This window comes from Prauserella sediminis (assembly GCF_014195435.1).
Classification (GTDB): domain Bacteria; phylum Actinomycetota; class Actinomycetes; order Mycobacteriales; family Pseudonocardiaceae; genus Prauserella; species Prauserella salsuginis.
This window is the reverse complement of record NZ_JACIBS010000001.1, coordinates 2,494,146-2,551,059: the sequence shown is the minus strand read 5'-3', so window position 1 is coordinate 2,551,059 and position 56,914 is coordinate 2,494,146. Positions and strand designations below refer to the sequence as shown.

The window sequence follows — 56,914 nt, the reverse complement described above, 5'->3', positions numbered from 1 at the left end:
TGCCCGGTACGCACGGACTGTGGCCCCGCCGGATCGAGCGCCCGCAACCGAACCTGGATCGTGTCCGGATAGGCGACGAGGAACGCGGGCCGTACCGTGATCATCTCGCCGGCGTCGAGATTCAGCAGATCGACGGGGCCCTTCGCGCTCAGCACGAGCGAGCCCACACCGCTGTAGTGCTCGAGGAAGCCGTGATCCCCGCCGAACAGGTGCTGCAGTCCCGGCCACGACTCGTCCCGGCGGATCGACGCTGGACGCGCGAGCACCCGGGGCTCCGGCACCGTCGACACGCACCAGCCGCTGCGCCCGTCGAAACCGAGCGGATAGACGTCGCCGGCCGCCTCGGGGGCGAGGTCGACCCAGCCGCCGCCCGCCGGCGCGGTCAGCACGGTCGGCTCACCACGGGCGGGCCGGGACACCGAGACGCCGAAACTGCTCGCCATGATCGCCTTTGCCGGTGCCTGCACGGCCTCGCCGTCGGCGAGCACGATGCGGGCGACACCGAACGTCGGCGTGTGCCGGGTGTGGACCTCCATGCCTACCGCCCCGGCGACTGCTGCCAGACCCACAGCGCCAGCGCCGAGGGATTGCGGGTCTGGGTCATGATCTGTCCGGGGCCCGCGAAGTCGAAGACCAGCCCCTCACCGCTCTTGACGCTCTGCACCATCCCGCCGGAGACCTTGCGCAGCTGCGACTGCACCGTCTCGGCGTAGGCCACGACGTGCCCCGAGTCGATGGTGATCATCTCCCCCGGCTGCAAGTTGACGACCTCGAGCGCGCCGTAGCAGGACACGATCACCGGTCCCTGGCCGGCCGCGTAGGTGAGGAAGCCGCCCTCGCCGCCGAACAGCTGGCTGAACCCGCCCCACTGGGTCTGCAGGTTGACGGTGTGGGCCGAGGCGATCCACGACCCGCGCGTGATGCACCAGCCCACGCGGCCGTCGAGGTTGATCACCTGCAGATCTCCGGGCAGGCTCGCCGCGACGTCGACCCAGCCACCGTTCTGCGGCGCGGTGTAGGTGCTGATGAACATCGACTCGCCGCCGAGCACCGCCCGGCCGAGACCCTTCATGACGCCGCCCTGGGTGGACGCCTGGACCTGCACCCCGTAACTCGTCGCGACCATCGCACCCGCCTCCGCCTGGACGGGCTCGCCCGGGGCGAGCATGATGCGCCCGACCGCGAACGACGGCTGGTGCCGCAGCTGTACCTGCACGAGAACCTCCCCTGAGCGACACGGAACTCCGCCTCCCAGGGGTTCCGAGCGGGGAGAGTCTGACACAGCCACGATCGGCGAGGAGGATGACCGGCGTGATCTCCGTCGACGAACACCGCGCACAGGTGACCGAACTGCTGGGCAAGCGGCCCGCGGTCAGCAGGCCCGTCACCGAGTGCGCCGGACTGGTACTGGCCGAGGACGTCGCGGCACCGGTGTCGCTGCCGCCGTTCGACAACTCCGCGATGGACGGCTACGCCGTGCGCTCCGCCGACGTCGCGGGCGCGAGCGAGGACGCACCCGTCGAACTGGACGTCGGGGTCGACATCCCCGCCGGCCTGACCGACGTCCCCGCGCTTCCGCCCGGCACCGCGCACCGCATCATGACCGGCGCCCCCATGCCCGACGGCGCCGACACCGTGGTGATGGTCGAACGCACCGACGGCGGCACCACCCGCGTGCGGATCCACGCCGAGTCGGCGCCCGGCACCCACGTGCGCCGCGCGGGCGAGGACGTCGCCGCGGGGACCGTCGCGCTCGAGGCCGGCACCGTGTGCGGCCCCGCCCAGCTGGGCCTGGCCTCGGCCGTCGGCAGAGAAACCCTCGCGGTTTTCGTGCCACCGCGGGTCCTGGTGGTGTCGACGGGCACGGAACTGGTGCTGCCCCCTCAGCCGCTCGCCCACGGCCAGATCTACGAGTCCAACAGCGTCATGCTCGGCGGCGCGCTGCGGGCGCTGGGGTGCGAGGTGACCACGGTGCGCAGCGTCGCCGACGACGTCGACAGCTTCCGCGCGGCCATCGAACCGCGGCTCGCCGACGTCGATCTCGTCGTCACCTCCGGCGGTGTCAGCGCGGGCGCCTACGAGGTCGTCAAGGACACCCTGACCGGGGCGGGCGTGACGTTCACGAAGGTCGCCGTGCAACCCGGCGGACCTCAGGGATGCGGCACGTGGGACGGCGTCCCGGTCGTCACGCTGCCCGGCAACCCGGTCAGCGTGCTCGTGTCGTTCGAGGCGTTCCTGCGGCCCGCGATCCTGTCCTCGCTCGGCCATGCCGACCCGGACCGCACCCGGGTACGCGCGCGACTGCTCGAGACGCTCACGTCGCCGCAGGGCAAACGCCAGTTCCGCCGCGGCTACTACTCGCACCCCGACGGCGACGTGACCGGAGTGGTCGGACCCCGTGGCGGCCCTGCTTCACATCTGCTCGCGGCTCTGTCGCAGGCCAACTGCCTCATCGTGCTCGACGAGGACACCACCGAAGCGCCCGCGGACTCCGAGGTGGACGTGCTGCTGCTGTGACGCGCGCGAGGGCGGACGTGAGGCGGCGACCGGTGCGTTACCCCAGCGGAGTAGCGTGGTCGCGTTCGAGGTTCACCTACGCGAACGGAACAGACGACCGAACCATGGCTTCCGACGGCATACCGGCGTCCACGGCCTCCGCAGCCTCCAAGGCTTCGGCGGCACTCGGCCACGCCGCAGCGATCACCAGGGAAACGCTGCCGCCGATGCACCCGGCCGGCAGACCGTTCGTACTCGGCGGCCTCGCCGCGACGCTCGCGTTGCGCAAGGTGTCGGCGAGCCTCGGCGTCCTCGCCGGGCTGGGCACACTCGCCACGGCGGCGTTCTTCCGCGAACCGCACCGGGTGCCGCCGCAGCGCGAGGACCTCGTCGTCGCGGCCGCGGACGGCACCGTGTCGCTGATCTCCGAGGCCGTGCCGCCCGCCGAACTCGGCCTGCCCGACGAGCCGCGCACCCGCGTGAGCGTCTTCCTGTCCATGTTCGACGTCCACGTGCAGCGCATGCCCGTCAGCGGCACCGTGGAGCGGGCCGCCTACCGGCCGGGCACGTTCCTGTCCGCCGACCTCGACAAGGCCAGCGAGGACAACGAGCGCAACTCGCTGCTGCTGCGCACCGACGCGGGCCACGACGTCGTCGTCACCCAGATCGCCGGGCTGGTCGCGCGCCGCATCGTGTGCCAGGTCGCCGAGGGCGAACGGCACGACGTCGGAGCGACCTACGGGCTGATCCGGTTCGGCTCCCGCGTCGACACCTACCTGCCGCCGGGCAGCCGCGTCCTCGTCCGCGAAGGACAGCGCACCGTCGGCGGCGAGACCGTCATCGCCGAAACCGCCCCCGCTGCGAGGGACTGACCCGTGATGTCCCGGACCACTCCCGGCGTCCGGCTGCTGCCGAACGCCATCACCGTGCTCGCGCTGTGCTCGGGGCTTTCCGCCGTGCAGTTCGCCCTGACCGGCGCCTACGTGCTGGCCATCGGCGCCATCGGCGTCGCCGCCATCCTCGACAGCCTCGACGGGCGCATCGCCCGACTGCTCGACGCGTCGTCGAAGATGGGAGCCGAGCTCGACTCGCTGTCCGACGCGATCTCGTTCGGCGTGGCGCCCGCCCTGGTGCTGTACGTGTGGCTGCCGGGTGACGCCCGGTTCAGTTGGGTCGTCGCGCTGATCTTCGCCGTATGCATGGTGCTGCGGCTGGCCCGGTTCAACACCCTGCTCGACGAGGACCAACCGCCGTTCGCAGCCGAGTTCTTCGTCGGCGTCCCCGCTCCCGCGGGTGGTCTGACGGCGCTGCTGCCGGTGATCGTCACGCTCGAGTTCGGCACCGGTTGGTGGTCGTCGCAGCCCGTGGTGTGGGTGTGGACGATCGCCACGGCGGCACTGTTGATCAGCCGCATCCCCACGCTGTCGCTGAAGAAGCTGCGCGCACCGGCGAAGGCGGTCGCGCCGCTGCTGGTGGGTGTCGGACTGCTGGCGGCGGCGGTCATCCAGTACCCGCTGATCGCGCTGGCGGCGGCGCTGGTGCTGTACCTGGCTCACATCCCGTACGCGGTGCGCCGCTACCACTGGCTCGCCGCGCACCCCGAGGCATGGGACGTGCCGGGGCGCGAACGCCGTGCCATGCGCAGGGGGTTGCGCGGGCAGCGGCGTCTCGGACTGCGCAAGCCACGACTGCGCCGCGTCGCCGGTGCCGCACGGCGGGCTGTCCAGCGATCGGACGGCAGTCCCGGCACCGGCACGGCCACGTCACACGTGTCGCGGGTGTACCCGCCCGCCGATCCGGCGCGCACCTCGTCACGGAAACGAGGCTGGCGACGCATCGGGCTCCGCCAACGCGAACGCTGAGCCCGACGGGCCCGGACGGACGCGCTCCGCGCGACAGTGCTCAATCAATTCCCCCAAGGCTCAATCAATTCCCCCAAGGGCGGCACTACATCGGCGCCGGCCGCCGGACGAGATCGGCGGTCCTCGGCGCGCCCGGTGTCCGTTCCTCATAGAGTGGCGGCTGTGACGTCCTCGGCTCAGATCACGCTCACCGTCCGGCACACCCCGTCCGCGCTCGACTCGCGCCGCGGTGTCGTCCGTATGCACCCCGAAGTGCTCGACGCCCTCGGCTTGCGCGCCTGGGACGCGGTACGGCTCACCGGAGCACGCGCCAGCGCCGCGTTGGCCGCCCCAGCCGACGACGGTGTGCCCGGAGTCGTGCTGGCCGACGACGTGACGATGTCGAACCTCGGCGTCACGGAGGGTTCGGAGGTCGTCGTCGCACCGTGCGATGCGACCGTCGCGCGAACCGTCACCGTGTCCGGGTCCCGGCTCGCCACGATGTCGCTCACCGCCACGACCCTGCGGCAAGCGCTTGCGGGCAAGGTGCTGACCGTCGGCGACGCGGTGTCGCTGCTCCCCCAGGACCTGTCCCCGCCGCCGGGAGCCGACGTCGCCGCGGTCCGCGGCACGCTCTCGCGCACCGTCGGCGCGACGTGGACGACGGAACTGCTCACCGTCACCGCCACCGAACCGGCGACGGGCCCCGTCGTGGTCGGCCAGTCCACGGTCGTCCGCTGGCGCGGCGACGAGACCACGCCTGCCGCCGACACCGTCACCGACGCGGCGGGAACGACGGCACAGTCGCAGGCACAACCGGCACGGTCACAGCCGGCGCAGGCACGGCCGGCGGCCGGGGCCACCCCGGCGGCCGCCGAACCCGAAGTCGCCGAGATCGCCGTCACCGAACCGTCCGACGATGCCGGCACCGTGCCCGTGTCCGAACTCGCGGGACACTCCGCCGCCACCCGCACCCTCGCCGAATGGTTCGACCTCGCCTTCCACCGGCCGGACCTGCTCGCCAAACTCGGCACGTCCGCACGCCTCGGCGTGTTGCTCGCCGGACCGGAAGGCGTCGGCAAGGCGACGCTGGCCCGGTCCGTCGCCCACGCCGAGAAGGTCCGGGTCGTGACCCTCGCCGCGCCGACGCTCGCGGTCCTCGAACCCGACGCCGCACTGAACCGGCTGGCCCAGGCCGTCGACGCCGTCACGTCCGGCGACGGTTCCGGTCTCCTACTGCTCACCGACGTCGATGCGCTCCTTCCGGCCCACCAGCAGCCGCCCGTCGCGACCGTGCTGCTCGACCGGATCCGCAACGCCCTCGCCGAACCGGGGTTCGCGCTGGTCGCCACGACGGCACACCCCGAATCGGTCGACCCGCGGCTGCTGGCCGTCGACCTGCTCGATCGCGAGCTCACGCTCGCCCAGCCCGATGCCGGCGTGCGCACCGAACTGCTGCGGATCCTGTTCCGCGACGTCCCCGTGGAATCCGATGTGGATTTCGGGGCGATCGCCGAGCGGACACCGGGCTTCGTCGCAGCCGACCTGCTCGCGCTGCGCCGCGACGCCGCCGTCCGGGGCGCTCTGCGGCAGCGCGACGACAGCGCGAGCGGTGACTCCGGGCCCGCGATCGCGCAACAGGACCTGATCGACGCCCTGTCCTCCGTCCGTCCGATCTCGATGTCCGAATCGGACACGCTGGCCACCGGCGGGCTCACGCTCGACGACGTCGGCGGCATGGGAGAGATCAAGCAGTCGCTCACCGAGGCCGTGCTGTGGCCGCTTCGCTATCCGGACTCGTTCGCACGGCTCGGCGTCGCACCGCCGCGCGGCCTGATGCTGTACGGACCACCCGGCAACGGCAAGACCTTCCTCGTGCGCGCGCTCGCGGGTGAGGGCGCGCTGAACGTGTTCGCCGTCAAGGGCGCCGAACTGATGGACAAGTTCGTCGGCGAATCGGAACGGTCGGTGCGGGAGCTGTTCCACCGTGCCGCAGAGGCGGCACCCTCGCTGATCTTCCTCGACGAGGTCGACGCGCTGGCACCGCGCCGCGGCCAGGGCAGTGACTCCGGCGTGGCCGACCGCGTCGTCGCCGCGCTGCTGACCGAGCTCGACGGTGTGGAGCCGCTGCGTGACGTCGTCGTGCTGGGCGCCACGAACCGGCCCGAACTCGTCGACCCGGCGTTGCTGCGGCCCGGCAGGCTGGAACGGCAGATCTACGTGCCACCGCCCACCGCCGAGGCCCGCGCCGACATCCTGCAGTCGGCCGCCAAGAACACGCCGCTCGCCGACGACGTCGACCTCACCGACGTCGCCGCATCGCTGGAACGCTACTCGGCGGCCGACTGCTCGGCGCTGATCCGCGAAGCGGCACTGACGGCGATGCGCGAATCACTCGAGGCCACGGAGGTCACCGCGGCGCACCTGGACAAGGCCCGTACGGTCGTCCGGCCGTCCCTCGACCCGCAGCAGCTGGCCGACCTGGAGGAATACGCCCGGAACCGGTGACCGCGCCCGGCACCGTCCAGGACGGTGCCAGCCTGAGCGTGTCAGCGGTTGTCCGCGTAGTCCTTCGTCACGATCACGATGACGCCCGGACTCGAGTCCTCGATGCCCTTGAACCGCTTCGCGACGTTGATGCCGAGACTGTCGGCGAGCACCCGCGCCGCGTGCTCCTCATCGGTGCCGGGGCGGAAGTACGCGGTGCTCTCGTGGATGACGCCGTCGGAGTAGTTGGCCTCCTCCACGACGTTCCAACCCTGGGCACGCATGTCGTCACCCGCCGTACGGGCCAGCCCACTGATCGTGCTGTTGTTGTACACCCGCACGTCCACGGCCTTGACGTTCACCTTCTGGTTCTCGGACCCGTCGCCGCCCCGATTGCCACCGGAGCCGTCCGAACCGCCCGCGGTTCCGTCCGCGCCACCGCCGCCGTTGTCGCCACTGCCGCCGTCGTCGGTGCCGTCGCCGTCACTGCCGTTACCGTCGGCGGAGTCACCGGACTCGTCACCCGAACCGTCACCGTCGGCTCCGTCGCCCGAGCCGTCCGATCCGTCTCCCGAATCGGGCCGCTGCTCGTCCGGCGAGCCGGACTGGCCGCCGTCGCCATCACCCGGCGTGTTCGTCTCGGACGTCTCCTGCGCCGTCGGCTGTTCGTCACCACCGGTCACCAGCGTGACACCGCCGATCACCGCCGCGATCACCGCGACCGCCAACAGGCCGAGTCCGGCGGCGCGCATGGGCCTGGACAGACCGTCGAAGATGCTCATGACAGCTCGATCCCCAACCGGCGCGCTGCACGCACCCGCTGCCGCGACGCGCGAGCCTTCCGCAGCCGCTTCACCAGCATCGGGTCGGCACGCATGGCGTCCTGTTTGTCGATAAGTCGATTCAGAATCTGGTAGTAGCGCGTCGGCGACATCGCGAACAACTCACGGATGCCCTGCTCCTTCGCGCCCGCGTACTTCCACCACTGCCGCTCGAACGCGAGCACTTCCCGCTCCCGCTCCGTGAGCCCCTCGGCCGGCTGCGCATCATCCGCCGACGAAGACGATCTACCCTTGCCCTCCGTCGACTCCGCGGCGTCCATGTGGCTCCTCGCAGGCGTTCTCGGCGAATAACACGGATGTGGTTTCCGCAGCCGCCATTAGATCACGCGAGACCACTGTCAGTGGTGTAACCCGGCCCCGGCGCGTCCCGGCCGGAAGTCCCGGCCGGAAGTCCCGGCCGGGAACGGTCGCGAATGGTCGCCGGTGAGCAACGACACGCCGTCGACCCACCACGGGCCCGGCCCGCCCACCGCATGCCCCGCGGCATCGCCCACCGGCCGACCGCCGTGGAGTCACTTCGAGGCACCGGGGCGGGCGTCGGCCCGGTCGTCGCCCACCTCCAAGGCGTCGCTACGCGATACTGGCCCGCCCGTCGCCCGGCCACCAACCCCTCAAGGAATCGCTACGCGATACTGCTTGAATGGGCACGTGAGCATCCATCCCATCGTCATCGCCGGTGACCCCGTACTGCACAACCCCACCCGCGAGGTGACGGAGTACGACGACAAGCTGGCCACGCTCGTCGACGACATGTTCGAGACGATGTACGCGGCCGAGGGCGTCGGGCTGGCGGCGAACCAGATCGGCCTCGACCTCCGCTTGTTCGTGTACGACTGCCCCGACGACGAAGGCGTGCGGCACAAGGGCGTCGTGGTGAACCCGAAGCTCGAGACGTCCGAGATCCCGGAGACGATGCCGGACCCGGACGACGACTGGGAGGGCTGCCTGTCCGTGCCCGGCGAGGCGTACCCGACGGGCCGCGCGTCGTGGGCGAAGGTGACCGGGTTCGACACCGGCGGCAACACCGTCGAGGTCGAAGGCACCGGCTACTTCGCCCGCTGCCTGCAGCACGAGACGGACCACCTCGACGGTTACATCTACCTCGACCGCCTCACGGGCAGGCACGCCCGCGCGGCGAAGAAGATGCTCAAGAAGAACGACTGGACGTCGGCAGGCAACAGCTGGCTTCCCCCGAAGGAACTCTGACCGGAAGTACCGCAATCCCAGGGATTTCCTCCCCGGACACGGCAGGGCGGGCGTTCGCGACGGAATTCGCGGGCGCCCGCCTGTTGCTTGTCGCGGCCGATGGTGGCATCGTCGCTGTCGGAACAAATACATCGAACGCGGGAGCTCGCGCCTTGGCGGGCTGAGAGGGCGACTGGGTACGACCCGGTGTCGCCGACCGCACGAACCTGACTGGATAATGCCAGCGTAGGGAGTGAATGTCGTTGCCGACGCCTGTTTCCGACAATTCCGCCGTGTCCGCCGCCACGGACTCCTCCGTCAACGGTTCCGCCGTCACGACGGGACCGATCGAGGGCTCCGCCAAGGCGTACGCCCCCACCGAGTCCGGCCTGCAGGTCCCGGTGCGCCGCATCGCACTGACGAACGGTGAGCACTTCGACGTCTACGACACCTCCGGCCCGTACACCGATTCCGACGCCGACATCGACGTCCACAATGGACTTTACCCGTTGCGTCGCGGCTGGTCGTCGGAGCACCGCACCCAGCTCGAATGGGCACGCGATGGCGTGGTCACGCCCGAGATGGAGTTCATCGCGGTCCGTGAGGGCGTGACAGCCGAGTTCGTCCGGTCCGAAGTCGCCTCCGGGCGCGCCGTGATTCCGGTCAGCCGCAAGCATCCCGAGGCCGAGCCGATGATCATCGGTAAGAACTTCCTCGTGAAGGTCAACGCCAACCTGGGCAACTCGGCCGTGACGTCTTCGGTCGAGGAAGAGGTCGAGAAGATGGTGTGGGCGACCCGCTGGGGTGCCGACACGATCATGGACCTGTCGACGGGGAAACGGATCCACGAGACGCGCGAGTGGATCCTGCGTAACTCACCGGTTCCGGTCGGAACCGTTCCGATCTACCAGGCTCTCGAGAAGGTCGACGGCGAGCCCGAGAAGCTGACGTGGGAGCTCTACCGCGACACGATCATCGAGCAGTGCGAACAGGGCGTGGACTACATGACCGTCCACGCGGGAGTGCTGCTGCGCTACGTCCCGCTGACGGCCCAGCGAGTGACGGGCATCGTCTCCCGCGGCGGTTCGATCATGGCGGCGTGGTGCCTGGCCCACCACCGCGAGTCGTTCCTGTACACACGTTTCTCCGAGCTGTGCGAGATCCTGCGGTCCTACGACGTGACGTTCTCCCTCGGTGACGGACTGCGTCCCGGTTCGATCGCCGACGCCAACGATCGCGCGCAGTTCGCCGAGTTGGAGACACTCGGCGAACTGACCCACATCGCCCGTGACCACGGCGTGCAGGTGATGATCGAAGGCCCCGGCCACGTACCGATGGACAAGATCAAGGAGAACGTCGAGCTCGAGGAGAAGCTCTGCGGCGAGGCGCCGTTCTACACGCTCGGTCCACTCGCGACGGACATCGCGCCCGCCTACGACCACATCACGTCGGCGATCGGCGCGGCCGAGATCGCCCGGCACGGCACCGCGATGCTGTGTTACGTCACGCCGAAGGAGCACCTGGGCCTGCCGAACCGCGACGACGTGAAGACCGGCGTCATCACGTACAAGATCGCGGCGCACTCCGCGGACCTGGCCAAGGGGCATCCGCGAGCGCAGGAGCGGGACGACGCGCTGTCGAAGGCGCGGTTCGAGTTCCGCTGGATCGACCAGTTCAACCTGTCCCTCGACCCGGACACCGCGCGGGCCTACCACGACGAGACCCTTCCCGCCGAGCCCGCGAAGACCGCGCACTTCTGCTCGATGTGCGGGCCGAAGTTCTGCTCGATGCGTATCACCCAGGACATCCGGGCCTACGCCGAGGAACACGGCCTGTCCTCTGTGGAGGCCATCGAGGAGGGCATGCGGGAGAAGTCCGAGGAGTTCAGCTCCCGCGGCGGCCGGGTCTACCTACCGGTGGCGGAATGAGCACCGGCGGTCCTCCGGAAGCGGCAGGCGCGAAAGCACCGCCGCCGACGGCGCTCACGATCGCAGGCTCCGACTCCGGCGGCGGCGCCGGCATCCAGGCGGACCTGCGGACGTTCTTCGCCTGTGGCGTGCACGGCATGACCGCGGTCACGGCCGTTACCGTGCAGAACTCGCTCGGCGTCGAGGATTTCACCGAGATCCCGTCGAACGTCGTCACCGCGCAGATCCGGGCCGTGACCGGTGACATGGGCGCCGATGCAGCCAAGACCGGGATGCTCGCCACCGCGGAGATCATCACGGCCGTGGCGAAAACCCTCGGCGACGTCGGGATCGGCGGTGACTCGGACGTGCCCTTCGTCGTCGATCCGGTGGCCGCCTCGATGCACGGCGACCCACTGCTGCGTGAGGAAGCCCTGGAGGCGATCCGCACCGAGCTGTTGCCCCGCGCCACGCTCGTGACTCCCAACCTCGACGAGGTCCGCCTGCTGACCGGTGTCGAGGTCACCGACGCCGGGAGCAGGCACGCCGCGGCCGAGGCTTTGCTGGCGCTCGGGCCGAGGTGGGTGCTGGTCAAGGGCGGACACGACAGCGGGCCACGCTGCGTGGACCTGCTCTCCGACGGCACGACGCACCTGGAGCTCGACGGGCCGCGACACGACACCCCGCACACGCACGGCGGTGGGGACACCCTCGCCTCGGCCGTCACGGCGGAACTCGCGAAGGGCGCCGATGTGCCCACGGCCGTCGAAGAGGGAAAGCGGTTCATCGAACGCTGCGTCGCCGAGGCCTACCCGCTGGGCGGCGGCATCGGACCGGTCTCCCCGTTCTGGCGGTTGGCCGGCGAGGACTGATCACCTGCGCCCGTGTTGCGTTCCCCGGGGCCCGTGTTGCGCCCACCCGTCGCCGGACCGCCACCCTTCATCAACGCGCTGACGCGCGACAGCACTTGATGGGGGGTGCTGCGGACTCCGGTGCTTGTGTTCGGCTCAGCGCGGGAACACGCCCACGCCGTTGGCGACCGCCCTGGGCTTGCCGTCGGAGGGCACGTTGCGCACGATCGCCTGCCGGTCGCCCGGCTCGCGGGTGACGAACGTCGAGGACCCGCCGCCGTCCAGGTTGACGCCGTCGACGGCGCCGAACGACCGCAGCAGGTCGGCGAGTTCGGCGACGGTCATTCCTGCGCTCTCGGCCGATCGGCCGTCGACGACGGTGAGGTAGGCGGTGCGGCCGTCGGAGCTCACCCCGGCAGCCGTCCGAGGGGCGAGCACGGACGTGTCGAGCCCGGGAAGCGGCGCGCCGTCACGCAGGATCGGATAGCCGCCCACGGCGAACTCGAACGGTGGCACGGGCTCATCGGCGTCCAAACCGGACCGCACCAGCACTCGGTCGCCCTCGTCGAGCGCCTCGAGCCGGTCCGCTCCGTCCTCGCGGCCCACCAGCACGGTCGCGTCGGCCGGGATCCGGCCTTCTCCGGGTTCGTCCCGTTCGGCGATGACGACACCGTCCTGTACGACCACCTCCTCGGTCTCGTCGCTGCAGGGTGCCTGCCGGTCGGTGTCGGTGCCGCACGTGGGACGCACCCTGCTCATCGGCCCCCAATCCGTGGTGTACACGCCGACGCCGTTCTCGGGCAGTGCGTACTGGTTCATGCCGTCGACGTCGAAGGCTCCGTCGGCGGTGCGGACCGTTCCGGTGACGTCCAATGTAGACATCCGAACCCTGCGGTCGACGCCCATGCCGAACACGTCCCGTGTCGAGGTGCCGTCGGGCAACGCGGGGCCGAACCGCTGACCGTCGGGCACCGCACCCTTGAGCGCGTCGCCGCCGGTGATCGCGGGACCGACCGACGACCCCGTCGGCTCGACGCCCTCGTGCGAGTCGCTGATGTTGAAGAAGTCGCCGTTCACGCCCGCGAGCGCGTCCTGGGCGCCCGCCATGTCGGGGATCTCGTCGCGCTGCGCGACCGCGTCGGGGTGCAGCAGGCCGAGGCGCGCTTTCAGCACGTCGACCGTCAGCACGTGGCCCTGCACGGCGCCTGCGGTGGTCTCGACCGTGAACGGCCGGTGGGTCACGCCGGGAGCGAGCACGGTGCCGGACTGCGCCGTGGTCGCAGGATTGTCGAATGCGGTTGCGGGGACGGCGGCCGTGGCGGCGGGCGGGACGGCGACACCGCCGAGCAACACCGCACACGCTGTGGAGACGGAAACGAGGGACCGGGGCACCTGCCGTAATGGGGTCATGGCAGGAAGACTGGCAGCGCCCGACACCGCGCATGTGATCGTCATCGGGCGGCCCGCTGAAGCGCCGGTGAACGAACCCGCTCAGCGCCGGCGACGCGATCGGTTCGGTTGCGCCAAGGTCGCCACCTTTCACCGCCGCAGCGTACGGCCGCAGGCACCTGCATTCGGCCGATCGGCGTAGCCCGTGAGCGCAGGCGCCGGGTTCTACCACCGACACAGGGCGTGGAGCCTGCCGTCCTTGCGCACACACGGCACGTAACCCGCACTGTGCAGCTCGTCGCGCGCGGTGCCACTGCGCAGGTACTCGAGGAATCCGGACTGCAGGGACGTCCGGTCGGCCTCGCCCTTCGTGTAGAGGTACTCGATGGTCCAGAACGGATAGCCGTCCGGAATGTTGCCGGGATCGGGGTATCCACCGTCCAGTTCGACGACGCTGAGGGCGCGCCCCTCGGAGCGGGCTTCGTTCGCCGAAGGGACGTCCACGTAGCCGATGGCTCCTCGGGTACTGGCCACTTCGTCGAGGACGATGCGTTCACTGCCGCGTTCGCACCGCACGATGTCGGCCTCGGCGACGCGGTCGGCGCCGTCGCAGCTGTCGGACGTCAACGGCCCCTCCGACCTGCCCAGCACGCGCTGTTCGAACGTCGTCCGCGAACCGGATTCGCCGCCGCGGCCAACGATCCGGATCGGCACCGACGGGCCGGGGCGGAGTTCGTCCCAGTCGCGGTACCTGCCGGTGTAGATGCCGCGAACCTGCTGCGTGGTCAACTCGTCGATGCCGACGGACTCGTCGACCACGAGCGTGTACACGATCACCGCGAGCGGGTTCGCCTCCAGCTGCTCGCTCTCGTGACGGGCCAGCCCGTCGGACAGCGCGACGGTGGAACCGGGCCGGACGTCGTCGCTCATCAGCTCGCGCACGCCGGCGTTGCTGCCGGTCGGCCTGGTCGTGATCGCCGAGCCGGGGCACGCCGCCGCGTATGCCTCGGCGATGTTCTCGACGGCGGGTGTGAACGCGCTCGAGCCCACCACGGTCAGCTCGCCGTCGCCGCATGCCACCGCGGGGTCCGCGGCGGGCTTCGACGCGTTGGCGAGCAACGTCGCCAACAGCACGCCCACCAGCAGCAGGCCGACCATCGCGGCAGCGCGGGGCCACGTCACGCCCGCCTGGTCGCTCTCGTCGACGATCCGGCCACCGTCCAGCTGCCCCTGCACGTCGAAGCCCTTGGTGAGCTCGCCCGTATCACCGGGTTCCCGCAGGACGACCGCGATCTTCAGTTGTTCCTTACGCTGCAACGAGAAGTCGTGCAACTCGATGCGAGTCCACTGTGGAGTTTCCGGTTTCGGCTCGGCGGACTGTTCTTCGTCGTCCCGCCGGCGCGGCCACAGCTTGCGCCGCGACGTGGTCCGCACCTCCTCGAGATTCGCGGGGGACACGTCGCCACCGCGTGCGGGCGCGGCCTTCGTCTCCGGCAGGAAGGTCAGGCTCCGCTTGTGCGCGAGCCGGTGCGTCTCCACGCTGGGATCCGAGATCCGCGCGTTCCAGATGACCCGGCCACCGAACTCCAGCGTCAGCGGATGCTTGCTCAGATCCTCCGAGCGGATGTCCTCGATCCCCGCGTTGCGCAGGCGCACGACGACGCTCGTCATCCGGCTCATCTTGTCGGCGAGCTCGTGCATGCCCGCGTCGGCACCGGGCGGAATCTCACCGAAGACGTCCCCGTCGTCCAGGTCGGGACTCACCCCGAGCTTCGAGTTGTACAGCACCCGGTACGACAGGCGTTTGCGGCGGATCAGGTGGCGGTCCGCGAAGGGCGCCGCGATCGCGAGCACGGACAGCACCAACATGACCAGCAGACCCTGGTCCGACCCCAGCACCGAGGCGACGGTCTGCAGCGTCTCCGCGATTTTCATGGTGTTGGCAGAGTACGAGGAGGCACGGCCGCCGATGACCCGTCAGAACCGATCGTTCACGCTGTGTTCATACCGACGCCCACTGGCCTGATCCGGAAGGCGGAGGCGACACTGGAGGGATGACCACCCGACCTCCTGCCGCGCTGACGATCGCGGGCTCCGACTCCGGCGGCGCCGCGGGACTGCAGTCCGACCTGCGCACGTTCCTGACGTGCGGAGTACACGGGCTCGTCGCCGTGACGGCCGTGACGGTGCAGAACACGCTGGGCGTCCACGACCGGGCCGACATCCCCGCACGCATCGTGTCGGGACAGATCGCCGCCGTGGCCGGCGACATGGGTGTCGACGCCGCGAAAACGGGCATGCTGGCGTCGGCCGAGATCATCCACGAGGTCGCCGACGCCTGCGACGACGCGGGGATCGGCCGCGACGCCCGCGTGCCGTTCGTCGTCGACCCGGTCGCGGCGTCGATGACGGGCCATCCGCTGTTCGACGAAGGCGGCCTCACCGCGCTGCGTCAGCGGCTGCTGCCCCGCGCGACGGTGCTCACTCCGAACCTCGACGAGGTCCGGTTGCTGACCGGCATGGACGTCACCGGCAGGGCGCAGATGCGCGACGCCGCGCTCGCGCTGCACGATCTCGGGCCGCGGTACGTGCTGGTCAAGAGCGGCCACCTGGTGCGGGACAGCGAATGCGTCGACCTGCTCTACGACGGGTCCGAGTTCGTCGAGCTGCCGGGCCCGCGGCACGACACCCCACACACGCACGGCGCGGGCGACGCGATGGCCTCGGCGTTGACGGCCGGGCTCGCGCGCGGCATGTCGATGGTCGACGCCGCCCGGTTCGCCAAGGCGTTCGTCACCAAAGCGGTCGAGCACTCGTACCCGATGGGCGCGAAGATCGGCCCCGTGTCGGCATTCTGGCGTCTCGCACCGGAGGAGTTCGCCCCGGGGGTCTGACTCGCCGACACGGCGGCACCGCGACGGACGGGCAGGCACGGGCCCCGGACCTGCAACACGAGCCCGGATCTGCGCACGAGCGGTTGTTCGCCTGCGCCACGATCGCCCTGTCCACTCGCACCGGCACCACTCGGATGGGCGGCGGTGGGCGACGGGCGGGCGCTACACGGGACCCGGGCGCAGGACACGCGGTGCTGAGTGCAGGACACGCGCACCTGAAGGCTCAGGTTCGTCGATGTTCGCCTCTGCTACACGCCCACCTCGCACGGGGTGCCGTCGTCGTTGACCGCATCTCGTGCGTTGGCGGCGTCGAGCCGGACCGAGGTCATCAGATCGCCGGTGACGTCCAGCTTGTCGGTGCCGCTGGAGGCGATGTAGGTGAGGATTCGTTCGCGGAAGAGGCGGACGTGGCCGACCGCGATCTTCTCGGCGGTTCCGGGGTCCCGGTTCTCGTAAGCGTCGATGAGCGCGGAGTGATCGTGGCTCACTCTCGCGAAGTGGTCGTCGAGGCGGTTGGAATTCCAGTCCTCCGCACCGCCGAACGCCAGATATCCCAGCCGCTGCCCCTCGTCGTGGATGCGCGCGGCGAGCACGGCGAGGTACTCGTTGCGGGCGATGCGCGCTTCGAGGTTGTGCAGGGCGGCATTGGATTCGGCGATGTCCGGCGCGGACCTGCGCCGGATCGCGTCGTTGACGAGCGCGTCCGCTTCGCGCAGCTCGGCGAGCTCGGCGGCGGTCACTCGGTTGGCGACCAGCTGGGCGATGGCCTTCGCCGTGACGATGTTGGCTTCGAAGAAGTTGCTGATGCCGGAGATGTCCATCGGTCGCACTGTGAATCCGCCACCGGGGTGAGCCTGGATGAGGCCTTCAGAGGCGAGCAGAAACAGCGCTTCGCGGGCCGGGGTGCGGCTGAGTCCCAGCTCCTGGCTGAGCTGCACGTCGTCGACCCACTCGCCGGGCGCGAGGCGCAGGGTCATGTACCGCGCCTTGATCTCGGTGTACGCCCGTTCCATTTGTGTCCGCTGTCGCCGTCCCACGTAACCATCCTGGCACATCGGCTTCGAACTCTTGACCCGCCGTAGACGCTTTGTATTATCTCTGCATGCAAAACGAGGCGATCGAACTGCCGGTTCCAGTCGATGTAGACCGCGAAACCGGAAAGTGGAGCGTCGACGGACTGCCCATGGTGCTGGTTCCGCAGCACCTGCTCGTGAACAACATGGACGCCGTCGAACAGCGGCTCGGCCGGGACGAATCCGCCCAGCTGTTCCGGGACGCCGGTCGGCGATCGGCGTGGCACTGGTGCGCGCACGAGTCGGCGCGACTGGGCCTTTCCGGCACCGCGATCGTGCAGCACTACCTCGATCGCCTGAGCCGTCGTGGCTGGGGGCGTTTCGAGATCGACGCGCTCGACCCCTCGCGAGGCGACCTGAGCGTGCGGGTGCGGCATTCCGCCCTACTTCCCGTCGACGGCTCGAGCCGTTCCGTCGATCGGGCGTGCTACCTGTTCGAGGCGTGGTTCGAGGGCGCGCTGCAGTACGCCTCGGGCGAATCCGAAATCGTGCCGGTCCACGAGATCCGGTGCGGCGTCAACGCCGAGGAGTGCCTGTTCACCAGCGACGGATCTGGAAGGTGCCATGACAAGTAAAGACGTCCCTGACGCGCAAACGGTCCGCAAGGTCATCCGCGCGGCCTCCATCGGAAACTTCGTCGAGTGGTTCGACTTCGCGCTCTACGGCTTCCTGGCCACCGAGATCGCCACCAACTTCTTCCCGAGCGGTGACTCCACCGCCGGTCTGCTCCAGACCTTCGCCGCCTTCGCCGTGGCCTTCGCACTGCGGCCCATCGGCGGCGCGTACTTCGGCGCGTTGGGTGACCGCATCGGCCGCAAGCGGACGCTGGCCATCACGGTCCTGCTCATGGCCGGAGCAACGGTCGTGCTGGGGCTGTTGCCCACCTACAGCACGATCGGGATCGTCGCACCGATCTTGCTTGTTCTCGTCCGCTGCGTGCAGGGATTCTCCACCGGCGGCGAGTACGCCGGCGCCTGCGCCTTCGTGCTCGAGCACTGCCACCGGGGCAGACGCGCTTGGTACTCCAGCTTCCTGCCCGTGAGCACCTTCACGGCGTTCGGCACCGCAGCCGTCGTGTCCTTCGCCTTCAGTAGCTGGCTCGGCGCGGAAGCCATGACCGAATGGGGCTGGCGCGTCCCGTTCCTCATCGCCGCGCCGTTGGGCGTCTGCGGCTTCTACATCCGGCAGCGGCTCGACGAAACGCCGGACTTCCAGCAGGTCACCGAGAACGAGACGGTCGCGGCAGCGCCCCTGCGAGAGGCCGTGCGGTCGCACGGGCCCACCATGGCCAAGCTCGGCCTTTTCATCTCCACCACCGCGCTGTCGTTCTACATGTTCACCACGTACATGACGACCTATCTCAAGGTCACAGCCGGGCACAGCGCCTCGATGACATTGCTGTCCAACGTGCTCGCGCTGATGTTCGCGGCTGCGTTGTGCCCATTCGTCGGCCGCTTCTCCGATCGGTTCGGCAGGCGCGCGACCATGTTCGCCGCCTCGGGCCTGTTGGTCGTCGGCGTGTTGCCGGCGTTCATGCTGGCAGGCAACAGTGGGCTGGCACCTGCGGTCGTCGGGCAGCTGCTGCTGGCATTGGGCGCCGTGTCATGCAACGTCGTGACCGCGGTCCTGCTCGTCGAACTGTTCCCGACGCGCGTGCGGTACACGGCCTCTGCGCTCACGTACAACCTCGCCTACGCGCTGTTCGGCGGAACGGCACCGTTCCTCGCGACCTTCTTGATCGAGGTCACCGGTAACCCGTTGGCCCCCGCCTACTACCTCGCGGTCGCCGCGGTGTTCGCGCTGTTCGCCGCATGGGCGCTGCCCGAGACCTCGCGCCGCCCGTTGTCCGCCACCGAGCCCGCATCCCACGAGAGAGGACGGAGCATCGCATGAGTGCCAAGATCACGGTCTTCCCTGCCAAACGAGTCCTGACCATGGACCCGGGACGGCCGAGCGCATCGGCGGTGGCAGTCATGGACGGACGGGTGCTGTCCACCGGCAGCATCGAATCGATGAAGCCGTGGCTCGACCGCCACGGATACGAAGTGGACGACAGTCTGCGCGACAAGGTGATCATGCCGGGTTTCATCGACCCGCACACCCACTTCGCGCTGTCGTCGGGCTACCTCGGGGTGCCGTACGTGGGGCCGATCGACTCGCCCGGACCGTGCGGAACCAATCCAGGGCACCCGACGCGCGAAAGCGTCATGGCGGAGCTGCGCGACCTCGACTCCCGCCTGCCCTCGGGCAAGACGTTGGTCGCATGGGGCTTCGACCCGGCCGTCCAAGGCGGTCATCTGCACCGCGATGAGCTGGACAGCATCGTGAGGGAACGGCCGGTGTTCATCATCTCCTACGCGCCGCACTACCTCTACGCCAACAGCGCCGCACTGGACACCACGGAGGTCTCCGCCGACAGCGCCGTGCACGGGGTCGGGCGCTACCCCGACGGACGCCTGAACGGCCAGTTCGTCGAGTTCGCCGCGCACAAGGCCGCGATCGGCCGATCCGCCGCCGACCTGGTCGAGGACACCGGCGAGCAAGGCCTGCGCGACCTGGCCGAGGTCGCTGTGCGAGCGGGTGTCACGACCACCGCGGAGCTGCTGTTCGGGATGACGGACCCCGAACACGAGTGGCGCATCCACGACGCCGCGTTCAACGATCCGGCAACGCCGTTGCGGATGGGCCTGGTGTCCTACGAGATGACACTGCACGACCAGCACGGCGACAAGGCAGCGCAGCACCTGGCCGAGCTGTACGCGCGCAACAGCGAAACGCTGTTCTTCCGCGGCGTCAAGTTCCTCGCCGACGGTTCGTTCCCGGCCATGTCGCTGCGCGTGCGCTTTCCCGGCTATCTCGACCTCAGCAACGGTGTGCGCAACGACGTCCCGTGGGAACAGCTCCACGAGCGCATGGAGCCGTTCTGGCGAGCGGGAATTCCCATTCACTGCCACGCCAACGGCGACGAGAGCATCGACGCCGCGCTCGACGCGTTGTCGGTACTACAGGACAGCAAGCCGCGTTTCGACCACCGGTTCACCCTCGAGCACTACTGCATCAGCACACCCGATCAAGCCCGCAGGGTGAAGGCGCTCGGTGCGCAGGCCAGCGTCAACTGCTACTTCGTGCACTACCGCAGCCACGTGCACAGCCATGAGGGATACGGCCCGGACCGTTCCGAAGCGGTCGGGCGTCTCGGCTCGCTCGAACGCGAGGGGGTGACCTTCGCGCTGCACTCGGACTTCTCACTGGTCCCGGTCCCGATGCATCCGTTGACCGCGGCGTGGGTCGCCGTCAACCGGCTCGGTGCGGACGGCGAGACGGTGCTCGCACCCGGCGAACGCATCGGCGTCGACCGCGCACTCCGCGCGATCACCGTTGATGCCGCGCACATTCTGGGCATGGAACGCACCGCGGGCAGCCTCGAACCCGGCAAGTTCGCCGACTTCGCCATCCTCGAGGAAAACCCCTACGAGGTGAATCCGGCGGAACTGCGCGACATCCCGATCTGGGGCACCGCCCGTTCCGGAGTGCTGCACAAGGCCTAGTGTCGCGAGTCAGACTGTCGCGAGTCAGACTGTCGCGAGTCAGCTCAACCCGGATTCATCGTGCTGCGCCGCGGGCGGGTCATGGAACGCCCCCGGCCCGGATCAACCAACCGCGACGTCGAACGCCGAATCCGACGCCACGCAGCCATCCTCCGCTGGGCGGCGATCCACCCCGGCGACAACGACTCCCGGGCGCAGGACACGCGGTGCTGAGCGCAGGACACGCGGTGCTATGTCGGGTCGGATTCCTCGTCCAGGAGGGCTTCCAACGCCGGGAGCGCTGCCTCGAGGGCGGCCCTGCGGTCGTCGGACAGGCGGTCGATGCGGGCGCACAGCTCCCTGATCCGCACCGACTGGACGTCGTGGAGCGTGCGCCTGCCTTCGTCGGTGAGCTCGGCGAGCCAGGCGCGGCGGTCGATCGGGTCGGGCTCGCGGGCCACGAAACCGGACTCGACGAGGGTGGCCACGATCCGCGACATGGTGGCCGCGGCGACGCCCTCTTTCAACGCGAGGTCACCGAGACGGAGCGGACCGTGGACGTCGAGCGTGGCCATCGCGGAGATCGCGCCGTGGCCGGGCCCAGGCGCGCCGGCCTGCCGCAGTGCTCGCGACAGCCGCCCGATGGACAGGAACAGCCGATGCGGGACATCGTTCGGCGTGGTCACCTACGCTCCTTCGATCGCACACGAGTGGGCGTTCACCATACGTTCCCCGCCCCCGACCGAGGAGAACGAGGCGCCGAAACCGTCCCGCTCAGTCGTCCGCACGCGATCACCTCACCGCGGCGGGCTCGACGCCTGCGCCCAGAACCGCTGCGGAATCCGGCCCGCCTCGCGCGCGAGCCTGCCCGCGGTGACGCCCGCGCGCATCGCCGCCGCCATCCGCTCGGGATCCTGCGCACGGGTGACGGCGGTGGACAGCAGCACGGCGTCGCAGCCGAGTTCCATCGCCAGGGTCGCATCGGACGCCGTGCCGATACCGGCGTCGAGGACCACGGGCACGCCGGCGCGGGCGACGATCAGTTCGATGTTGTGCGGGTTGCGGATGCCGAGGCCGGTGCCGATGGGCGAACCGAGCGGCATCACGGCAGCGCAGCCCGCCTCCTCCAGCCGCAAGGCGGTCACCGGGTCGTCGTTGGTGTAAGCGAGGACCGTGAACCCCTCGTCGGTGAGCTGCTGAGCCGCGTCGACCGTCTCGATCGGGTCGGGCAGCAGGGTGCGGTCGTCGGCGTGAACCTCGAGCTTGATCAGGTCCGTGCCGAGCGCCTCGCGCGCCAGCTGCGCCGTCAGCACCGCCTCGGCCGCGGTACGGCAACCCGCGGTGTTGGGAAGCACCGCGATGCCGAGCCTGCGCAACAGGTCCAGCACCCCGGAACCGGAGCCGAGATCGGCGCGGCGCATCGCGACGGTCGTCAGCTCCGTGCCCGACGCGGTGAGCGCGCGTTCCAGAACATCGAGGTTCGCCGCCCCGCCGGTGCCGATGACCAGCCTCGAGGTGAACTTGTGATCGCCGATCGCCAGCATGCCGGTCGGCTCGCCTGCTGCATCGCCTGTCATGTCAGCCTCCGTCCCCTCAACCGCCCTGGACGGCGGTGAGGATCTCCACGTGCGCCCCGTCGCCGACGGCGGTGCGGGGCCATTCGGCCCTGCGCACCACGACTCCGTCGACGGCCACGGCGACGCCCTGTTCGGGCACGTCCAGCGCGGCGAGCACGCCCGCGACGGTGCTGTCGTCGGGCAACTCGCGGGCCTCGCCGTTGACCTGGATGTTCATGACACCCGCTCCTTCACACGATCGGGATGGGCCGCCGCGACCCCGGGCGGCGGTTCGCCACCGGCGAGCCACGCGACGACGGCGTCCGCCGTGACGGGCGCGAGCAGCAGCCCGCCGCGGTGGTGACCGGTCGCGGCGTACACCCCGTCGGCGACCTCGCCCAGCAGCGGAAGATTGTCGGCGCTGCCCGCGCGCAGGCCCGCAGCGGTCTCGACGAGTTCGTACTCCGCGATGCCGGGGAACACGCGCTCGGCGGCATCCAGCAGCCGCCGCACGCCGCGTGCGGTGACGGCCGTGTCGAATCCCGCCTCGTACTGTGTCGCGCCGACCACGAGATCGCCGTCGGCGGATTCACCGCGGCCGCGCGGGACGAGGTAGACGGGCTCGCCCTCGACCATCGCGCGAAGCGTGCCGCTCGGCGGTGGCAGCGTCGTTCGCCGCGAGCGCAGCCGAAGGACCTCGCCCTTCAACGGCCGGATGTGCGCGCCGACGTCCGGCAGCAGCGACCGGCTCCACGCGCCCGCGGCCACCACGATCGCCCCGGCCGGGTACTCGCCGCGCGCGGTGCGCACCACACCCGGCTCGACTGCGACGACCTCCTCCGGCACCGTCACCGCACCACGGGACGCCGCGCCGTCGTGCAACGCAGCCAGCAGGCGACGGGTGTCGACCGCGAGGTCGCCGGGTACGACGAGCCCTCCGGTGACCGCACCCGCAAGGCCCGGTTCGATCCGCCGCAGCTGTCGCGCGGGCACGTACGTCGCCTCGCGGCCCAGCTCGTGCAGGTAACCGGCGAGCGTGTGCAGGGTTTCGGCGTCGGCGCGGTCGAAGGCGGCGACGACCGTACCGGACGTCGAAAGGGCCGGATCGTGCCCGCAGGCCGTCAGCTCCCCTGCGAACGCGGGCCAACGCCGCAGCGACTCCTCGCCGAGCTCCAGCACGTCCTCCTCACCGGGCCACGCCTCGGTCACCGGCGCCAGCATGCCGCCCGCGACCCGCGAGGCAGCGCGTTCCGGCGCCGGATCGAACAACGTCACGCGGTGCCCGGCGGACACGGCCCGCCACGCGACGGCGAGGCCGACGACCCCGCCTCCCACCACGGCCACCTCGGTCGCGCCTGCGACCGAGGCCGGAACGGCGAACTCGGACATACGATTCACGCTCCCTGCGCCGGCATGATCCGGATCAGGTTCCACGGTCGGAGTCAGCGCCGATGCGACTCGGCCCGGTGCTCCCTCTCAGCCCGGCAGGGCTCCCGTGCGGACACCACCAACCTACCGCGGCGCGCTACCGTGATGCCATGCCCGGCCTGAGCGGTGATCGGATTCGCGCGCGCCTCTCCGACGCGCGGTTGTACCTGTGCACACCGATGCGCCCCGACCTCGCGGAGTTCGCCGATGCGGCGCTCGCGGGCGGCGTCGACATCATCCAGCTGCGCGAGAAGCCCGCGATGGAGGCGGCCGACGAACTCGCCGCGCTCGAAACGCTCGCCGAGGTCTGCGCCCGCCGCGGTGCGCTGCTGGCCGTCAACGACCGTGCCGACATCGCGCTGGCGGCGGGAGCGGACGTGCTGCACCTCGGTCAGGACGACCTCCCGGTGACGCACGCCCGCCGCGTCGTGGGCGAGGACACCGTGATCGGCCGGTCGACACACTCGCTCGACCAGGCTCGCGCAGCGGCGTCGGAGCCGGGCGTCGACTACTTCTGTGTGGGCCCGTGCTGGCCGACCCCGACGAAACCGGGCCGCAGCGCTCCGGGACTCGATCTGGTGCGGGACGTGGCGGACACGGTCGACTCGCAACGACCGTGGTTCGCGATCGGTGGTATCGACGCCGAGCGCATGCCGGAGGTACGGACCGCGGGCGCCGACCGCGCCGTCGTGGTGCGTGCCATCACCGACGCCGACGACCCGCGGTCGGCCGCAGCCACCCTTCGCGCCTCGCTGCTGTAGTCCTCCGGGACCGCCCCGCGTGTCCTGCACTCGGCACCGCGTGTCCTGCACTCGGCACCGCGTGTCCTGCACTCGGCACCGCGTGTCCTGCACTCGGCACCGCGTGTCCTGCACTCGGCACCGCGTGTCCTGCACTCGGCACCGCGTGTCCTGCGCCCGGCCGGGCGCAGGACACGCCGTTCCGACGCGGGGCTGCCTCCTCGCGCGTGTTGTCCCCGCGCGTCTCCTGCTGCCGACGGCGGGCACCGGTGAGGCGCGGCGGTCAGGTGTGCCGGTCAGGGTGCAGGCGTCGCCTCGTCCCCTTCGGGTTCGGCGGGCTGCTCGGGCGTGTCCGCCGGTTCCTCGACATCCGTCGGCTCGTCGGTCGGCTCCGGCTCCTCGGTCGGCCGGTCCTCGCCCGGCTGCTGACCTTCCTGTTCCTCCGAAGGCTGCGGCGCCTCCTCGGTGGGAGTGGCCTCGCCGGTGGGATCCTGCGACTCGACGGGAGCGCGATCGTCCGTCGTCGCGGGCGCGTCGCCGTCGCGTCCGTCCCTGACGCCGTCCTCGGAATCGGACGGACCGCGGTCGCCGACGATCGCACCGACCGTGCTGCGCCCCTGACCGTTCAGCGAACCGCCCGTGGCCAGCTCGAAACCGGTGAGCACCAGCATTCCGATGCCGAACACCACGACGCTGGTCGCTGCCAGCACCGGCCATCGCCGCCGGAGCAGGTCGCGCATCCCGTTCGACCTTTCCGACGCCGGGTCCGCGTCAGCGTCCGCCCGTTGCACAGCCGTGAGGCTGCCGACGGGGAGCCGGTCGGTGGGCTGGTCCGCGTTCGACAGGATCCTGCGCGTCGTCGGCCCCGCCGTCGAGCCCTGCTGCGTCGCGGGCAAGCGCAACACCGCGGTGCGGCCCCGCGCCCGGCCTCCGGTCTTCGCCTCGGCGAGCGCCGCGGCCTTGGCCTTCGCCTTGCGCGCGGCCTCCCTGGAACGGCGGATCGAACGCAGGTACAGCTCGCTGCCGACGGTGCTCAGCACGCTGATCGCGCCCGCACCGATGACCGTCCCGTACACGCCGAAGAACGAGCACAGGAAGGCCGCCGTAGTCGCCGCGATCCCGCCCGCGATGACCGGAGCGGGCCGCAGCCCGGACTTCTCCTTCTCCTCGCCCGCCGCATTGCCGACGTCGGCTGCAGCACGGTCGGCTGCAGTACCGTCGGCTGCCCTAGCACCGCCGTCGGCTGCCGCACCGCCTGCCGCGGCGCGTGGCACCGTGCCGTCCGCGGCACCGCGGCCTGCCGCGCCCCCCTGTCCGACTCTCCGTGCTCTGCTGTCTTCGTGAATCCTGTCGTCGTCGGTCATAGCCCCTCTGGTCCGCGCTCACATCCCTCGCCCTTACCCAATGCATCGCATTCGGTGGTCCCGTCGTTTCGGAAAAGCGAGAACTATTCGCGTGAGCGCGGACACCCTGCCGACGTCCACATAGGACGGTAAAGCCACGGTGAAGCACCGCGACCGGCTACGGCCTCGTGAGGGTGGTGACGAACTTGTAGCGATCACCGCGATAGATCGACCGGACGAACTCGACCGGCTTGCCGTCGGAACCGAACGTCTGCCGGTTCAGCAGCAGCACCGGGACACCGACGTCGGCGCCCAGCAGTTCGGCCTCCTCCGGACCGGCGAGCGAGGTCTCGATCGTCTCCTCGGCCCGGTCCATCTCGACGCCGTACCGCTCGGCGAGCGCCTCGTACAGCGACCCGCCCTCGATCATCTGCCGCTTCAGCCCGCGGAACCGCGCAAGCGGAAGATGTGTCGTCTCGAGTGCCATCGGCTCGTCGTCGGCGAGCCGCAGCCTCCGCAACAACAGCACCTTCGCGCCGGTACGGATACCGAGCAGTTTCGGCAGGTCACCCTCCGCGAACACCTCGTCCACCTCGAGCAACTGCGACGAGGGTTCCAGCCCCTGCGCCAGCATGTCCTCGGTGTAGGACGAGAGCTGCAGCCGCTGCGCCACCTTCGGCTCAGCGGCGAACGTGCCCTTGCCCTGCACCCGATGCAGCCTGCCCTCCGCGGTCAGGTCCGCCAGCGCCTGCCGGACCGTCGTGCGGGAGACGTGGAACTCGCCGGCGAGCGCACGCTCCGTGGGGATCGGTGCCCCCGGGGGTAGCGAATCCAGCTGATCCAGCAGATGCTGCTTGAGAGCCCAGTACTTCGGCTCCCGTCCTCCTCGTGCGACGGTTGCCGTACCGCCCTTGGCTCCGGAAACCTCCAACATGGCGACTCCTCCACTCCAGCGCCCCGAAACGCCTTACCCGCCAAACTACCCTTCGCGGCCCATGTTCAACCTGTCTAGTATTGGTCTAGACCTTAACGGGGATTTGAGAGGAGCATCGTGACCGATGCGCAGCCCGGCGCGCTGATGACCGCGGAGATCGACCAGCAGCCCGACATGCTGGCCACGATCGCCGAGCATCGCGCCGAGATCGCGGCCGTCGCAGCCGACATCGCCCGGCACCGTCCGCGGTTCGCACTACTGGCGGCCCGCGGCTCCAGCGACCACGCCGCGATCTACGCGAAATACCTGATCGAAGTGCTCCTCGGCATTCCGGTCGGACTGGTGTCGCCTTCGACGACGACGCTCTACGGCGCGCGCCCCGACCTGCGGGACGTCCTCGTCGTCTCGGTCAGCCAGAGCGGCGGTTCCCCCGACCTGCTCGAGGTGACCCGGGCGGCGAGCGAGGCCGGTGCACGCACGGTCGCGGTCAGCAACACACGGTCGTCGGAACTGTTCTCGGCCGCGGATCTCGCCGTGGACATCGGCGCGGGCGAGGAGAAGGCCGTCGCGGCCACGAAGACGTACACGGCGACGCTGCTGACGCTGTATCTGCTGGTCGACGCCATTCGCGGCGGCGACGGCGGCGCGGTCGCCGACATCGGCGAGCGCGCCGAGGCCACGTTGCGCGACTCGGCCGACCAGGTCTCCCGCGCCGTGGACCGGTACCGCTTCGCCGACCGGGTGATCGCGGCCGCCCGTGGCTACTCGTACGCCTCGGCCCTTGAATCGTCGCTGAAACTCGCCGAGACGAGTTACCTGCAGACGCACGCCTACAGCGGTGCGGACCTGTTGCACGGGCCGGTCGCGGCCGTCGACGAGGAGACGGCCGTGCTGGGCATGGCCAGCGTCGGCCGCGGTGGCGAGGTGATGGGCGACGTGCTGCGTGCGGTCGGCGAGCGCGGCGCGGACGTGCTCGCGGTCGGCTCGGCGGCGTCCTCGATGCCTGCGGCGCTGCGCATCGACGTCCCCGAAACGGCCGAAGAGGTGGCACCGATCCTGGAGATCCTTCCGGTGCAGCGGCTGGCGCTGCACCTGTCGCTCGCCAGGGGCGGCAACCCCGACAACCCGCGTGGCCTGCACAAAGTGACGAAGACCCGCTGATGTACGTCGTCGGAGTGGACGCGGGCGGCACCAGCACCAGGGCGTGCGCGGTCGACGCCGGCATGCGCGTGCTCGGCACCGGCCGCGCGGGCGGTGCGAACCCCAACTCGCACCCGCCGGAGAAGGCCGCGTCCGCCATCGCCGAGGCCGTCGCCGCGGCCACCATCGACCTCGACCGCGCCGAACTGGGCGAGTGCGTCGTCGGGATGGCGGGTTCGAGCAAGCTGACCGACCCGGCCGTCGCATCGCTGTTCGAACGGACGTGGCGGGAGGCGGGCTTCGACGTCACGCCGCACGTGGTCTCCGACGCCGAGACGGCGTTCGCGTCGGCCACGGACGCGCCGGACGGCACGGTCCTCGTCGCAGGCACGGGATCGATCGCTGGACGGATCCGCGACCGGCAGATGGTGTCGGTCTCCGGCGGTTACGGCTGGCTGCTCGGCGACGAGGGATCGGGTTTCTGGATCGGCAGGGAGGCGGTCCGAGCCACGCTCGATGCACTGACCAGGGGCGATCTACTCGGTGAGCTGACGTCGTCGGTATTGGCGGAAGCCGGGGTCGATCCCGCGGCGCCGCGCGCGTTCCACTTGCTCATCACCGTCGTCAACGGGGAGCCGCCCGTCCAGCTGGCACGGTTCGCACCACTCGTGAGCGCGGCGGTGGAGTCCGACCCCGTCGCGGCGCGCATCGCCGACGACGCCGCTGACCGGCTGATCGACATCGCTCTCGCGGCCCGCGACAGCGACGAGACCACGCCGATCGTGCTCGTCGGCAGCGTCCTCGGGGCAGCCAGCCCGGTGCGCATGCGCATCCACGATCGCCTCCGCGACCGTGACGTGCGAGAAAGCAAGGACGGGGTGCTGGGCGCCGCGTGGCTCGCCGCGCTAAGGGGGTTCGGTCGCCGCATACCTCACCCGAACAGAGTAGGGTGACCGGCGGCCCCCGGACCTCCCCCCTCGCCGGGGGCCACCTACCTGTCGCACCCCGGTGGTGCGGACCGCGCGTTCGTACCACCGGGGGATGCGTCCGAATCGATCGCGTCCGCCGCTCTACCCTCGGTTGCCTCCGTCGAGGTCCCGGTATCCCCGCAGGACCGCCCCGACTCCTTGTGGGACTGCCCCGGGGCGTCGGACGACTCCCCGTCGGCCGGGTCACCGTCGGACGCCCCCGCTTCGCGCGCCGCGGGCGGCACGGGATGCCGCAGCCCCGGGTGTTCCGCCGGCAACGAACGATGCAGCACCCAACCGCTCACCCCGACGGTCAGCGCGACCAGCGGCCACGACAGCACCGTGCGCGCGACACCGAGGGCGACGACCTCCCCGGCCCACCACAGCACGCCGAACACCGCGATACGCAGCGTGTACTGGCCGAACACCCACACCCAGCTCGCGCGCGAGTACGCCCGCAGCAGATCCGGATCCGACCGCCAACGCGTCTTCTGCCCGAGCACGGTGCCGACGACCACGCCGAGCAACGGCCACCGGATCGCGATACTCACGGCCCACGCGAGCGCGCTGGCCACATTGGACAGCAACTGAATGAGGAAGAAGTCCTGCGCACGGCCGGTGCGCAGGGCGATCAATGCTGCGAGCACGACAGCGGCCAGGCTGATCAGCACCGCCCTGACCTTGTCGCCGCGGGCGAGCCGGAAACAGCCGATGACCACGCTCAGCGCGATCGCGGCAGCCGCACCCCAGCCGATCGACGAACCCGACACGAGCCAGCCGACGACGAACGCCACCGGCGGCAGGCTCGCATCGATCGCACCCTTGCGCCCGCCCAACAGGCTCGCCAGCGACTCGCGACGTCGGTCCGTCCCGCGCTGCGGTGCCTGTTCGCTGCGCTCGGCTGCGTCGGTGTGCGGAGCCTGCTCGCGGCGCGGTGGCACCTCGCCGGGAGGCTCGTGCGGCGGCGTGTCACTCACGATCTCCACCCTGCCTGATTCCGCGCACCCGCATCGCCGGTTCCGCCCACGTTACCTTCACCACACCCAACCCTCCGGTGCCCACATTACGGCTGCGTAGATCCCCTCGGAGGAGGAGACTGGCAGTCTTGGTCCGACCGGCGCCCGCGACGCAGGCCCCTCGGGGAAGAACGCGCCTCCGGCCGGTTGTTGATCAACTGGGAGAATGCGCGTACAGGGCGGAGGGAGACGTCGTGACCGGATACCGCAGCTTCGTTGCGATCGGGGACAGCTTCACCGAGGGCATGAACGACGAGCGACCCGACGGCACGTACCGCGGCTGGGCCGACCGGCTCGCCGAGATCCTCGCCGACGGCTCCCCCGACTTCGCGTACGCCAATCTCGCCATCCGCGGCAAGATGCTGACCGAGATCATGACCGAGCAGCTGCCGGTGGCGCTGGAGACCAAGCCCGACCTGGTCACGGTGTGCGCGGGCGGCAACGACATCATCGTGCCCGGCGCCGACGTCGACGCGAAGGCCGCCGAGTTCGAGGACGGCATCGCCGCGCTCCGTGCCGCGGGCATCGAGGTGCTGATCTTCACCGGACCCGACACGAAGAGCATGTCGGTGATCAACATGCTGCGGGGCAAGGTCGCGATCTACAACGCGCACCTGCGCGCGATCGCCGACCGGCACGACACGAAGATCGTCGACCTCTGGTCCATGGACACATTGCACGACATCCGCGCGTGGAGCGACGACCGGCTGCACTTCACGCCCGAGGCGCACCGGCGGATCGCACTTCGCACCGCGGAGGTGCTGGGCGTGCCCACGGCGCAGGACTGGCGTGAACCGTGGCCGGAGACCGACGGCGACCCGAACTGGCTCATGCTCCGCCGCAGCGACCTCGAGTGGACCAGGGCGCACCTGCTGCCGTGGATCCGCCGGCAACTGCGCGGCGAATCGCTCGGCGACGGCATCACCCCGAAGCGCCCCCGGCTGGCCCCGCTGCGCGAATCTGCGGTCTCGGCGCAGCTGTGCCAGCAGGTCGCCGGAACCACCACCGCGTCTACAGCCTCCGCAACCGCAACGGCCACGGCGACGGCCACGGCGACGGCCACGGCGTCGGCGGCCACTGCGGCGGCGGCCACTGCGGCGGCGGCCACTGCGCCCTCGGCCGTCACCCGCTCCTCCCTGGTCGACCCCGCCGAGAACTGACCCACCGCGTGTTGCGGCCTCCGGGACCCGTGTTGCGTTTTCCGGAGGCCGTGTTGCGTTTTCCGGGGCCCGCGTCGCAGGTTCCGGAGGCCGTGTCGCAGGTTCCGGAGCCGAAGTTGCGCCCACCGGTCACTCGACCGCCGCCCCTCATCGACACACTGACGCGCGACCGCATCCAAGGGGCCGTTTTGCGGATTCTCGAGCGCTCGTCGGGCGTGTTCGTCGCCGACGCCGTCCGTTTCCGCCGGGCGGCGGTAGCCGGGCAGCGGTAGCCGGGCAGCGGTAGCCGGGCAGCGGTAGCCGGGCGATGGTCCAGCCCCGCGCTCGCACCCGACGACACCCGCACCACGGCTGCCGCGCCGCTGCACCCGCGCCACTGGACCCGCGCCGCTGCTCCCGCGCCACTGCCCCGGCGCACGACACCGGACACGCCTGAAGTACTCGCCTGTCACGGTCGCCGAGCCGCGCACCCGCCCCGCGACCGGACACGCCCCGCGCCGAGACGCCCACTCACATGCGTCACACCCGTCGCTGCGTTCGCGAGGTGGTTGGCCCGCGCCTATCGTCGGTGCATGGCCGGGAAGAATGGGCGGTTCTGGCTGATTCCGCTCGCGTTCGCCGTGTCGGGGCTGCTGGCCTTCGGCGCGACGTGGGCGACAGCCGACCGGATCGAGCACGACCTGCGTGACGAGGCGCAGGCCGCGTTGCGCGATGCCGGGATGCGCGCGCCCAGCGTGACGATCGACGGGCGCGACGTCACGGTGTCGGACGTCCCGCAGGGCCGCGGTGAGCGCGCCCGCACCGTCGTCGACGACCTCGAAGGTGTCGGGGCGGTCGACGTGCAGGAGGCGCAGACCGGCCCGGCGGCGGCACGGACGCAACAGGCGATCGACAGCGCCCTGCAGCGAACGCCGATTCGGTTCGCCCCGTACGGCGACGAACTCACCAGCAGCGGCAGCCGCGCCGTCACGCACGTGGCGGACATCCTGCGTTCGGCGCCGACCACCCTGCGGTTCGAGGTGGCGGGCCACGTCGCGGAGGTACCGAATCTCGACAGCGACGAAGCCCGCGAGCTGTCGCGCGAACGCGCGGACGCCGTCGCCACCGAGCTGGCGGACGCCGGTATCCCGCGAGACCGCCTGACGACTGTCGGCCACGGCGACAGCAGGCCCGTCGACGACGGCGACGACGGCGAGTCGGACCGGGCGAACCGACGAGTGGAGATCCACGTGCGCTGACGCCGACGACCGCCGGCCTGACGCCGACCAGGACAACGAGGAGGGAAAACGCCCATGCTGTGGCTGTTCGGACAGATCTGGCTCTGGCTGCTCGTCGCGTTCGCGCTCGGCGCACTGGCCGGAGCGCTGCTGACCTGGCCCGCGCGTCGCAGGCGCGACGCCGACGCCCGTGCCAGCGCTGACGCCCGCGACGCCGACGACGGCCCGGTCTCGACGTCGGCAGAAACCACGTCGGCAGCGCCGAGGTCCGCACGCTCGATGGGCGGGACGGCGACGTTCGCACCGGTGGAACCCGGCTCGCTGGAACCCGGCTCCCCCGCGTACAGCGCTCCTGTCGAGATCCCGGGGGCCGGGCAGCGCGCGGAGGAGGCCACCGGACAGCAGCCCCACCACGCGCACGTGCCCGGTCAGCACCGCGGCCGTCGGCGCGCTCCGCGTACTCCCGACGTCGAACCGGCACGGTCCACCGCCGGCGACGGCGGCGACAACCACGTCATCGGCATCCTCGACGAGACCACCGGCAGCGGCCGGACGTCGGGAACGCTGCCGTCGCGGCGCGCATGGCACACCCGCAACGAGTGGCCGGACGAGGCCGACGAGTGGGCCACTGAGCACCGCATCCCCCGTTCAGGCGGCTGACCTCGCGCTCCGTGGCGGCTGATAAGTTCGCTGAGCCGCTTCGGCGCTTCGTCGGCGATGTAAGGAACGTGGATGCCGCTCCCCTACTGGACACCGGACAACGTTCTGCCCCCGGGGCGACACCCCGCCGATCTGTCCGACCTCTACGAGAGGTTCGTGTGGGACGCCCCGCACCGCAACGAGCGCGAGGTGCTGTTCAGCGCGCTGTCCGGTTACCTCGGCGTCGTCGGCGGGCTCATCCCGTCGGGCAGGGCGTGGATCTCCGGGGAAATAGCCGTGCGCACCGAAAACGTGCCCCGCGACATCGACGTACTGCTCATCCCGGACGAGTGGGGAAGCCTCAAACGTCTGACCGGGCCCGCGCGGGAGGCGCTGTACGGGATGCTCACGCTCAACGGCGTGATCGCGGAGCAGCCTGCGATGTACCTGGACCGGGTCCGCCCGATGAGCGGCCTGCTCGACGGGTTCCTCTGCCGTCCGGGGGACGAAGAGACGTGGGAACCGACGTGGGCCCGTGGACCGGTCCACGGCATGTTCAAGGGGTTCGCGGAGGTGACGTGGTGAGTTTCGAAGACGTCGCCGATGCGATTCCCGGCGGCACCTGGCTGGACGATCTGGCGCGCGCGTCGGCCCGCGCCGCGCACGCGAAGTTCGAGCGGCCGAGCCGGTCGGCGCTGTTGCGGGTGTCGATGCTCGATTCACCGCGCATGGACGCCTACGCGTTCTCCGATATCAGCCGTGCGTTGCAGGACGCGACCGCGAAGGTCGGCCACATCGTCCGCAATCCGCAGGGCGAGATCACCTACGTACAGCCTGCCGACAGGGAGAAGGCTCCGCTGCTGCAGCGCGGCCAGGCGGGCAACGCGTTGTTCTTCGGGTTCCCCGAGACGTCCGATCCGGACGCGCTGATCAACGACGGCATCGAGACGTTGTCGGAACGGGCCGTGAAGGAGTTGTGCGACTTCCTGCCGATCAACGGTTCCGACGACGGTGCGCTCGACGCGGTGCTGCTGCAGCGCGACACGATCCGCAACGCGGTGAGCGATGTCGTCAGCGCCGTCACCAAGACCTCCAGCCTGGGGCTCACGCTGACGCCGACGGCGGGTGAAGAGGTCACGCGCAGCATGACCACCGAGCAGGCGCGCGTGCTGCACAACAGCCTGCGGGAGTCGCGTGAGGACGTCGGCTACGAGACGGTCACCGGCAGGCTGGACGGCGTGCGCACCCGCAGGCGGATCTTCTACCTCGAACGCGACACGGGCAGCACGATCCAGGGTGCGGTCGTGCCGGACCTGCTCGACCAGATCAAGGTGAACCTCGACCGGCCCGTCACAGCGCGGCTACGGGTGGTCCGCACCACCACGATCGACGGCCGCCGCGGACGTCCGGTGTACGAGCTGCTCGACATCCACGGCGAGACGAGCCTGTTCGACTGATCGCACCCGGTCACACATCCGGCATTCGCAAAACGGAGAATCCGGACTTACACGGAAATCCGCCGGTGGCCGTGGTGCGAAACGGAGTCCGGAGCCGGAAAGGGATCCGGAGGCGGAAAACGGCAGCCCGGCCGAAACAGAATACGGCCCCGTGCCATCAGTCCCGATCTGATGGCGCGGGGCCGTACTCCTCGTTCTTCGCCGCCTCCACCGCGGACACGCGGCGCCCACCCCGAGCAAAGGAGTCACCAAGCCGCTAGGGGACGACTGCCCATCGCTGTGCGATGGGGTGGCGACACGGTAACAGGCTGCGCAAGGTCGAATACACCCACCCCCTAACGCAACCTGTCGCCGATGGCCGGCGACTGCGTTGGTTCGGTCCTGTCAATGGTTCAACCGGTCACCGGTGCGTGCTCCGGCCGGCGCAGTGTCCACCGGAGCAGCATTCACCGGCACAGTGCTGACCAATGCAGTACTCACCGGCACAGCGCTCACCGGTGCAGTGCTGACCAATGCAGCTCTCTCCGGTGCACTGCTCACCGGTGCAGCGGCGCGATGTCGCGGGCACCGATGAACGAGGGCCGCGGACTGCCGGCCGCGAACGGTTCGACCGGCGCGTTCTCCACACTGTTGAACACGAGGAAGATGTTGGACCGCGGATACGGCGTGATGTTGTTGCCCGACCCGTGCATGATGTTCGCGTCGAAGAACAACGTCGATCCGGCGGGCCCGGTGAACTGGTCGATACCACAGGAGGCCGCGAGCTTGGTGATGTCGTCCTCTCGCGGAACGCCGATCTCCTGCTCCTTCAGCGACGCCTTGTAGTGGTCGTCGGGCGTTTCGCCGAGGCACTGCACGAACGTCCGGTGCGATCCGGGCATCACCATCAGGCCGCCGTTGTACGGGTAGTTGTCGGTCAGCGCGATGGAGCAGCTGACGGCCCGTGGCTGCGGCATGCCGTCCTCGGCGTGCCAGGTCTCGAAGTCCGAGTGCCAGTAGAAGCCGTTGCCGCGGAAACCGGGCATGTAGTTGACCCGGCTCTGGTGCAGGTAGACCTCGGAACCGAGGATCTGCTGCGCGCGGTCGAGAATGCGCGGATCGCGGGCCAGCCGGTCGACCAGCTCGCTGATGCGGTGGACTTCGAAGATCGACCGCACCTCACCGGACGACCTCTCGGTGACGACGCGCTCGTCGCTCTTGAGGTCGCTGTCCGCCGAGAGCCGGACCAGTTCCTGCCAGTAACCCTGCACCTCGGCGGGTGTGATCAGTCCTTCGAGGATCGTGTAGCCGTTGCGGGCGTGAGCGGCGAGTTCGTCGCGGTCGAACGGGCCGTCGTCCGCACTTGCCCAGACGGTGTGGTCGGGCCGGTCGAGCAGTTGCGGTTCCCCTGCACTCAACCGCGTCGGGTAGGCATCCGTTCCGCCGTCCGAATAGACGTCGCGGAAGGACACGTCGGTGTTCTGGGACATACCGGAAATTCGGTCCGCAAGAGTCACGTTCTTCTCCTACGAATCTCGTTCTCTGGTTTTCTTCCTGATTGTTCCTCTCGTGAAACGCGAAGAACCCGGCCGGGCGAGGGTCGTGGCATCACGACCGCTCACACCGACCGGGTTCCCGCGGAGCCTTCCGATTACGCCACCGAACGCCGGTGACGCAGCTATCAGTCCTCTTCGACGATCAGCGGGTAGACGCCGTTCTCGTCGTGGACCTCCCGGCCGGTGACCGGCGGGTTGAACACGCATACGGTTTTCATCTCCGTCCGCGGGCGCACCTGGTGCTTGTCCGCGTTGTTCAGCACGTAGATGGAGCCGGGTCGCAGCTGGTGGACTTCGCCGGTCGCCTTGTCCTCGACCTCGCCCTCACCCTGAGTGATGAACACGGCCTCGATGTGGTTGGCGTACCAGAAGTCGTTCACTGTGCCCGCGTAGAGCGTGGTCTCGTGCACCGAGAAGCCGAGCTTGTCCTTGGCGAGGACGATGCGCTTGCTTCGCCAGTTCTCGGTCTTGATGTCGGCTTCGGTGTCCGTGATGTCGTCGATGGTGCGGACGAACAATGCGACTCCTCGGGTCGGGTTTCCTCGGGTGGTAGCGACGATTGTGCTCGAAGTCGTGTCGCGTGGCCGCCGGGGCCTCGACGATGATTCACCGCCCGGTTGACGTCAGGGGACGTCTCGGGCGGTGAATCACCGTTTCGTGGGGTACCGGCCGCCGCTGCGGAAGTGATGCGCGGCGGCACGGGGCCTGTCGGACGACGTCAGCGGGACAGCACCGACTCGACGGATTCGGAGATGATCTCCAGACCCTTGTCGAGCTCCTCGTCGGTGAGCGTCAGCGGCGGCAGCAGCTTGACGACCTCGTCGCTCGGACCGGACGTCTCCAACAGCAGACCCCGATCGAAGGCGGCGGCCGCGACCTTGCCCGCAGCCTCACCGCTGCCGAATTCGAGGCCGCGCGCCAGGCCCCGGCCCTTGGCCATGAGCTCGGCGTCCGGATACTCCTCGACGAGCTTGCGGAACCTGGCGCCGATGCGCTCGCCCTTCTCCTTGGTCGACTTCTCGAGGGTGTCGTCTGACCAGTAGGTGCGCAGCGCCGCGGCGGCCGTCACGAACGCAGGGCTGATGCCGCGGAACGTGCCGTTGTGCTCGCCGGGAGACCAGACGTCGAGGTCCGGGCGCACGAGTGTGATCGCCATCGGCAGGCCGTAACCGCCGATCGACTTGGACAGGCAGATCATGTCCGGTTCGATACCGGCTTCCTCGAAGCTGAAGAACGGGCCGGTACGGCCACATCCCATCTGCACGTCGTCCAGGATCAGCAGAATGCCGTGCTTCTTGCACAGGTCGGAAAGGCCCTTGAGCCATTCGAGGCGCGCGGCGTTGATGCCGCCTTCGCCCTGCACGCTCTCGACGATCACGGCCGCGGGCTCGTTGAGGCCCGAGCCGGAGTCCTCGAGAAGACGCTCGAAGTAGAAGAAGTCGGGGAACTCGCCGTCGAAGTACTTGTCGAACGGCATCGGCGTGGCGTGCACGAGCGGGATACCCGCGGCGCCGCGCTTCATCGAGTTACCGGTCACCGACAGCGCACCGAGGGTCATGCCGTGGAACGCGTTGGTGAAGTTGATGACCGACTCGCGGCCGGTCACCTTGCGCGCCAGCTTCAGCGCGCCCTCGACGGCGTTGGCGCCGCCGGGGCCGGGGAAGATGACCTTGTACTCCATGTTCCGCGGCTGCAGGATCTGCTCGTCCAGCGACTCCAGGAAATCCCGCTTCGCCGAGGTGAACATGTCCAGCGAGTGCGTGACGCCGTCGCGGGAAATGTAGTCGATCAGCGCCTCTTTGAGCGCCGGGTTGTTGTGCCCGTAGTTGAGGGCACCGGCACCGGCGAAGAAGTCCAGGTACGGCTTGCCGTCCTCGGAGTAGATCCAGCTTCCCTGCGCCTTGTCGAAGACCACGGGCCAGCCGCGGCTATAGCTCCGCACCTCGGACTCGAGCTTTTCGAAGATGCTCACGTGTTTTCAGCTCCTGCTTTTCAGGCAAATCTCGGTTTGTGCCGGCTGACGCCGGGCGATTCAGTCGGCGGGCGCGGTCAACGGGCCGACGCGGAACAGGTCCTCCGGCTCGTGCGGCTCCGGGAATTCGGCCGCCGCAAGGAACTCGGACCGTTCCAGCGTCGCGTCCCAGCGCTTCGCGAACGACGTGAACAGCCGGATCGACGCGTCGTTGTCCGGCGTGATGGTGGTGTCGAGGTAACGGACGCCGTCGGGAACGGCGCGCTCGAACAGCGCGTCCAGCATCTTTCCGGCAAGGCCGCGACCTCGTTGCGAATCGTCGACGGCGACCTGCCAGACCAGCAACGAATCGGGCGTCGCAGGCCTGCGATAGCCCATCACGAATCCTACGGGTTCCCCGTCGGCACGGGCGACGACAGATGTGTCGGCGAAATCACGGCACCACAGCAAGTAGGCGTAGGACGAGTTCAAGTCCAGCTTTTGTGAATCACGCGCTATTCGCCAGAGGGCCGCGCCGTCATCCGCCGCTGGTGGTTCGATCACCACGTGGCCCGCCGAATCATTATCGCCGTTGGCACGCTTTGTGTGCTTTCCGGACATATTCAAGCAATCTAACAGGTCTGCGTTCCGGTATCAGCATGCAACGCGCTCGATCACCCGATTAACCTGCAACAACGCAGAAACGTGCGTGACGATGGCGACAGCGAGCTACCGATCAGGACTGCGGCTGTGCTAAAGACACGGCCGTACGCGCGACAATCCCGGCGACGATCGCCGGGATTGCGGCGTCGCCGCAGAGCCACCGCACAGCACGTTAGTGGCACCCGTCGCCCGACGCGAGAGGCCGAACGGTGACAACTTTGCGTGTGCCCGCCGTCGCTGTCGGTGTCGGATCGCCGTGGTGGCCGTAACACCCTGGCGCCGAACAGCGGCGCCAGGCGGATCACAGCTTTGTCGACATTCCTCGCGAGCGATACAGCCGGCATTCTCCTCGATCCCCGTGGCCGTGCGACCTCCCACGTGTTCGTGAACCCGGCTCGTCGTGACCCCGGCTCGTCGTGGACCCGGCGAGCACGCGCCGGTTCGTGCCGCCGTTGCCGACACTGCGTGCGAAAATGGCGCCATGTCCACGCTGCACCTCACCGGCGACGCCGACGCCGACAAGCTGCTCTCCGAAGACCCGTTCGCCCTGCTCAGCGGCATGCTGCTGGATCAGCAGGTGGCCATGGAGGTGGCCTTCGCGGGGCCGCGGAAGCTGCAGGAACGGATGAGCGGCTTCGACGTCCACAAAATCGCCGAGATGGACGTCGACTCCTTCGTGGAACTGTGCGTGACCAAGCCTGCGATCCACCGGTACGGCGCGTCGATGGGTAAGCGGCTCCACGCACTGGCCCGCTACATCGTCGACCACTACGACGGCGACACGGCCGAACTGTGGACCTACGCCGACCCGGACGGCAAGGAAGTCCTCAAGCGGCTCAAAGCCCTGCCCGGGTTCGGCGACCAGAAGGCACGCATCTTCCTGGCGCTGCTCGGCAAACAGCGCGATGTGCAGCCCAACGGCTGGCGGGAGGCCGCGGGCGCGTACGGCGAGGAGGGAGCGCGCCGCTCCATCGCCGACGTCGTCGACCCGGAAACGCTCGCCGAGGTGCGCGACTTCAAGAAGGCTCAGAAGGCCGCCGCGAAGAAGTAGCCGCACGCGGCAGGACGCAGCGCGCTCCGGATCGCCGCGGCAGGTTCCGTGCCGGCGTCGAGGCCGGCACGGAACCCGGTCTCGGCTCGGCGTCAGGGTTCGCGGCGGCAACTGTGCGGATCACGCACGCAATCGTGGCGCCGCGGTACCCGGTCCTCGGCACTGTGCATGTCGTACTCCACCTTGTGCCGCGTCCACGCCGTCGTCTCGAACGCCGGTTGCCCGCGCGGCGGCACCACGACCTGTCCCGTCTCGCCGCGGTAGGAGTAGTCGATCCGCAGCCGCCACGTGCAATGGCAGTTCTCGGTGGAAGCCTTGATGAGCAGCTGTTCCGCCACTCCCTGCTCGAGGTAGCGGATCTTGCCGTCGACGCCGTAGGGCCGCGGCTGGCCACCGTCGCGCCGCACGAGTGCGGGGACCTCCCTGCCACCCCGGTCGAGCGGGATGTCCACGAGCAGCGCTTCCATGTCGCCGCCCTGCGGGTCGGCGAGGTACGCCGTCCCTGACAGCGGCTCCCGGCGCTGTTCGACGACGGCCGTGAGCCCCTCGATGACGATCCGCGCGGCCCGGTTGCTGTGCAGCTTCACGATGTGGCCCGACGTGCCCATCTGCGCACCGGACGAGCTGATCCGGTCGAACACGCGCCAGTCCGCAGAGGCCGTGACGACCTCGTCGGTGGCCCAGTAGGCGCCCGCGAGCAGGTCCGGCTTCGCCTCGCCCTCCGTGGTGAGCGCTTCCTCGCCGAAGAGGTCACGGGCGTTGTCGTGCAGCCAGGGATACGCACCCGGGATCGTCGCCGTCGTCGCGACCAGCGTCAGCACGCCCACGACGGCAGCTCTCGTCCAGGTGAACCCGGCCCGGACTTTCGCCCACGCCGACCGCAACCACGACGACTTCCGCTGCCGAGGCTGCGGCCGCATCCGCGTGCCCGCCATGCCGCGTCGGTTCCTCGCCCCGCTCACGACGTCGACCTCGCCGTCCCCGAACCCGCGGCATCGGTGCCAGTGGTGTCGGCGGTGCCAGTGGTGTCGGCGGTGCCAGTGGTGTCCGTGACTTCGGCGATGTCCGTGGTTCCCGTGGTTTCGCTGGTTCCGGCGCTACCGGTGGTGCCGGTGGTGTCGGTGGTGCCGGTGGTGCCGGTGGTGCCGACGGAGTCCGGCGATTCCGGGGCACCGTCGTCGATCTCGGGTGGTTCGCCCGCGTCGCCGTTCTCGGTGGCCACGGAGGGTTCCGTGCCCGGCCCGAGCAGGAAGGCCAGCAGCAACAACAGCACCGCGCCGATGGCCGCCAGGTAGGCGCGGCCCGCGACGATCGGTTCGGAGTCGACGTCCGGACTGCTGAAGAACCCTGCCGGATCAGCGAGTACCCACCCGTTGATGATCAGCACGTAGCCGATCGCGAACGTGCAGAACAACCCGATGACTCGCCACACGCGCCTGGCCGCCCCCGACGTCGCCAAGGTGCCGAGCAGGCCGGCGAGGACCAGCACCAGCCCGATGCGGTACACCGTGCGCCAGCCGTCGACGACCGTGGGCAGGTCCCAGCGTCCTTCGATCTCGAACCACTCCAGCGACAGCGATACCACCGCCAGTGGCGCCGCGACGGCGACGGCGGCCCAGCTCAGTACGGCGCGCACCCGCGGCTTCGCACTGGCCACCTGAGAAGGCGTGACGGTAAGGCCGCCCGGGGTGTTGCCCGCTGCCACGGCTGTACCCGCGCTGATCAGGAGCAGCCCGAGGACGTACAGGACGGTGCCCTGCATCGGCACGACCGTGATCGGCACGTCCGGTGCGATCATGGCGGCCCGGTCCGGAGCGACCGTCCCGATCGCACCGAGCAACGCCGACCTCGGGGGCTGCCATCCGGTCCACAGCACCACCATCGGCATCGCCGACCCGAGCATGATGGCTGCGGCGGCCGTCAGCAGGGAAGCCCGCCGGGAGGTCACGAAGCCGACGCCCGCGAGCACGCCCGTCAGCACGAGGAGCACGGCGACCACGGGTCCGTACCCGGCGATGGCCGTGACAGGCATCTCCAGCGAGTCGGCCGCGATCTCGGCCCGCAGCCACGGCAACGTCAGTGCCGCCGTGGCCAGCCCGGCGCCGGTCCCGCTCAGCGCGATGCCACCGATCCACCCCGGTGTCACGGTCAGCGACGCGGTCCGCTGCTCCGTCGACATGTCGACCGACCTCCACGACGCTCCTGCACCTCGGCAGGGAGAGCCTAAGGGTCGGGATCACTCCGGGTGAACGATTCGGGACAACTCGACGCTCAGCCGGCCCGTCCCGTCACCGCCGGAGCAGGATTCCGCGGACGAACTCCGCCTGGCCCGCGTGCTGCATCGTGTCGCCGACGACGCTGACCAGCCGCACGCCCAGCGTGGTGGGCGGATCCCATGACTCGTCGACGACCACGTCGAGGTCGGGGTCGGTGATTCCGGCGAGGTAGTCGACGGTCTGCGCATGCACCGCCTCGTGGTAGCCGACGAGCAGGTCCGGATCGCTCACCCGGACTGCGGCGACGTCCGCACTGGAGTGGCCGTACCCGATGTCGCCGGGCGGAAACGGCAGTCCGAAGCGTTCGAACCAGCCGTCGGCAGTCCACCGCTGTTCGCGGCCGGCAACGTCGGCGATGTGGTCGTCCTGCACGCGGGTCAGATGCCACACGAGCCACCCGATCGAGTTGGCGTCGGCGTCGAGGCGTTCGGCCAGCGCTTCGGCGTCCAGTCCTTCGACGACCTCCCGGATGACTTCTCGGACCCGCCCGAAGGCGTCGGTCAACAGCTCGGCACTTCCCATGCCTGCAATTGTGTTAGCCGTGGCGTCGGCTCGCCTGGTACCAACGGTGCATGGACCCGACGGAGGAACGGTTTCGCGCGCTGGCACGGTCGGCGCCGTGGCGGTGGCATGCACTGCGGTTCACGACCGGCAGGCGCCACGCGGGCGAGGACCGGGCGGTCCACACCGTACGCGCCGCCGTGCGCAGGCCCGGCAGACTGCGGGTCGAGAGCCTCGACGGCGCCGTTCTCCAGCGCCAGGCCGACCCCGACGTCGCCGAGCCGCCTGCGGTGGAGCTCGACGACCACGGTCTCCTGTCCCGCGCTCCCGACCAGGTGCCCGCGGTGCGCTTCGACTTCGAACCGCCGATGTACCAGGACTACCACTGGGTCGCGATGCTCGACCCGTACGAGCTCGCCGACGGCTGGGACGACGAGGGCACCCCGGCGCCGGGCACGGAGATTCTCGACCTCACCGCCGTGGAACACCACGGCAGGCCCGCATGGCAGGCGCGGTTGCGTACGACCCGGTACTACGACCCGCGCTGCGGCTGCTGCCCGCTGCTGTACTCGGCCGAATCCGAGGCCGCCGAGAACCACGAACCGGCGCCCGGCACGGTGTTCGCGGACGCCTATCTGGTGCGACTCGATGTGGCCACCGGCGTGTGCGTCTTCTCCGAGGATGTCGGTGGGACACGGTCCGGCCAGGGGCACGATGTGGTCATCGAGGGCGTCGACGAGGACATGCCCGACGAACTGTTCGGGAAACCGCGCTCGCACGCCCACCGGTTCCGGGCCTACCGCACGGCGGACGGGCCGGATCTGCGCAGCCTCACGGCATACCGGGACGAGGCCACACCGGGGCGCCGGGACGGGTGACGCCTCGCCGTGTCAGCCCGCGCCGACACGATTGTCCACAGTGGATGGTGCGAGCAGTTCGTCGGCCACGAGCCCCGCCAGACCGGCGAACGCGCCGTCCTCGCCGAGTCCGGAAGGGCCGATGTCGAGTCCCCGCAGCGCACTCGCGTGGGCGTTCGTCTCCACCGTGCCGCGCAACGCGTCGAGGAACGGTTCCAGCACACCGATCGCACCGCCGACGCGCACGTACCGCGGGTTGACGATCGTGACGACCGTGGCGAGCACCGTGCCGACGAGCCGCCCTGCCTCGGCAGCTGCGCGCACGGCGTCGCCGTGACCGTCCCGGACCCGGCGCACGACGTCGTCGATCGAACGCGCCCCGGACGGGCGCAGCTGCCGCACGAGCGCCATGCCACTGGCGCTCGCCGCCACGCAGCCGTGCCGGCCGCACGCGCACCGCCGGTCGTCTCCCTCGATGCGCATGTGCCCCATCTCGCCGGCGGTGCCGCTCTCCCCGCGGTGGATCCGCCGGGACACGATGACACCCGCGCCGATACCCGTGCCGACCTTGACACCGACGACCGTCGAATCCGGCCTGTCCATTGCGCAGTAGTCGCCGAACGCCAGCGCGTTGGCGTCGTTCTCCAGCAGGACGGGGACGCCGAACGCGTCGGCGAACGGTTCGCGCAGTGGGCGCTCGTTCCAGTCGGGCATGGTCGGCGGAGCGACCGTGACGCCGCGGTCGTGGTCGATCTGCCCGGGGAGCGACAGCGCCAGGGCACGCAACGTGTCGCCGCGGCCGGCGCGGTCGAGCAGCTCACGGCCCGAGCGCAGCAGCAACGGGACGACGTCGTCGGGACCGTGACGCGCGGGCAACCGATGGTGATCGCGCGCGAGCACGGTTCCGCGCAGATCGGTGATGGCCAGCGCGGCGTGGCTCTGGCCGAGGTCGACGGTCAGCGCACTGGGCGTTTCGACGTCGACCTCCAGCACCTCGGCACGCCGGCCGCCGCTGGAGCGCCGATGGCCGCTCGCGCGTACCAGCCCGTGCGAGCGCAGCGCCTCGAGCCGTTCGACCAGGGTCACGCGCGACAACCCCACGCGCTCCTGCAGTTCTTGCCGCGTCAGCGGGCCGTGCTCACGCAGCACGGCAAGCACGTGTCCCGGCGATGTCGCACTCGGGGAACTCCCCGGCTCGTTGGTCACGACCACGTTGACAATCGACCTCCCGGATACTTATGTTAACGAGTCTGACAAAAGTACGTGACACGGCGCGTTGTCGACACATCTCTGTTCGGGAGGCCCGGTGACCACCACCGCCGCCGGCAACCGCACCGTTCACCGGCCGGCGAACCTCGCCGCGCGCGCCGCCATGGTGCTACGGGACAACGACACCGGGACGCTCGTCACGGCGTCACCGCGGCTGTATCCGCACATGTGGAGTTGGGACGCGGCGTTCATCTCGATGGGCCTCGCCCATCTCGACGTGAGCCGCGCCGTGCAGGAACTGCGGACTCTGTTCTCGGCCCAGTGGCACGACGGGATGATCCCGCACATCGTGTTCACCGGCGACGACGACTACTTCCCCGGACCGGACCGCTGGGGCACCGACGACGCACCGCAACGTCCACACAACGCGCGAACCTCGGGCATCTGCCAGCCACCGGTACACGCGATCGCGCTGCGCCGCATCATCGACACCGCCCGTCGGACGTCCGAGGCCGACGCCGGGATCGCCGAGGATTTCGCACGGGAAGCGTGGCCTGCTCTCCGACGCTGGCACGGGTGGATCGCCCGGCACCGTATGTCCGAGGCCTGCGGCCTGGTGACGATCGTGCACGGCTGGGAGTCCGGAATGGACAACTCGCCGCGGTGGGACGCGCCGTACCTCGCCGTGCAGCCTGATGCCGATCTGCCGCCGTACGTGCGACTCGACACCCTGAAGGTGGACGACCCCCGGCAACGGCCCAGCGACGACGAGTACGACCGCTACCTGTGGCTCATCGAGCAGCTTCGACGGGCCGGCTACTACCCGGACAAGGTGGTCGAGACGTCGGCGTTCCTCGTCGGTGACGTGTTCGTCACGGCCGTGTTCGCACTGGCCAGCGAGACCCTGGCCGACATCGGCGCCGAACTCGACGCACCGGCGTCGGAGATCGCCGAGTTGCGCAGCTGGGCGGGCCGCGCCCGCGATGCGGCCCGCAGGAGCTGCCACCCCGAGACCGGCATGGCCCGCGATTACGACGTCCACACCGGCACGTGGCTCGATACGGAGTCGCTCGCGGCCTTCTCCCCACTGCTGTGCGGAGGGCTTCCCACCGAAACCGAACAACGACTCTTCGACACGCTGGATGGCCCCGGATGGTCCGGCCACCCGGGCCTGCTCGCCGCCGTGCCACCGTCGGTGTCACCGCATTCCGGCGACTTCGATCCGCGACTGTACTGGCGTGGTCCACAGTGGCCGGTGGTCATCTGGCTGTTCGGCTGGGCATTCGAACAGCGCGGCTGGCAACGGCACGCCAGCGAGTTTCGCGCACAAGGGGTGCACCTCGCTTCCGACGGATCGTTCGGCGAATACTACGAACCGTTCACGGGAGAACCCCTGGGCAGCCCGAACCAGTCGTGGACAGCCGCCGTCGTCCTCGACTGGCTGTGCAGCGTGTAGACCCTCGGAGCACCGAAGGACCCAGCGCAGACTTCTTCCCGGACCCTGCACTGAGGAGGGCGCCGCCCGGGTCGCCCCTCGTGGACCGACGCGCCTCGGTGGGCCGCACCCGAATCCGGGCGCGCTACACACATTCCGACCGGCACGCCGGCGCATACCCGCAAGTCACCGCAGCCGGTGCCACCGCGAGCGCCGGAGCGATCACTCCCCAAGGCAACTGCCGATCTTCGCGATCTTCGATCCATCGACGACAACCCCCTCCTCGTAGAACAGGCTTTCCCATGGCCGAACCCGGCACCTGAAGTCGCCGGGTGTGATCATTCGAATCACCTTCCACGATCTCATCACTGCCACTTTTTCGCATCACCCGATCAGCTGGTGGTCATTCGTACATGGATTCGATAGCTTTACTGGACATGGGGGAACGCGAGGAACTCATCGACGCCGTTCGCGAAGCGCGTGCGGACCGCGCACGTGCCGACGCCACCGAGGCGATAGCACTGGCTCGACTGTCCGAACTGGATGGAAACGACCACCGCGCACTTGCCGACGAGGTCGCCCCGGAGCTCGGGGTGTCGACCGCCGAAGCCACCCGCAGGGTCGGCCGAAGTGCAGTGCTCGTACGGCGCATGCCTACAGTTCTGGGGCTTATGCGGGCCGGCCGGGTGGAGGCATACGGTGCACGCAGACTGCTGGACGTAGCCGCGCCACTCGACGAGAACAAGACCCGACGGCTCGACGAGTTGTTGGCCCAACGATTGGCGAGTCAACCGGGAGCATCGCTACTGCCGGACAACCTGACCCGACGAGTTCGACGGCTGATGGAAGTGGTCGACCCCGGCGGCCAGGTCGCACGAGCACGACAAGCTCGTTGCGAACGATCGTTCGACATTCGAAACGACGATCATGCAATGTCGCAATTCACGCTCCGCATACCTGCCGAAGTCGCCGCGGGAATCAGGAGCCGTGTCGATGCGCTGGCGGACAAGGTGCGCCGCAAGGATCGTGACGGACGCACGATGGACCAACTGCGGGCGGATGTGGCCACAGACCTGCTCCTCGGCCGTTCCCCTGAAGTGAGTACCCCCGCGATTGCGGCATCGGTGTTCATCCATCTCCCCATCGACACCGCGCTCGGCATGACAGAGGACGGCTGCGAACTCGACGGATACGGACCCGTTCCCGGCGCGATCGCCCGCGAGATCATGACCAATCCGAACAGCACCTGGCGAGCCGTGCTCTGCGACCCGGGCACCGGCCGGCCCGTTGACCTCGGCCGAACCAGGCGCCGCCCCACGGCGGCAGTGCGGGACCTGGTGGCGGCGCGGGACCGGGAATGCTGTGTGCCCTGGTGTCATCGCCCGGCCCGGCATTGCGAGTTCGACCACGGCACAGCCTGGACCGACGGTGGCCACACCTCGACCGCCAACGGCAGCTCCAAGTGCGACCGCCACCATGCACGCAAGGACGACCCCGGATGGACGATCCACCACGACCCGGACACCGGTACGACCGTCGTCACGACGCCGAACGGCGCCACTCACACCGACGTCAGGGAACCCATCCACGCCCCCACCCGGCGCCACCACCGGAAGCGACGCGACCAGACCTGCCGGGCCACGCAATGGAGCCGGCCGGAACGACAATCGGCACCGCAACAACCGACAGGACAACCACCAGTGCGGTCACGCCGTTCGCCGCAGCAGTCCGCGGACATGTCCGAGCAACAGGTACCCCGCCAACGAGGAGCTGAAGATCCGCACTCCGGCAAGCGCGACGATCGCGGCCCGACAGTCGACGAAGCAAACCCCGGAGATCGGGCTACCGCCGTAGGAGACGTATGAACCATGCGCACGGCAGAGCCGAGTCGAGACCCACGTACAGCGAGTCGCGGACGAGCGGTCTCGCCCAGACATCGAATCGATACCAGCAACACCGGTGCCGGCACGGCACCATGATTGCCGGCCAGGCGGGGTCCCGCACCAAGGCGTACCCGTCGGCAGCCTGGCGACCGCACCGCCCCTCACTTCCGGATGAGCACGGCCTGCCGTCACCCCGTCAGGAGGAGCACGATCTGGACCTGGAGTTCACCGCACAGGCCGCCGAGTAGTGCGCCGGTGAGGATCAGGATCCACTCGTCCTGTTGGAACGCCGGGCGCAGGAGTCCTTCGAACTCGGCGTCATCGAGCTCGCGCATCTTGGTCACGAGCGTGCCGCGGATGTCCATCGCGTCTGCGGCGTAGGTCTCGACATAGCGCAACGTGTCGGGCAGCCGGGTCATCACGGACTCGGCGATCCTGTCCTTGAGCGCGCCGTACCGACCACCGCCCATGGCCAAGAGCACGAGCGGTTTCGCTACGCCGGTGTGCCGCTCCAGTTCGGCGTCCACCTGGCGTTCGATCATCGTCAGCACCCGGTCGGACATCGGCCCGCGCAACACGGCGTCGATGACGTTGCGCGGCGTGATGATCTCGGTTGCGATCAGATCGGCATAGGCGTCCGTGACCTCGTCGCGGCGTTTGAGGAACAGGCCCTGCCACGTCACGCCGAAGTACTTTCGCGGCCGCAGCGGCCGGAAGATCATCTTCAACGCCAGCCAATCGGTGAACCACCCGATGAACAGACCGAAGACCGGCATGATCAGTGGCACGCGCAGCAGCAGCCACACGACCATCTGCACCACACCGATCAGCGCGCCGAACAGCAGTCCCGACCGGCCGATGAACCGGAATTCCTCGTGCCCCGCCTCCTGGAAGATGCGGTTCAGCAGCGCCTTGTCCTGGACCAGGTGCGTGACGACCATGTCCTTCAGGTCGAACACGGAGTCCACATCGGCCTTGATCTGATCGATGACCTTCGCGACCATGTGCGGCGCCTGGTCCTGCACCCGGCGGATCACCATCCGCCTGCCCCGTTCGGGCAATCGCTCCCACAGGCCGGGCTGATACCGCTCGGCCACGTCGGTGACGATCTCCTCGATCGCTTCCCGGAGCGGCGCCTCGATCTCCTTGCCGATGCGCTCCGGGTCCAAGCGCTGGACGATGTCGCGTGGCGAGATCAGCTGTTCGGTCATGGTGTCGACCGCGATGCCGGCCATCCGCGCGGCCCGCCGGGGGACGATGCCCTGCCACCCGAGGAACGGCCTGCCCCGGCGCCGGATCCCGACGAAGTCGATCGGTTCGAACATCATGCGGATCGCGACCAGCTTGGTCACCCAGCCGATCAGCGCCGCGACCAGCGGAATCGACGTGTAGACAGGCCAATACCGCACGAAGTCGTCGACTATCCCGTGCAGGTACTCGCCCATCGATCACCGCCGCGCCTCAAAACCACAGCTGTGGCAGCTGCACCGACCCCGTTGCCGTCGCAGGCGCGCATGATCACACGACCAGGCGACTCACCGCCAGAGCAGCACACCCGACCCGGTGTGGCGAACGGGCAGCGGTCGACGCGGCGAGCAGGCGAGGGTGGTCATGGCGCGCAAACGAAGGTGATCATTGCGCGGAGGTGAAGGTCGTCAGGGTGCGCAGGCGAGCCAGAAGTTGACCCCGAGCGGCGTGATCCGTAGCGCACCGCGGGTGATCTTCGGGCGCTTGACCAGGTCCTCGGCCTTTCGCACTGTCTCGTCGGTCATCAGGATCTCGTACTGGGTCGCCAGGTCGTTCTGCTCGTCGTCGATCTCGGCAAGTCCGAACGCGACCAGTCGTGAGACGTACACCGGCACGTGCGCCGTCGCCGACACCCCGGCCGTCTTGCCGATCGTCGACGCGTTGCGCAGCACGACCCTGCCCGTTTTGCGCTCGGCGATCTGGACCACCGGATAGTCGGCACCGTCGGACAGCACCGACAGGAGACGGGCCTCGTCCGGCGTGAGCTGCCGGAGGATCGACGCGTACAGGTAATCGCGCGCGGCTTCGCGGCTCAGATGCGTCGACCGGTTCAGCAGTGCCGCCATCCCCGCCCGGAGTGGATCGGTCGGCAACGGCATAGCGACGGCCGTCGACGAGCTCTTCGAGCCGGATCCGTTCTCGCTGTGACCGGCCGCGGCGTCCTCACCCGGGGGAGTCGCAGGCAGCTCGGTCAGTTCGAGCAGCCTGCGGTTGCTGGCGCCCTCCATCCGCTTGTGGAGTTCGGTCAGCGCTTTCTGTTCGAGATTGCGCAGCGAACGTTCCGCACCGTCCGCCCCGGGCAAGCGTTTGCCCAGCGAGTAACTCGTCCGCGCCGCCCATCCGGCCAACTTGCCCGCGCGCTGCATCAACTCGTCCGCTTCCACACACCCGATGCTACTGGGCGGGAACAACGGAGCCGATGATCACCGCCCGTTGCCGCCACGACACGGGGTGACAACGGCGACACGAATCCGTACGCCGTCTGGTCACGACCGGTTTCTCCACGACGGTCGCCTCATGCCCGGCGCCACCCGAGATTTCTCGACTCGGCCGGTGCCACCAGGGACGTCTCGTCGGCGCCTACCGTTGCGGCACCTGCCCGAGACCGCCGCAGTTCGGGCACGGCCCCTTGCGGTTCGGGGTCAGCCCAGAGCCGTGGCAACGCGGACAGTCCACCATGTCGCCGACCTTCATCGCGTGCACCTCCCACCGATGTCGGTTCCGGAAGACACGCACTGTAGAACGAATCGGAATAATCTGGTGCCGCCGACAGGATCAGTCTGCAACTTGCGAATTTCACAGAGGGTGACGAAATGGACTGTCCGGACCAGTGGAAGCACCGCCGAACGGACGCAGCCACACCCGGCAGCCCGCGTCACCCAGGCGTCGAAGGCGTGATCGGGCAACCGCCGACGCACACAGGCGCAATCCCACTCCACGACATAATCGCGTCGCGACGGTTGGCGTGTCGCGGAGTGACGCGTCAGTGGTCGGCGCGTCAACGGTCGTCGGTGGCGGCCGGTACGTACCGGCCGCCACGTCGGCAAGGTCGCCACATCGACAACGCCGCAACGTCATCGACAACGCCGCAACATCGGCCGCGTCGACAACGCCGTCACCTCGACCGCGTCGACAACGCCGGCATGCCATCACGCCGCCGTACACCGCTCGGCGGGCCTACCCGCAGCTCGTGCGGTTCAGGTGGCGAGCCACTGCCTGGCGGATTCGAGACCGTCCGCGGTGATCTGATGACCTCCGGGATGCCAGTACTCGGTCACCTCGGCACCACGGTCGCGGAAGGTGCGCACCAGCCGCTCGCTCGAGTCGAGCGGCGCCATCGGGTCCTGCCTGCCGTTCGCGAGGAACACGCGTCCGCCGTGGAGATCGGCCGCGGGCGGCTCGGGCAGCGGTGACATGGCGGAGAACAGCACCACCTCATCGAGCACGTCCGGCCGCAGCAGCGCCACCGCCGCGGCGATGTTCGCGCCGTTGGAGAAGCCCGCGGCCACCAGCCGGCGTCCGGCGAGGTCGTAACGGTCGCGGGCGACCTCGATGAACTCGGCCAGCTCGCCCGCACGAACAATGACGTCCTCGACGTCGAACACGCCCTCGGCGAGCCTGCGGAACCACCGCGCCGCCCCGTTCTCCGAGACCGGGCCCGCCGGCGCGATCATCGTCGACGAAGGGCTGAGTTCCTTGCCGAGTGCGAGGATGTCGTCCGGGGTGCCGCCGGTACCGTGCAGGAGAAGCAGCACCGGCTCGGCCTGTGCGCCCTCGACGTACCGGTGGTCGAGCGCCGGGCCCGTCATGCCCGCACCGGGTTGTTCTCGGCCGGCAGTTCCAGCTGTGGCAACGCAGCGGCGATCTGGTCCCGTGTCGGCTCGAGCCACGGCGGCAGCTTCAGCGCCCGTCCCAGTTCGAGGAGCGGCTCGTCGATGTCGAAACCGGGCTGGTCGGTCGCCACCTCGAGCAGCACACCACCCGGCTCGCGGAAGTAGATGGAGCGGAAGTACTGCCGGTCGAGGACCGACGTCACACCGACACCCGAACCCACGAGCTCCTCGCGCAGTGCCAACTGCGCGGCGTCGTCGGCAGCGCGCCACGCGACGTGATGCACTGTGCCGCCCGCGACCACACCCTTCGGCGCGTCCGGCGTGACCTCGACGTCGACGTACGCGCCGGCACCTCCGTCGCCCGCCTGGAAGCGGAACCGGCCGGCGCTCTCGCCCGTGAGCGACAGGCCGAGCGCATCCGTGAGCATCGCTGCGGTCGCGTCCTCGGCGGTCACGGACATGGTTACCGAGTGCAGCCCGCGGATCGCATGCTCGGCGGGCACGAACGGCGTGTCCCACGGGGCACGCGGGTCCGGCTGCGGGTGGGCGACGAGCGCGAGTTGCAACCCGTCCGGGTCACGGAAGGTGAGTGCGTCCTCGTCGCCTCGCGTGACGATCGTGCCCGACCCGACACCGGACGCCTCGAGGTGCTGTTTCCACCAGCCGAGCGAGTGCTCCGGAACGGAGAAGGCCGTCGTCGTGGCCTGGCCGGTGCCGATGCGCCCGTTCGGCACGCCGCGCCATGGGAAGAACGTCAGCAGCGTGCCGGGCCGGCCGGCCTCGTCGCCGTAGTACAGGTGGTAGGTCTCCGGATCATCGAAGTTGACGGTCGTCTTCACCAGGCGCAGCCCCAGCGTGCGCAGGTAGAAGTCGACGTTGCGCTGCGGGTCGCCACCGATGGCGGTGACGTGGTGCAGGCCGCTGGTCTCAAAGCCCATAGCGATCTCCTCCGAACTCGATGCCGTCGACGCTAACGTCAAAACATCTCGCGCGCAAGACATCTTCACGCGAGAGTTCGTATCGCGAGACTCTTTGTCGCGAGAATCGTCATTGCTAGAGTCAGTCAAGCGAGAGTTATCGCGGCGAGAATTTTCGCCGGGAAGCGACATGTAGGGTGGATCACCGTGACGACAGAGCCGGCTGACGACGAGATCGTGACGTGGTGGGGCCTCGTGATCGAGGGCTACCTCGCCACCCAGGAACGCTTGATGGGCGAGATCGCGGAACGCTTCGACCTTCCGCCCGCCTCGTTCGACATCCTGGTGCGGCTCGTCCGCTCACCCGATAACCGACTGCCGATGACCCGGCTGGCCAAAGAGGCCGCACTGTCGAGCGGCGGGTTCACCAAGGTCGCCGATCGCCTCGTCGCCGCCGGCCTCATCGAACGGGTACCCAGCGCGGAGGACCGGCGCGTCACCTACGCCCGGCTGACCGATCACGGCCTCGACGTGGCATCCAACGCACGCAAGGCGTGTGCCGACATCCTGCGCGAACGCGTACTCACACCGCTGGGCCACCACTCGTCGGAGGCCCTCGCCGAGGCCATGCGCACCCTCCGCAGCGTCAACGGCACGAAAGCGGAGTGACCACCACCCCGGAGTGACGATCCCGGAGTGACCACGGCCCCGGAGTGACGATCCCGGAGTGACCACGGCCCCGGAGTGCCACTGCGCCGGGGCCGGACCTCCCGCCGTCGGACAGGGACCCCGGCAGCAGAGGTACGACCCGGCAGCGGAAGCGGGGACACGCCCCGGCAGGCCAGGTCAGGCCTCGACCGGCGGCTCGTGTGGCATCGCGTGGGTGGCGAGGTCTCCGTTGTCGGCTGAACGCACCGTGACGGGCTCCGAAGGGCCGCGGATGTCGAGCATGACGTCGGGGCCCACGGCCGTCGCCACAGCGGGATGCAGCACCACGGCGCCGAACCACATCTCCGCGTCGGCGCCCTCGACGGCCGCCTCCACAACGTGCCGGGACGCCTCACCGGACCCGGCGAGGACGCACTCGCCGGCACGAACCTGCAGGCGGATCGTCGGTTCGGCACGGCTTTCGATCGCGCGCAGCAACGCATCCTTGGCGGCAACGACCCGCGTCACCGGCTCGGCCAGCCCCGCCACGAGCGCGTGGTGGTCCGGGAACGCGCCGTCGAGCAGTCGGCAGTGCACGTCGCCGGAGACCTGCCCCGGACCGCCGTGGCCACCTCCCGCGTCACGCCACCCGGTGCTCGCGACGGCGTGGAACCGCACGCCGTCCGGCACCGCTTCCAGCCGCACGACGTGCCGGCGGCGGATCTCACCGAGCACCGCACGCAGATCGTGGCCGCTCACCGTCGCCGACCATTCCGTGCCGGACGACTCCTCCGGTACGAGCGTGCGCACAGCCAGCCGGTACCGGTCCGTGGCCGTCAGCGTGAGCGAATCGCCGCTCACCTCGAGCCGCACGCCCGAGATCGCCGGGTAGTCCTCCGCCTCGCCGGTCGCGACGAGCACCTGGTCGACAGCCGCGGCCAGCACCGGCCCCTTCACCGTCGCGAGCGGCACCGCGTCCTCCCCCGCCAGCGCGGTCTTCACCTCGACGGCCAGTCGCCGGGCCGCGTCCGCGCGAGCCGACAGCGTCGCCACGTGCTCGTCGATCAGTCGGGCCGCGCGGGTCGGGTCGGCGGTCAGCACCTGGTCGACGGTCACGAGCGGCATGTCGAGCTCCCGCAGCCTGCGCACCGCGACGGCCCGTTCGAGCTGGTCGTGGTGGTAGTAGCGGTAGCCGGAGGCCGCGTCGACGTCGGCGGGACGCAGCACCCCGGAGTCGTCGTAGAACCGCAGCGCGCTCGCGGTGAGGCCGCTGCGGCGGGCGAACGTTCCGATCGAGATCAGCTCTGTGTCGGTCATGGCGACGATACTGGGCGTTCAGGCAACTCGAAGGTCAACTCCTGGCTCGGCCGGGAATTCACCGGGTGGCGGATTCGTTGTGGTCACGAATCGTGGTCGGACAGTCACCCCACGGCGGTTCGGCGATCAAGGCAACCCACTAGCCTTACCTCGGCTCCGACCCATCGAGGTAATCCGTGACCATCGCTGCTCCCCCTCCCCGCACCGCCCCTCCCGGCACTGCCCTGACCGGAACCGCAGCCGACGCCGTGCCATGACCACCTCGCGCCCCTACCCGCGTGCGCAGCAGGCCACGATCCGGCGGCTGCTCAACGCGTACCTGCGGGAGAACGGATTCCACGAGGTCGCCGAAGGACCGCTGACCGTGCCGCTACCGGCCAGCGGCGATGTGCTCCGGCTGACGGTCACCCACGCCTCCCCCACCGGGCACCACGACTACGCCGACACATCGCCGCACGTCATCGACACCGTGCTCGGCGAACTCGCCCGCCGCACCGGATTCGCGGGTTCCCGCGTGCTCCGTGCCCAGATCGACGGCAGTATCGACCGCACCGCGCGGTACCTGGCGCAACCGCGGCGGGGGCGCGAAGGAAGCCGGGCCGATCCGGCACGCGATTCCGAGCAGAGTGTCCTGTTCGGACATCCGTTTCATCCGACACCGAAAAGCGCCGAGGGATTCAGCAACGCCGACCTCGACGCCTACGCGCCCGAGCTCGGCGTCTCGTTCGGACTTCCCTACTTCGCCGTGGCACGAAGTCTCACGCTGACCGAGGGTGAGGTCGCCGTGCCCGACGACGTCGCAGCGGCCGTACCGGACGGATACGTGCCGATCCCCGTACATCCGTGGCAGGCGCGGCACCTGCGGCGCAACCCCGCGGTGCGCCGGCTCGTCGACGACGGCGTGCTGATCGACCTCGGCGCGTGCGGTGGCGAGGTGTACCCGACGTCGTCCGTGCGCACCGTGTGCGATCCGGCCGCGGGTGTGGCCTGGAAACTGCCGCTGCACGTGCGCATCACGAACTTCGTCCGTAACACCCCGGCCGAGCAGCTGCGCCGCTCCGCCGACGCCGCCCGCGCGGTCGAACGCCTGCCCGAATACGAGGGCTTCGGGATCGCCGTCGAGACGGGACTGCGCACGCTCGACCCAGCGGTCGTAGGACACGACCTCGCCGCCGAGGTCAACGCCGTCCGCCGTACCGTGCCGGACCGGCGAGCCCGGGTACTGGCAGGACTGCTCGACGACCCTGCGGTGCTCGCGGGACACGCCGAACGGTCCGGCGACGTCGCGGAATGGCTGCGCCGCTACGTCCGGCTCGCGCAGGTTCCGCTACTGACGGCGTTCGCCGACCACGGCATCGCCTTCGAGGCGCACGTCCAGAACTCGCTGCTGCGGTTGGACACCGACGGCGCGCCGGACCGGTTCCTGGTACGCGACATGGAAGGCGTTGCCGTGAGCCGCGACCAGGCAGGCGAGCTGCCGGCGGACAGCCCGGCGGTCTACGACGACGAGGAGGCGTGGCGCCGGCTGTGCTACCACGCCGTGACCAACCAACTGGCCCATGTCATCCACGGAATCGGCAGGCACACCGCTGCCGGGGAAGCATCGCTGTGGAACGTCGCCGCGGCGGAACTACGGCGGTTTCCGGTCGCCGACCGCCTTTTGGAGTCACCCGAGCTGCCCGCCAAGGCCAACCTGCTGAGCCGGTTCACCCAGCGCGGCGAGCGGCCCCACTACGTTCGAATCCCGAATCCACTGTGGAAGGTGGCGGACTGAGGCCGGCAGCCGACTCGGACGAGAACGCGACGCTCACGGCCCGGGCCTCGACAAGCCCCGCGGCGGTACGTGCACGGGTACTGCACCAACGCGGTTCGACTGGCCGCGTTCGCCACCGAGCTGAGTCGTCTTGTCGACACGTTCCCGTCTCATTGGGCAGATCTCACACCACGATTTCCTCAGCCACCCGCACCCGGAACAGATCTTCCGCGCAAGACTGTCGTGGTGAACACCGCCGCCTCGACGCCTCCGCCCTCCGGTCCCGTCGACACTCCCCGCGGTCTACGCAAGTGGCTGGGGACGGGCTCGTGGGCGAAGTTGCAGGGCATCGTCGTCGCCGGATCGGCCGGCGAAGGGCTGATGCTGGCGGCGATGCCGCTGTTGGCCGTGACCATCACGACCGACCCGCGGGCGGTGTCGCTGGTGAACGTCGTCGGACAGTCGCCGTGGCTGCTGCTCGCCCTGTTCGCGGGCCTGCTGGTCGACCGGGTGCGCAGGACGAGCGTGCTGATGTGCGCCTACGCGATCCAGGTCGGGGCCGCCGCCGTGCTGGCGGTCGCCGCCACGGCGGACGCGCTCACGCTGCCACTGCTGATGTGCGTGGCGTTCGCGGTCACCTCGGCGCAGGTCCTGAGCGACGGCGCGAGCGGGGCACTGCTGCCGACGATCATGGCGCGGGACGACCTGCCCGCGGCGAACGCCCGCATCCAGGTGATCGACCGTGGTCTGGTGCAGTTCATCGTGCCGCCGTCGGCAGGCGCGATCCTGGCGATCGGGCTCGGTGCCCCGGCCTGGGCGGCGTGCGTCATGGCGCTGCTGGCGTTGCTGTTGAGCGCCCGACTCCGCGCGTCGGCCGAACCCGCTCCGATCGGGCGGGGAGCCACGGCCGATGGCGGTCAGGAGCCGAACACACGGGGCAATCCGTTGCGCGACATCGTCGAAGGGCT

The 56,914-nt window shown here is 69.7% G+C and carries 53 protein-coding genes, 1 pseudogene and 2 riboswitches (2 of these 56 only partly in view); of the genes and pseudogenes, 27 read left to right on the top strand and 27 right to left on the bottom strand.

Features of this window, described 5'->3' with window-relative positions:
* On the bottom strand, positions 1-536 hold the 5' portion of the coding sequence (locus FB384_RS11675; RefSeq protein WP_183782614.1) for an AIM24 family protein. Its footprint begins 58 nt before the window's first position; 536 of the gene's 594 nt are visible here — the first part of the coding sequence; its start codon is at positions 534-536; its stop codon lies beyond the left edge, outside the window.
* A 2-nt stretch (positions 537-538) separates the two neighbouring features.
* Entirely contained in the window at positions 539-1,216 is a 678-nt protein-coding gene (locus tag FB384_RS11670) for a TIGR00266 family protein (RefSeq protein WP_183782612.1), read from the bottom strand.
* Between the two features lie 95 nt (positions 1,217-1,311).
* Here FB384_RS11670 and moeA point away from each other — a divergent pair, with 95 nt between their 5' ends.
* The 4 genes from moeA (at position 1,312) to FB384_RS11650 (ending at position 6,845) form a co-directional block, all read left to right on the top strand.
* Entirely contained in the window at positions 1,312-2,517 is a 1,206-nt protein-coding gene (gene moeA / locus FB384_RS11665; protein WP_258937125.1) for a molybdopterin molybdotransferase MoeA, read from the top strand.
* Between the two features lie 104 nt (positions 2,518-2,621).
* The gene (locus tag FB384_RS11660) at positions 2,622-3,368 is read left to right on the top strand and encodes a phosphatidylserine decarboxylase (protein ID WP_183782608.1); all 747 of its coding nucleotides are present in this window, start codon (positions 2,622-2,624) and stop codon (positions 3,366-3,368) included.
* 6 nt (positions 3,369-3,374) lie between these two features.
* On the top strand, positions 3,375-4,358 hold the full coding sequence (gene pssA / locus FB384_RS11655; protein WP_183782606.1) for a CDP-diacylglycerol--serine O-phosphatidyltransferase: 984 nt from the start codon (positions 3,375-3,377) through the stop codon (positions 4,356-4,358).
* A gap of 162 nt (positions 4,359-4,520) precedes the next feature.
* Complete coding sequence (locus tag FB384_RS11650; protein ID WP_323985201.1) at positions 4,521-6,845, top strand: AAA family ATPase; 2,325 nt, start codon at positions 4,521-4,523, stop codon at positions 6,843-6,845.
* A 41-nt stretch (positions 6,846-6,886) separates the two neighbouring features.
* On the opposite strand, the gene FB384_RS11645 is transcribed toward FB384_RS11650, so the two are convergent.
* Positions 6,887-7,606, bottom strand: coding sequence for a LytR C-terminal domain-containing protein (locus tag FB384_RS11645; RefSeq protein ID WP_183782604.1), 720 nt, complete (start codon positions 7,604-7,606; stop codon positions 6,887-6,889).
* Entirely contained in the window at positions 7,603-7,926 is a 324-nt protein-coding gene (locus FB384_RS11640) for a DUF3263 domain-containing protein (protein WP_183782602.1), read from the bottom strand. Before FB384_RS11640 ends, FB384_RS11645 begins: the two co-directional genes overlap by 4 nt.
* 388 nt (positions 7,927-8,314) lie before the next feature.
* On the opposite strand from FB384_RS11640, the gene FB384_RS11635 reads away from it, so the two are divergent.
* The 3 genes from FB384_RS11635 (at position 8,315) to thiD (FB384_RS11625) (ending at position 11,630) form a co-directional block, all read left to right on the top strand.
* Complete coding sequence (locus FB384_RS11635) at positions 8,315-8,872, top strand: peptide deformylase (RefSeq protein ID WP_183782600.1); 558 nt, start codon at positions 8,315-8,317, stop codon at positions 8,870-8,872.
* 127 nt (positions 8,873-8,999) lie between these two features.
* Positions 9,000-9,121, top strand: a riboswitch (TPP riboswitch).
* A gap of 23 nt (positions 9,122-9,144) precedes the next feature.
* Positions 9,145-10,779 (top strand): phosphomethylpyrimidine synthase ThiC, encoded by a 1,635-nt coding sequence (thiC, locus tag FB384_RS11630; RefSeq protein ID WP_308216689.1) that lies wholly within the window; start codon positions 9,145-9,147, stop codon positions 10,777-10,779.
* Complete coding sequence (thiD, locus tag FB384_RS11625) at positions 10,776-11,630, top strand: bifunctional hydroxymethylpyrimidine kinase/phosphomethylpyrimidine kinase (RefSeq protein ID WP_183782596.1); 855 nt, start codon at positions 10,776-10,778, stop codon at positions 11,628-11,630. The genes thiC and thiD (FB384_RS11625) overlap by 4 nt, the downstream gene beginning before the upstream one ends.
* Before the next feature lie 135 nt (positions 11,631-11,765).
* Here thiD (FB384_RS11625) and FB384_RS11620 read toward each other — a convergent pair whose 3' ends face one another.
* Both FB384_RS11620 and FB384_RS11615 read right to left on the bottom strand, forming a co-directional pair.
* Positions 11,766-13,019, bottom strand: coding sequence for a phosphodiester glycosidase family protein (locus tag FB384_RS11620; protein ID WP_183782594.1), 1,254 nt, complete (start codon positions 13,017-13,019; stop codon positions 11,766-11,768).
* A gap of 204 nt (positions 13,020-13,223) precedes the next feature.
* On the bottom strand, positions 13,224-14,933 hold the full coding sequence (locus FB384_RS11615; protein ID WP_183782593.1) for a PstS family phosphate ABC transporter substrate-binding protein: 1,710 nt from the start codon (positions 14,931-14,933) through the stop codon (positions 13,224-13,226).
* 119 nt (positions 14,934-15,052) lie between these two features.
* On the opposite strand from FB384_RS11615, the gene thiD (FB384_RS11610) reads away from it, so the two are divergent.
* Positions 15,053-15,892: a bifunctional hydroxymethylpyrimidine kinase/phosphomethylpyrimidine kinase gene (gene thiD, locus FB384_RS11610; protein WP_183782591.1), complete on the top strand. Its 840-nt coding sequence runs from the start codon at positions 15,053-15,055 to the stop codon at positions 15,890-15,892.
* A 248-nt stretch (positions 15,893-16,140) separates the two neighbouring features.
* Here the strand turns inward: thiD (FB384_RS11610) and FB384_RS11605 are convergent, their stop codons facing one another.
* Positions 16,141-16,905, bottom strand: coding sequence for a GntR family transcriptional regulator (locus FB384_RS11605; protein ID WP_183782589.1), 765 nt, complete (start codon positions 16,903-16,905; stop codon positions 16,141-16,143).
* A gap of 89 nt (positions 16,906-16,994) precedes the next feature.
* On the opposite strand from FB384_RS11605, the gene FB384_RS11600 reads away from it, so the two are divergent.
* Genes FB384_RS11600 through FB384_RS11590 form a run of 3 tightly spaced genes read left to right on the top strand, consistent with a single transcriptional unit; the run spans position 16,995 to position 20,513 of the window.
* Positions 16,995-17,540 (top strand): DUF5943 domain-containing protein, encoded by a 546-nt coding sequence (locus FB384_RS11600; RefSeq protein ID WP_183782587.1) that lies wholly within the window; start codon positions 16,995-16,997, stop codon positions 17,538-17,540.
* Positions 17,530-18,858: an MFS transporter gene (locus FB384_RS11595; protein ID WP_183782585.1), complete on the top strand. Its 1,329-nt coding sequence runs from the start codon at positions 17,530-17,532 to the stop codon at positions 18,856-18,858. Before FB384_RS11600 ends, FB384_RS11595 begins: the two co-directional genes overlap by 11 nt.
* On the top strand, positions 18,855-20,513 hold the full coding sequence (locus FB384_RS11590; protein ID WP_183782583.1) for an amidohydrolase: 1,659 nt from the start codon (positions 18,855-18,857) through the stop codon (positions 20,511-20,513). Before FB384_RS11595 ends, FB384_RS11590 begins: the two co-directional genes overlap by 4 nt.
* A 230-nt stretch (positions 20,514-20,743) precedes the next feature.
* On the opposite strand, the gene FB384_RS11585 is transcribed toward FB384_RS11590, so the two are convergent.
* The 4 genes from FB384_RS11585 to thiO form a co-directional block, all read right to left on the bottom strand.
* On the bottom strand, positions 20,744-21,178 hold the full coding sequence (locus tag FB384_RS11585; protein ID WP_183782579.1) for a MarR family winged helix-turn-helix transcriptional regulator: 435 nt from the start codon (positions 21,176-21,178) through the stop codon (positions 20,744-20,746).
* A 111-nt stretch (positions 21,179-21,289) separates the two neighbouring features.
* A complete protein-coding gene (gene thiG / locus FB384_RS11580; RefSeq protein WP_307876803.1) occupies positions 21,290-22,069 on the bottom strand; it encodes a thiazole synthase in 780 nt (259 codons plus the stop codon).
* A 16-nt stretch (positions 22,070-22,085) separates the two neighbouring features.
* On the bottom strand, positions 22,086-22,286 hold the full coding sequence (thiS, locus tag FB384_RS11575; RefSeq protein ID WP_183782576.1) for a sulfur carrier protein ThiS: 201 nt from the start codon (positions 22,284-22,286) through the stop codon (positions 22,086-22,088).
* Entirely contained in the window at positions 22,283-23,437 is a 1,155-nt protein-coding gene (gene thiO, locus FB384_RS11570; RefSeq protein WP_183782574.1) for a glycine oxidase ThiO, read from the bottom strand. The genes thiS and thiO overlap by 4 nt, the downstream gene beginning before the upstream one ends.
* Positions 23,432-23,555, bottom strand: a riboswitch (TPP riboswitch). (Overlaps the previous gene by 6 nt.)
* 31 nt (positions 23,556-23,586) lie before the next feature.
* Here thiO and thiE point away from each other — a divergent pair.
* Positions 23,587-24,237, top strand: a complete 651-nt coding sequence (gene thiE, locus FB384_RS11565) for a thiamine phosphate synthase (protein WP_183782572.1) — start codon at positions 23,587-23,589, stop codon at positions 24,235-24,237.
* Positions 24,238-24,512: 275 nt separating this feature from the next.
* Here thiE and FB384_RS11560 read toward each other — a convergent pair whose 3' ends face one another.
* Complete coding sequence (locus FB384_RS11560; RefSeq protein WP_183782570.1) at positions 24,513-25,490, bottom strand: ICP22 family protein; 978 nt, start codon at positions 25,488-25,490, stop codon at positions 24,513-24,515.
* Positions 25,491-25,737: 247 nt separating this feature from the next.
* On the bottom strand, positions 25,738-26,493 hold the full coding sequence (locus FB384_RS11555) for a GntR family transcriptional regulator (RefSeq protein ID WP_183782568.1): 756 nt from the start codon (positions 26,491-26,493) through the stop codon (positions 25,738-25,740).
* Between the two features lie 144 nt (positions 26,494-26,637).
* On the opposite strand from FB384_RS11555, the gene FB384_RS11550 reads away from it, so the two are divergent.
* Positions 26,638-27,654, top strand: coding sequence for an SIS domain-containing protein (locus FB384_RS11550; RefSeq protein WP_183785374.1), 1,017 nt, complete (start codon positions 26,638-26,640; stop codon positions 27,652-27,654).
* The gene (locus FB384_RS11545) at positions 27,651-28,586 is read left to right on the top strand and encodes an N-acetylglucosamine kinase (RefSeq protein ID WP_183785372.1); all 936 of its coding nucleotides are present in this window, start codon (positions 27,651-27,653) and stop codon (positions 28,584-28,586) included. Before FB384_RS11550 ends, FB384_RS11545 begins: the two co-directional genes overlap by 4 nt.
* Positions 28,587-28,846: 260 nt before the next feature.
* On the opposite strand, the pseudogene FB384_RS11540 reads toward FB384_RS11545, so the two are convergent.
* Positions 28,847-29,449 (bottom strand): annotated as a pseudogene (locus FB384_RS11540) (DUF3159 domain-containing protein); the annotation flags it as partial.
* 413 nt (positions 29,450-29,862) lie between these two features.
* Between FB384_RS11540 and FB384_RS11535 the strand changes: the two are divergent.
* From FB384_RS11535 to FB384_RS27470, 6 genes are all read left to right on the top strand, one after another.
* Complete coding sequence (locus tag FB384_RS11535) at positions 29,863-30,777, top strand: SGNH/GDSL hydrolase family protein (RefSeq protein WP_221213205.1); 915 nt, start codon at positions 29,863-29,865, stop codon at positions 30,775-30,777.
* A gap of 572 nt (positions 30,778-31,349) precedes the next feature.
* Positions 31,350-32,015 carry an OmpA family protein gene (locus FB384_RS11530; protein WP_183782564.1) on the top strand — a complete coding sequence of 222 codons (666 nt, stop codon included), beginning with the start codon at positions 31,350-31,352 and terminating at the stop codon, positions 32,013-32,015.
* Positions 32,016-32,069: 54 nt separating this feature from the next.
* Complete coding sequence (locus FB384_RS11525) at positions 32,070-32,654, top strand: hypothetical protein (protein WP_183785756.1); 585 nt, start codon at positions 32,070-32,072, stop codon at positions 32,652-32,654.
* A gap of 72 nt (positions 32,655-32,726) precedes the next feature.
* On the top strand, positions 32,727-33,218 hold the full coding sequence (locus tag FB384_RS11520; protein ID WP_183782562.1) for a DUF6932 family protein: 492 nt from the start codon (positions 32,727-32,729) through the stop codon (positions 33,216-33,218).
* Entirely contained in the window at positions 33,215-34,090 is an 876-nt protein-coding gene (locus FB384_RS11515; RefSeq protein WP_372497731.1) for a hypothetical protein, read from the top strand. The genes FB384_RS11520 and FB384_RS11515 overlap by 4 nt, the downstream gene beginning before the upstream one ends.
* A 406-nt stretch (positions 34,091-34,496) precedes the next feature.
* Positions 34,497-34,664: a pentapeptide repeat-containing protein gene (locus FB384_RS27470; protein ID WP_407676078.1), complete on the top strand. Its 168-nt coding sequence runs from the start codon at positions 34,497-34,499 to the stop codon at positions 34,662-34,664.
* On the opposite strand, the gene thpD is transcribed toward FB384_RS27470, so the two are convergent.
* The 4 genes from thpD to ectA all read right to left on the bottom strand — a co-directional run bounded on the left by thpD (position 34,627) and on the right by ectA (position 38,197).
* Positions 34,627-35,559 (bottom strand): ectoine hydroxylase, encoded by a 933-nt coding sequence (gene thpD, locus FB384_RS11505; RefSeq protein ID WP_183782556.1) that lies wholly within the window; start codon positions 35,557-35,559, stop codon positions 34,627-34,629. The genes FB384_RS27470 and thpD overlap by 38 nt on opposite strands.
* A 191-nt stretch (positions 35,560-35,750) precedes the next feature.
* Positions 35,751-36,143 carry an ectoine synthase gene (locus tag FB384_RS11500; RefSeq protein WP_183782553.1) on the bottom strand — a complete coding sequence of 131 codons (393 nt, stop codon included), beginning with the start codon at positions 36,141-36,143 and terminating at the stop codon, positions 35,751-35,753.
* Positions 36,144-36,343: 200 nt separating this feature from the next.
* Entirely contained in the window at positions 36,344-37,597 is a 1,254-nt protein-coding gene (ectB, locus tag FB384_RS11495) for a diaminobutyrate--2-oxoglutarate transaminase (RefSeq protein WP_183782550.1), read from the bottom strand.
* 60 nt (positions 37,598-37,657) lie between these two features.
* Positions 37,658-38,197, bottom strand: a complete 540-nt coding sequence (gene ectA, locus FB384_RS11490) for a diaminobutyrate acetyltransferase (protein WP_183782547.1) — start codon at positions 38,195-38,197, stop codon at positions 37,658-37,660.
* 523 nt (positions 38,198-38,720) lie between these two features.
* Here ectA and FB384_RS11485 point away from each other — a divergent pair.
* Positions 38,721-39,290, top strand: coding sequence for an HhH-GPD-type base excision DNA repair protein (locus tag FB384_RS11485; protein WP_183782545.1), 570 nt, complete (start codon positions 38,721-38,723; stop codon positions 39,288-39,290).
* Positions 39,291-39,382: 92 nt separating this feature from the next.
* Here FB384_RS11485 and FB384_RS11480 read toward each other — a convergent pair whose 3' ends face one another.
* The 3 genes from FB384_RS11480 to FB384_RS11470 form a co-directional block, all read right to left on the bottom strand.
* On the bottom strand, positions 39,383-40,225 hold the full coding sequence (locus tag FB384_RS11480) for a hypothetical protein (protein WP_228726009.1): 843 nt from the start codon (positions 40,223-40,225) through the stop codon (positions 39,383-39,385).
* A 23-nt stretch (positions 40,226-40,248) separates the two neighbouring features.
* Positions 40,249-41,469 (bottom strand): hypothetical protein, encoded by a 1,221-nt coding sequence (locus FB384_RS27105; RefSeq protein WP_183782542.1) that lies wholly within the window; start codon positions 41,467-41,469, stop codon positions 40,249-40,251.
* A 109-nt stretch (positions 41,470-41,578) separates the two neighbouring features.
* Positions 41,579-42,088, bottom strand: coding sequence for a mycothiol transferase (locus FB384_RS11470; RefSeq protein ID WP_183782539.1), 510 nt, complete (start codon positions 42,086-42,088; stop codon positions 41,579-41,581).
* A gap of 50 nt (positions 42,089-42,138) precedes the next feature.
* Between FB384_RS11470 and FB384_RS11465 the strand changes: the two genes are divergently transcribed.
* Positions 42,139-42,945 carry a hypothetical protein gene (locus tag FB384_RS11465; protein ID WP_183782536.1) on the top strand — a complete coding sequence of 269 codons (807 nt, stop codon included), beginning with the start codon at positions 42,139-42,141 and terminating at the stop codon, positions 42,943-42,945.
* Between the two features lie 12 nt (positions 42,946-42,957).
* Here the strand turns inward: FB384_RS11465 and FB384_RS11460 are convergent, their stop codons facing one another.
* The gene (locus FB384_RS11460) at positions 42,958-44,130 is read right to left on the bottom strand and encodes an ROK family transcriptional regulator (protein WP_183782533.1); all 1,173 of its coding nucleotides are present in this window, start codon (positions 44,128-44,130) and stop codon (positions 42,958-42,960) included.
* Positions 44,131-44,230: 100 nt separating this feature from the next.
* On the opposite strand from FB384_RS11460, the gene ggh reads away from it, so the two are divergent.
* Positions 44,231-45,589: a glucosylglycerate hydrolase gene (gene ggh / locus FB384_RS11455; RefSeq protein ID WP_323985198.1), complete on the top strand. Its 1,359-nt coding sequence runs from the start codon at positions 44,231-44,233 to the stop codon at positions 45,587-45,589.
* A 416-nt stretch (positions 45,590-46,005) separates the two neighbouring features.
* Positions 46,006-47,433, top strand: a complete 1,428-nt coding sequence (locus FB384_RS11450; protein WP_183782530.1) for a DUF222 domain-containing protein — start codon at positions 46,006-46,008, stop codon at positions 47,431-47,433.
* 206 nt (positions 47,434-47,639) lie between these two features.
* Here FB384_RS11450 and FB384_RS11445 read toward each other — a convergent pair whose 3' ends face one another.
* The 4 genes from FB384_RS11445 to FB384_RS11430 all read right to left on the bottom strand — a co-directional run bounded on the left by FB384_RS11445 (position 47,640) and on the right by FB384_RS11430 (position 52,249).
* A complete protein-coding gene (locus tag FB384_RS11445; RefSeq protein ID WP_183782527.1) occupies positions 47,640-48,896 on the bottom strand; it encodes a DUF445 domain-containing protein in 1,257 nt (418 codons plus the stop codon).
* Positions 48,897-49,106: 210 nt separating this feature from the next.
* The gene (locus tag FB384_RS11440; protein ID WP_258937107.1) at positions 49,107-49,862 is read right to left on the bottom strand and encodes a DUF4393 domain-containing protein; all 756 of its coding nucleotides are present in this window, start codon (positions 49,860-49,862) and stop codon (positions 49,107-49,109) included.
* A gap of 813 nt (positions 49,863-50,675) precedes the next feature.
* Positions 50,676-51,287: an alpha/beta hydrolase gene (locus FB384_RS11435; protein WP_183782524.1), complete on the bottom strand. Its 612-nt coding sequence runs from the start codon at positions 51,285-51,287 to the stop codon at positions 50,676-50,678.
* Positions 51,284-52,249, bottom strand: coding sequence for a ring-cleaving dioxygenase (locus FB384_RS11430; protein WP_183782521.1), 966 nt, complete (start codon positions 52,247-52,249; stop codon positions 51,284-51,286). Before FB384_RS11430 ends, FB384_RS11435 begins: the two co-directional genes overlap by 4 nt.
* 186 nt (positions 52,250-52,435) lie before the next feature.
* Between FB384_RS11430 and FB384_RS11425 the strand changes: the two genes are divergently transcribed.
* Positions 52,436-52,897 (top strand): MarR family winged helix-turn-helix transcriptional regulator, encoded by a 462-nt coding sequence (locus tag FB384_RS11425; protein ID WP_183782518.1) that lies wholly within the window; start codon positions 52,436-52,438, stop codon positions 52,895-52,897.
* 177 nt (positions 52,898-53,074) lie between these two features.
* Here the strand turns inward: FB384_RS11425 and FB384_RS11420 are convergent, their stop codons facing one another.
* Positions 53,075-54,193: a DNA polymerase III subunit beta family protein gene (locus FB384_RS11420; protein WP_183782515.1), complete on the bottom strand. Its 1,119-nt coding sequence runs from the start codon at positions 54,191-54,193 to the stop codon at positions 53,075-53,077.
* A 253-nt stretch (positions 54,194-54,446) separates the two neighbouring features.
* Between FB384_RS11420 and FB384_RS11415 the strand changes: the two genes are divergently transcribed.
* Positions 54,447-55,967, top strand: coding sequence for an IucA/IucC family protein (locus tag FB384_RS11415; protein WP_183782512.1), 1,521 nt, complete (start codon positions 54,447-54,449; stop codon positions 55,965-55,967).
* A 360-nt stretch (positions 55,968-56,327) separates the two neighbouring features.
* Positions 56,328-56,914, top strand: the start of a protein-coding gene (locus tag FB384_RS11410) for an MFS transporter (protein WP_183785360.1). The gene runs 628 nt beyond the window's last position; only the first 587 of its 1,215 coding nucleotides appear in the window; its start codon is at positions 56,328-56,330; its stop codon lies beyond the right edge, outside the window.

Coding starts and splice junctions, on each gene's coding strand:
- FB384_RS11465 (WP_183782536.1), top strand. CDS start 42,139: ATGGACCCGACGGAGGAACGGTTTCGCGCGCTGGCACGGTCGGCGCCG.
- thpD (WP_183782556.1), bottom strand. CDS start 35,559: ATGTCCCAGAACACCGACGTGTCCTTCCGCGACGTCTATTCGGACGGC.
- FB384_RS11550 (WP_183785374.1), top strand. CDS start 26,638: ATGACCGCGGAGATCGACCAGCAGCCCGACATGCTGGCCACGATCGCC.
- thiD (WP_183782596.1), top strand. CDS start 10,776: ATGAGCACCGGCGGTCCTCCGGAAGCGGCAGGCGCGAAAGCACCGCCG.
- FB384_RS11605 (WP_183782589.1), bottom strand. CDS start 16,905: ATGGAACGGGCGTACACCGAGATCAAGGCGCGGTACATGACCCTGCGC.
- FB384_RS11595 (WP_183782585.1), top strand. CDS start 17,530: ATGACAAGTAAAGACGTCCCTGACGCGCAAACGGTCCGCAAGGTCATC.
- FB384_RS11645 (WP_183782604.1), bottom strand. CDS start 7,606: ATGAGCATCTTCGACGGTCTGTCCAGGCCCATGCGCGCCGCCGGACTC.
- FB384_RS11450 (WP_183782530.1), top strand. CDS start 46,006: ATGGGGGAACGCGAGGAACTCATCGACGCCGTTCGCGAAGCGCGTGCG.
- FB384_RS11470 (WP_183782539.1), bottom strand. CDS start 42,088: ATGGGAAGTGCCGAGCTGTTGACCGACGCCTTCGGGCGGGTCCGAGAA.
- FB384_RS11430 (WP_183782521.1), bottom strand. CDS start 52,249: ATGGGCTTTGAGACCAGCGGCCTGCACCACGTCACCGCCATCGGTGGC.
- FB384_RS11485 (WP_183782545.1), top strand. CDS start 38,721: ATGTCCACGCTGCACCTCACCGGCGACGCCGACGCCGACAAGCTGCTC.
- FB384_RS11600 (WP_183782587.1), top strand. CDS start 16,995: ATGCAAAACGAGGCGATCGAACTGCCGGTTCCAGTCGATGTAGACCGC.
- FB384_RS11420 (WP_183782515.1), bottom strand. CDS start 54,193: ATGACCGACACAGAGCTGATCTCGATCGGAACGTTCGCCCGCCGCAGC.
- thiE (WP_183782572.1), top strand. CDS start 23,587: ATGCCCGGCCTGAGCGGTGATCGGATTCGCGCGCGCCTCTCCGACGCG.
- FB384_RS11660 (WP_183782608.1), top strand. CDS start 2,622: ATGGCTTCCGACGGCATACCGGCGTCCACGGCCTCCGCAGCCTCCAAG.
- FB384_RS11530 (WP_183782564.1), top strand. CDS start 31,350: ATGGCCGGGAAGAATGGGCGGTTCTGGCTGATTCCGCTCGCGTTCGCC.
- pssA (WP_183782606.1), top strand. CDS start 3,375: ATGTCCCGGACCACTCCCGGCGTCCGGCTGCTGCCGAACGCCATCACC.
- FB384_RS11415 (WP_183782512.1), top strand. CDS start 54,447: ATGACCACCTCGCGCCCCTACCCGCGTGCGCAGCAGGCCACGATCCGG.
- FB384_RS11525 (WP_183785756.1), top strand. CDS start 32,070: ATGCTGTGGCTGTTCGGACAGATCTGGCTCTGGCTGCTCGTCGCGTTC.
- FB384_RS11535 (WP_221213205.1), top strand. CDS start 29,863: ATGAACGACGAGCGACCCGACGGCACGTACCGCGGCTGGGCCGACCGG.
- thiS (WP_183782576.1), bottom strand. CDS start 22,286: ATGAACATCCAGGTCAACGGCGAGGCCCGCGAGTTGCCCGACGACAGC.
- FB384_RS11520 (WP_183782562.1), top strand. CDS start 32,727: ATGCCGCTCCCCTACTGGACACCGGACAACGTTCTGCCCCCGGGGCGA.
- FB384_RS11435 (WP_183782524.1), bottom strand. CDS start 51,287: ATGACGGGCCCGGCGCTCGACCACCGGTACGTCGAGGGCGCACAGGCC.
- FB384_RS27105 (WP_183782542.1), bottom strand. CDS start 41,469: ATGTCGACGGAGCAGCGGACCGCGTCGCTGACCGTGACACCGGGGTGG.
- FB384_RS11480 (WP_228726009.1), bottom strand. CDS start 40,225: ATGGCGGGCACGCGGATGCGGCCGCAGCCTCGGCAGCGGAAGTCGTCG.
- thiG (WP_307876803.1), bottom strand. CDS start 22,069: ATGACAGGCGATGCAGCAGGCGAGCCGACCGGCATGCTGGCGATCGGC.
- FB384_RS11590 (WP_183782583.1), top strand. CDS start 18,855: ATGAGTGCCAAGATCACGGTCTTCCCTGCCAAACGAGTCCTGACCATG.
- FB384_RS11555 (WP_183782568.1), bottom strand. CDS start 26,493: ATGTTGGAGGTTTCCGGAGCCAAGGGCGGTACGGCAACCGTCGCACGA.
- FB384_RS11615 (WP_183782593.1), bottom strand. CDS start 14,933: ATGAAAATCGCGGAGACGCTGCAGACCGTCGCCTCGGTGCTGGGGTCG.
- ectA (WP_183782547.1), bottom strand. CDS start 38,197: ATGTCCGGAAAGCACACAAAGCGTGCCAACGGCGATAATGATTCGGCG.
- thiD (WP_183782591.1), top strand. CDS start 15,053: ATGACCACCCGACCTCCTGCCGCGCTGACGATCGCGGGCTCCGACTCC.
- FB384_RS11620 (WP_183782594.1), bottom strand. CDS start 13,019: ATGACCCCATTACGGCAGGTGCCCCGGTCCCTCGTTTCCGTCTCCACA.
- FB384_RS11640 (WP_183782602.1), bottom strand. CDS start 7,926: ATGGACGCCGCGGAGTCGACGGAGGGCAAGGGTAGATCGTCTTCGTCG.
- FB384_RS11445 (WP_183782527.1), bottom strand. CDS start 48,896: ATGGGCGAGTACCTGCACGGGATAGTCGACGACTTCGTGCGGTATTGG.
- thiO (WP_183782574.1), bottom strand. CDS start 23,437: ATGTCCGAGTTCGCCGTTCCGGCCTCGGTCGCAGGCGCGACCGAGGTG.